Genomic DNA, 57,671 nt, shown 5'->3' with positions numbered 1-57,671 from the left:
ATAGAATTCTGACTTCGATCAGTTCATCCAGCCTCTCTTCTGAAACGGGGGCCATTCGTATGCCTTTAAATGGCTCATTAATCACGATCCCTTGGCTTTCTAATACTCTTAAGGCTTCTCTAACAGGAACACGGCTGACATTCATTTTTTCCGCAATTTCTTTTTCAACAATACGATCCCCAGGCAGGATAAATCCACGCGTTGCTGCCTCGACAATTTTATCTACCACATCATCAGTGAGTGTCCTTGCTTTGATTGGCTTCCAATAGTCTTCTTGCGAGGTGATTTTCTGCGATTGTTTCCCTTTTCCAACGGTCATGATGTTTAGCCTATTAAATTTGTTACTAATCAAAGAATTAATTGGTAGTTGATTGCGCCTTTAATGCATCAAAATTATCACATTGGCTAGCAATAAACCAATAAAAAACCCACTATCGCGATATTTTTTCGAGAGGGGATAAACCCAGAATGGATCACATATTCAACAATTGAATATTGTATACAATCTTACAATGTTGTTAAATGCCTCAAATACAGTTAAGTAAGAGAAGGAAAAAACATGAACAACATGCTTGAAGACATAAAAATTACTGAAATTGTTGCCGTGCCTTTATTTGGGGAGAGCCCAAAAGGGGGATGGTCTAATGAAATCAAGCCAGAAGATTCGATCCACGCCATTATTGCGGTGCATACCGATGCTGGCATCACGGGGTACGGCAGCGTTTTTACCGATGGTCGCTTAGTTGAAGCCGCTATTCCTGTACTGGCATCTTTATGTATTGGTGAAAGTGCATTGCAGCCAGAAAGAGTGTCTGAAAAACTTAGACAAAATACATTCTGGATGGGGCGTGGGGGAACGTTAACACATACGATTAGCGGTATTGATATTGCTTTGTGGGATATTTTAGGTAAAGCAACAGGGCTACCTGTCAGTACGTTACTTGGCGGTAATTATCGTTCCAAAGTACAGCCGTATTGCTCTTTACTTATGGAAGAACCAGAGACAATGTTCAACGTGATCTCTGATTATAAAAAGCTTGGTTTTAAAGCATTTAAAATTGGTTGGGGACCATTTGGACGTAATAACGATGCCAAATTAGATAGAGCAATTGTGGAAGCGGCAAGAGATGCGGCAGGGTACGAATCACACTTGTTAGTTGATGCGGGAGCAAGTGATGCATATTGGCCAAACGGTTTGAAATGGGCAATCCAAACATCGCATATGTTAGCGGAATATCAAGTTGGTTGGTTTGAAGAAGCGTTACGTCCTGATGACCTTGAAGACTTTAAAGTGCTGCGTAAAGAAAGCCCAGTACCTATTGCCGGTGGTGAAGTATTAACCCGTCGTCAATCTTTCTTACCATGGCTCTCACAAGGAGCATTCGATATCGTTCAGCCTGATGTGACGAAAGTGGGAGGCATCTCAGAGCAACGTCGAATCGCATGGCTCGCTGATGAGTTTGGGGTTAAGTATGTTGGACACGGTTGGAATACCGCAATGGGGCTGGCGGCTGACTTACAAATGGCGGCCGCTTTCCCACAAGTGGACTTTGTCGAGTTTATTGGTGGTAGCCAATATATCGATGGCATTGTTAAAACACCATTCAAAGTGGATGAGCAGGGTTATTTAACGATTCCAAAATTACCGGGACTTGGTATCGAACTAGATATCGATAAGTTAGCAAAATTCACAGTAAATCCAGAGCGTTTGTTTAAGTAACTTCATTTACATAAGCCAGATAGTGATCACACTATCTGGTTTCCTCTCCTTATTAAAAGGTATGGTTACGATGAAAAATAAGAACAAAGGTACAAAAATAAGGTTCTCGATAGCGATATTAATGACGCTTGCGATTGTTATTAATTACTTAGATAGAACTGTTATGTCTGCGGCGGCACCGACTATCTCAGAGGAACTGCAAATTTCACCAGAGATGATGGGATGGATAATGTCAGCGTTTTTCTTAAGCTATGCATTATGCCAAATCCCCGCGGGTTTTATTGCAGATAAATATGGGCAAAGAAAAACGTTGGCAGGATCGGTATTGTGGTGGTCATTAGCAACAGCTGCCACCGCATTAGCCAAAACGCCACTGAGTTTTATTTCCACTCGAATTCTAATGGGCATGGGGGAAGCTGGGGCATATCCATGTAATAGTGGTATCGCTGCAAAATGGTTTCCAGACCGTGAACGAGGCAGAATAACGGCATTATTTGATAGTGGCTCTAAATTTGGAACCGCGTTCGCCATGCCATTAGTGGTGTGGATCATTGCGAAATGGGGCTGGGAATCGGCATTTATTATTTGCGGTGCATTAGGGGTTCTCTGGGTTTTTGCATGGTTAAAGGTATATCACGATCCTGAACAACACCCAAAAATCAGTGCTGAAGAGCTTGCTTATATTCGTGATGGGCAAATTAAAAAAGATGGTATTGATAATATTCAGCCGATGAAGTGGTATCAGTTGATCCGTTACCGCAATGTACAAGCTATGTGTATCGGTTTCTTTATGTTGGACTACGCCATTTATTTCTTTATTACTTGGTTCCCTGCTTATTTAATGATGGAACGAGGTATGAGTTTGGAAGAAATGGGATTTGCTGCCATGTTGCCACCACTATGTGGGATCGCAGGTCAATGGCTTGGCGGTTGGACGACGGATTATTTGTATATTAAATATAATAATATCAACCTTGCTCGTAAATTACCGATTGTGGGCGGTATGCTGATTGCAACCAGTATCGCATTTTCGGGGTTAGTTGAATCTGTGACCTTAATGATGTTTTTACTGTGTTTATCTTATGCAGCACTTGCCTTTGCAGCCTCAGCAATATGGTCATTACCTGGGGATGTTGCGCCACGTAATATGACGTCAGTCTTAGGTGGAATGCAAAGTGCAGTTTCTAACTGTGGCGGTATTTTAGGTCCTATTGTAACTGGCTATATTATTGCGGCAACGGGTTCATTTATTTGGGCATTAATTGTATCTGGTATTGCTTGCGCAATTGGGGCATTGGTTTATTTAGTAATGTTAAGAAATATTAAGCCAATTACACCGGATGATGAACCATTAGTAAAATCAAATTAAATAGCCATAATATTAACACTAAGGTCGTAATGTTTATTTTCGATAAGGAAACAGAGGCAAAAAATATTGCCCTAGGTACGCGACGTAAGTTATTTCCCGGTAGTGAAAATATGATGATAGCAAGATTATCTTTCACCGCGGGTACATTAGGTGACTTACACTCTCATCCACATGAACAAATGAGTTATATACTCAAAGGTAAATTTAGATATCAAGTTGGGGATGTTTCTAAAGAAGTTGGAGAAGGTGATGTTGTCTATATTCCTTCTAATGAGAAACATCGCTGTGAATGTTTATCTCATGGCGAAATCTTAGATATATTCGTGCCAATGAGAAAAGACTTTTTAGATAATTAAATCATTTTGCTAAATGATTAAAAATCTATTGATAAGATAGAGGGGATCTCGATGTCTAAAATTGAGATCCCCTTTTATTTTTCAATAAATAAAACTGAGCAATGAATGGCATAATAAACAAGGCAATCAGTCATAATCAAAGCTATTTTATCATTAAGGAAAAGACACTTGCGTGATATCCCAGATACCGCATCCTTATTTTTCTTCGGTATTGATTGTTACGGATTAAAGACAATAAACCAAATATAAAACGGTAAGCATAAACGCTAAAAAGCGAATAGAGTTTAGTCATCTCCTCAGTCATAGAAGCTGCCATTAACGCAAGGGAAATGCGCTATCTAATTGATTAATGTGTAATACAGGGACTACCAAATCTAGCCCGGATGACGTCATTAACGTCATCGCCATGTCATAACCGCAGATGGATTGATAGGAAATGAAATCGTAGCCTTGATCAAGAGGCTGCCATGACAGTCGTCTTAGAGCTGCTTAATAACGTGGAAATAGTAAGGGAGATGAGAGGCAATATCATGAAAAATCCCTCATAGCGGTGAGGCATATGAGGGATCAGTAACGCGGTTACAGAGCAATGACACCAATAATAGCGATCACGCTAATAATCGCCGCACCACCATAAAATACCCATTTTGATGCTGGGACATGCACTTTAAAGTCGTGCAGTGTGTGGTGAATACGGTGCATAGCACACCATACTGGTAGAATTATCATGAGCAGTAAGAAAATACGCCCGATAAAACTTTGGCAGAATGCGACAATACGCTCATAGCTTAGCATTTCAGGTGCAACACCTAATGGGATTAATATTCCCAAGAGAATGATGATAGCAGGTCCAACAATGGCACTCCACATACCACCGGCACCAAATAATCCCCAGAAAACTGGTTCATCGGAACGTTTAGGCGTTAGATTCATCAGATCCTCCGTTGATTAAAATAGCAGTGCGATTGCTAAAATCGCTGCCGTCACTAAGATCGTTAATGCCCAAAAACCTTTAACAATCGGTTCTTGTGACATTTTTTTATCACCAACGATAATACTGACGGCTTTTGGCGCTAGATTAAACCATGTTGTGGTATGAAGTAGCGTCGCAGCCAGTGTAATAATGTTGATAATAATGACGATTGGATTACTTAAAAATCCAACAAAGCTTGCCCAAGATTCTGGACCACCTTTTAAGGCGAATACGCCGAATAACACTAAAAGGCTAAACCATAGCTGAAGAACGGAGGTACTTTCACGTACGATGTAAAAGCGGTAGAAACCTAACTTTTGCCACCAGTCGCCCTTCATTTCCCTTACATAGGGTTTACGTTTTGTAGTCATGACTTCAATTCTCCTTATCGTGGCTTCAGCATGGCGATAATAAAGTCTTGCGCGCTGGCTGCTTTCGCTTGCTGGATTGCAGCTGCTGGGTCAACATGCTTAGGACAGACTTCAGAGCAGTAGCCTACAAATGTACAGCTCCAGACACCATCATCACCATTCAATAATGGCATGCGTTCTTTTGCTCCGTGGTCACGGTTATCTAAGTTGTAGCGCTCAGCCAGGGTAATTGCAGCAGGACCAACAAACTCAGGATTCAAACCAAACTGTGGGCATGCGGCATAGCAGAGACCACAGTTGATACAGCCTGAAAATTGATGATATTTCGCCATTTGAGCTGGAGTTTGCTTATTTGGCCCTTCAGAAGGTTTGCGATCATTCCCAATAATATAAGGTTTGATCGCTTCTAAGCGCTCAATAAAGTGAGTCATATCAACCACCAAATCACGTTCGATCGGGAAGTTGCCTAATGGCTCAACTTTTAGACCATTGGGGTAGTCACGTAGGAAGGTTTTACAGGCCAGTTTTGGCACTTTATCAACCATCATCCCACAAGAACCACAAATTGCCATACGGCAAGACCAACGATAAGAGAGGTCAGGTGCAAGGTTATCTTTGATATAACCTAAAGCGTCCAGCAATGAGGTTTGCTCATCATAAGGGACATCATATGCCACTAAATGGGGCTCATTATCCGTTTCAGGATTGTAGCGCATGATCTCCATTTTTAAGTGTTTCATATCATCCATTAGCTTGCTCCTTCTTTGCCTTATCTTGAGCTTCAGCTTCTGCACCATAAACACGTTTTGCTGGCTGAGATTTAGTAATCTTCACATCACTGTATTCGAGGCGAGGTGCGCCTTCTGGGTTATAGAATGCCAATGTGTGTTTTAGGAAATTCACATCATCACGCTCTGTACAGCCTTCATCAAGACGTTGGTGTGCACCACGCGATTCTTTACGATTAAAGGCGGAGTGTGCCATACATTCGGCAACATCTAAACCAAACCCAAGTTCAATAGTGTAAAGTAGATCGGTGTTGAACACGCTGCTATGGTCGGTAATTTCGACATGTTTAAAGCGTTCTTTCAATTCCGCAATTTTATCAACGGTTTTCTGCATGAGTTCAGGTGTACGGTAAATACCACAACCTTCTTCCATTGAGATTCCCATCTCATCGCGGATTTTCGACCAGCTTTCTTTCCCTTTTTGGTTGAGAAGCTTGTTCAGATTATCTTCGATATCGCGAGTGCGTGCTTCAATCGCATTTGCGTTAGCAGGCGTGGCTTCTGCTGCATGTTTAGCCGCTTGTTCACCCGCTAGGCGGCCGAAGACAACAAGCTCAGCTAATGAGTTAGAACCTAAACGGTTGGCTCCGTGCAGACCTACAGATGAACACTCACCAACAGCGAACAAGCCTTTGATGCGTGTTTCACAGTTTTGATCTGTTTCGATACCCCCCATTGTGTAGTGAGCAGTAGGGCGAACAGGAATGGGGTCAGTAACGGGGTCCACACCCACATACGCTTTTGCTAGCTCACAAATAAACGGTAGACGCTCATGCAGCTTTTCAGCGCCAAGGTGACGTAAGTCTAGATACACAACGTCACCACGATGGGTGCTAATGGTGCGTCCTGCACGCCATTCGTGCCAGAAAGCTTGCGAAACTTTGTCACGAGGACCGAGTTCCATATATTTGTTTTCAGGTTTACCGAGTGGTGTTTCTGGTCCCATGCCGTAATCTTGTAGATAACGGTAGCCATCTTTATTAACAAGGATACCACCTTCACCACGGCAGCCTTCAGTCATTAGGATACCCGATCCAGGAAGACCCGTTGGGTGATATTGAACAAACTCCATATCCCGTAGAGGGACGCCATGGCGGAATGCCATACCCATACCATCACCCGTTACGATACCACCGTTAGTGTTGTAGCGATAAACGCGCCCAGCACCGCCTGTAGCCATGATGATAGAGTTAGCTCGGATTTGAACTTTTGTACCTTCCATCATATTGAGGGCAACAAGACCACGGACTTGGCCTTCGTCAACAATGATGTCGAGAACAAAATGTTCATCAAAGCGTTGGATTTGAGGGTATTTAAGCGATGTCTGGAACAGGGTATGAAGCATATGGAAGCCAGTTTTATCGGCAGCGAACCAAGTGCGCTCAATTTTCATACCGCCAAAACGGCGAACGTTAACTGAACCATCTGGTTTACGGCTCCATGGGCATCCCCATAGTTCCAACTGAGTCATTTCTGTCGGACAGTGTTCGACAAAGTATTCGACGACATCCTGCTCACACAGCCAGTCACCGCCGGCAACCGTATCATTAAAATGATAGTCATAGGAGTCATGGGCCTGAGTCACTGCGGCTGATCCCCCCTCTGCGGCCACAGTGTGACTACGCATTGGGTAAACTTTTGAGATCAGAGCAATCTTGATATTGGGATTTGCTTCTGCGGCAGCTATCGCTGCACGTAAGCCTGCGCCCCCGGCCCCGATAATCGCTAGATCGGCATTGAAGGTTTGCACTGCGCTTCTCCATTGTTCAAGTGTAAATTAATAAATTCTTTTAAATACTTTTGATGCTTAGCTATCTGCTTGTTTGCATCACGTTGAGTGATACCGCACAAACTCTCTTTTTTAATAGTAAATAATATAATAGCTAATAATGACTTATCATGCTGTGAATTATAGCGAATAGTCCTCAGGATAAATTTGATATAGAGGGGGGTTTTAGGCGATTTCCACTATAAAATGTGATCTGTACCAAGTTTTTATTAATTGTTTTTTCATGAGCGGCATTTTAAGTTTGATGAGTCCTAAAAAAACGACAATTCAAATGATTACCATTATTTTTAACGTCAGTTTCAGGATTTAAATCTACTTTAAAGATCGCGTATTTCCTGTCGTAAAGCGAATAATAACAAAAATTTTATTGAATAAACTTATTCATCCCGAATATTCGATAGCAAATAAAATCGGTAATATCTGAAGTGCTATTTGCGCATTTTTATTGTCTGAAATACTCATTTATTTGATTAAGTTTAACGAAGAGTATTGATAACATGGCCTTAACATTACATTAGAAATAATCATGATTTTTCTTTTTTGTGCAGCTGGTTAGATGCGGTATAAAACGATCGTTACTCAATCGTGTTGGCTGAAGAATAAGCGACGCTATTTTGCTCACTTTGTTACATTTCAGTCTGTTCGTGGATGATTATGATAGCAGCGGATACCTCAATTGCATTTGATTCGTGTTAATGCATTGTTTGTCGCGCAAGAGGTGAGTAAACTGCACGACTATGTTTATTTTGGAGTGATGTTAATGAGTGAAGTAGTGGACTGGCAGCCAAGTGCACCTGTCGCGAATCTGTTAAAGCGAGCAAAAATCGTCTCTGAGATTAGACGTTTTTTTACGGAGCGCTGTGTACTTGAGGTTGAAACTCCGGCGATGAGTCAGGCGACCATCACGGATATTCACCTTGTCCCTTTTAATACCCGTTTTGTGGGACCCGGTGCTGCACAAGGGTTAGATCTCTATTTGATGACCAGCCCTGAATACCATATGAAGCGCTTATTGGCTGCGGGGAGTGGACCTATCTATCAGCTCTGCCGTAGTTTCCGTAATGAAGAAGCTGGCAGGCATCATAATCCTGAATTCACGATGCTTGAATGGTATCGTCCACATTATGATATGTATCGCCTTATCAATGAAGTTGATGATCTGCTACAGCAAATACTGGATTGTGACAGTGCGGAATTATTGTCTTATCAGCAAGCATTTTTGCGTCATCTCGACATTGATCCCCTTTCAGCAGAAAAAAGTGAATTGAGGGAAGTTGCTGCTCGTTTGGATCTGAGTAATGTCGCCGAACAAGAAGAAGATAAAGATACCCTATTGCAGTTACTGTTTACGATGGGGGTTGAACCTCATATTGGTAAAGAAAAACCCGTTGTGGTTTATCACTTCCCAGCTACTCAGGCTTCTTTAGCTGAAATCAGCACTGAAGATCATCGTGTTGCAGAACGCTTTGAGGTTTACTTTAAAGGGATGGAGTTAGCAAACGGCTTTCGTGAATTAACGGATGCGAATGAGCAACGCCAGCGTTTTGAACAAGATAATCGTCGGCGTGCTGCTATGGGGCTACCCGTGCATCCTATTGATGAACGTTTATTAGCGGCGTTAACTCATGGATTACCGGAATGTTCGGGGGTGGCATTAGGGGTTGATCGCCTAATTATGATTGCATTAGATGCAGAAAGAATCAGTGATGTGATTGCTTTTCCTGTGACTATCGCTTAATGATGATAGATTGCAGCCGTTTGGCTGCAATCGGAGGTTGTTGACAAAGTGGGATAAAAGCGTGGTTTTCACCCCTTTGTGTTATCAGCCGAAAATCAATAAATTGATTTTCCTCGTTTATTTTCAAAATCTATTCGACTTGCCGCCAAATATAATAGGTTTGTCAGCAGTCTGAGATTGCAGCCGTATGGCTGCAATCGGCTTTCTAGGGATTATGGATGCTGTTTCTGTTTTTGGAGAAACTGCACACCTAGGTCAGGGAAATCGGTAAATACACCATCTACATCAGCTTGATTGTAGATAATATCAAAGAGTTGTTGACCATCTTTAGCGTATTTCGGAAGTTTATCGACTCGAATAGTGTAAGGGTGTACCGCCATATTGTTGACATGGGCATCTTTTACCATGCCCGTTAGCTTAATATTGTCAGGGGTTGAATCTTCACTGACTAACATATGGTAGTCAGGGCCAATCCCATCGGCATATTGAGCGACTTCTTTCATTGAGCCGGGTTTAAACATCCAATCGTAGCTATAATTAACCCAAGTACCATCTGGTTTTTGTTCTTGCGTTTCGTTCCAATCCGTATAGGCAATTAACTGGACAAGCTTTAAATCCATACCCATTTCTGGCATTAAGATATTTTTGATGCGTTTTAGTTCGTTAGCATCAAAGCACTGAAGGTAAACATTTGAGTTTTTATCGGTATAGCCATACTGTTTCAAGACTTCGAGTGTTTTTTTCGTAATATCTTTGCCCTCTTGTTGGTGGAACCAAGGGGCTTTGATTTCAGGATAGATACCAATGTTTTTTCCTGTTGATTTATTCAATCCCTGAATAAATTCAATTTCTTCTTGGAAAGTATGAACTCGAAAATCTGATTTTCCCATAGGGAAGCGGTTTGGGTAGCTCTGAACCTGTTTACCATCAACAATATCAAAACCTTCAGTGAATTTTAATGATTTGATTTCATCGAGCGTAAAGTCAATGGCGTAATAGCGGCCATCTTTGCGAGCGCGGTTGGGAAAACGCTCAGCGACGTCCGTGACGCGGTCAAGGTAATGGTCATGAAGTACCACTAACTCATTGTCTTTGGTCATCACCAAATCTTGCTCAAGAAAGTCAGCACCCTGTGCATAAGCCATCGCTTTTGCTGGTAACGTGTGTTCGGGTAAGTAGCCACTTGCGCCACGGTGCGCGATAACGACCTTTTCAGTTGCTTGTGCCACTGCTGAAACTGACATCACTAAAACCATACTTGCCACCAACGTTTTTAATGGGAAGTGCATGATTGTATCTCCTTGTCACTTTTTTGGTAAAAAAAGGGCTATATCGTTTTTTGATATAGCCCAGAGCTTAGTGCACTAACGTGAATCTTTAATGAAGTGTTAGTTCATTTTCGCTAATTCACGTTTGTGTTTAGATTCGCTAACCATCACAATAAACAGTAGTACGACAGCAAGTGCAGAACCACCAATCATGACAGCAAAGCCACCATCCCAACCGAAGTAGTCGACGGTATAACCAACGATAGCACTCGCGGCAACAGAACCACCAAGGTAACCAAATAGCCCAGTAAAGCCAGCCGCAGTACCTGCCGCTTTTTTCGGTGCAAGCTCAAGAGCATGTAGACCAATCAACATTACAGGACCGTAAATTAAGAAGCCGATGATGAGCATACAAGCCATATCAACATTTGGGTTACCAGCAGGGTTCATCCAGAAGACAATGGTGGCAATCGTCACGAGAATCATGAAGAACACACCCGTTGCCCCACGATTACCGCGGAACACTTTGTCCGACATCCAACCACAGAGCAATGTACCTGGAATACCTGCATATTCGTATAGGAAATAAGCCCAAGAGGATTTATCCATAGCGAAGTGTTTTACTTCACGTAGATAGGTAGGTGACCAATCAAGTACACCGTAACGTAGTAAGTAAACGAAGACGTTAGCAATCGCGATCATCCATAAAAGTTTGTTCGGGAACACATACTTCATGAAGATTTCTTTTGCTGTTAACTCTTGCTCATCTGACTCTTTGTAGTCAGGTGGGTAGTCGTTTTTGTATTCCTCGATTGGTGGTAAACCACATGATTGTGGTGTATCACGCATTAAAGCGAAAGCAATAATCGCAACCAGAATCGCCGCGAATGCAGGCATATACAGCGCCGCTTTCCAATCGTTAAACCATGCCATACCGAGCATGAATAGGAGAGGAGGGATACCGCCACCTACGTTATGAGCACAGTTCCAAACCGAAACGATCCCACCACGTTCTTTTTGTGACCACCAGTGCACCATAGTCCGACCACAAGGAGGCCAACCCATTCCTTGGAACCAACCACATAAGAACAGCAACACGAACATAATCATGATGCTAGACGTTGCCCATGGCACAAAGCCCATGATAAGCATTACGGCTGCGGCAAGGATCAGACCGGCGGGTAAGAATACTCGCGGGTTAGAGCGGTCTGATACTGACCCCATAATAAATTTAGAGAAACCGTACGCGATAGAGATCCCTGACAATGCAAAACCCAGATCCCCTTTGGAAAAGCCTTGCTCAACAAGGTAAGGCATCGCTAATGCGAAGTTTTTTCTTACCAAGTAATACGCTGCATAACCAAAGAAAATTCCCATGAAGATTTGCCAGCGCAGTCGACGATAGACTGGATCTACCTTCTCTGCTGGCAACCTCGGGGCATGAGGTGCTGGTTTAAAAATGCTTAACATATAGCCTCCGATGGCATGCTAATAGTTATTACCTCTCACCTTCTATATCTCATGCGAGATAAAGGGTATTGAGTATTTTTTATGGATAGAATGACAAAAACGAAAGTATTCGAGTTTCATATCGAGCAATTTATTTCATAAGTGCTCTTATGATAGTCATAAAAAAACATTTTATCTGTAATCTACTGCACAAATATTTGTTTTATTTATGGGTGGCATAGTTAATGTTATTTACGAACGAAAAGAAACCATCTTTAGATGATTTATTGTGATTTGTGTCACGAATTTTGGCTTTTTATTACCTATTTTGACTTAATTGTTTTCGTTTTTGTTCCTTATCAAACATCGAGCACGTTTCTTGTCTATATTTAGTTATAGATTATAAAAATAGACCATACTAAAAGTAATGTTGATTAATGTGAGGAATGCGACATGAATGGCTCATCTGTGACTGAAACGGATGTCATCATTATTGGTGGTGGCGCAACAGGTGCAGGTGTTGCTCGTGACTGCGCCCGCCGAGGCTTAAAAGCGGTTTTACTCGAAAGGCATGATATTGCAACAGGCGCAACAGGACGCAACCACGGTTTGTTACATAGCGGTGCTCGCTATGCCGTCACGGACGGAGAATCGGCACGAGAGTGTATTGAAGAAAATAAGATACTAAAACGTATTGCTCATCATTGTATTGAAAAAACCGATGGTTTATTCATTACCTTGCCTGAAGATTCACTTGAATATCAACAACAATTTATTCAAGCCTGCCAAGCGGCGGGCATTGATGCTAATGCGATTGATCCCGCAGAAGCAATTCGTCTAGAGCCTTCAGTGAACCCACAATTAATAGGTGCGGTACGTGTACCCGATGGCACTGTAGACCCTTTTCGGTTAACGGCTGCAAATATGTTAGACGCACGGGAACATGGTGCTAAAGTGCTTACCTATCATGAAGTTATTGGTTTGATTCGTGATGGCGATAAAGTACGCGGTGTGACAGTTTATGATCACCAAGCTAAACAACAATATGATATTTATGCCGAAATAGTCGTCAATGCAGGGGGGATCTGGGGACAAAGAATCGCTGAATATGCAGATTTGAGAGTTAAAATGTTCCCTGCAAAAGGGGCTTTGCTCATTCTTGGTCATCGATTAAATAACATGGTTATTAATCGCTGTCGTAAGCCTGCGGATGCGGATATTTTGGTACCGGGTGACACCATTTCATTGATTGGTACTACCTCAACGCATATTGAATATGATCAAATTGATAATATGTACGTGACACCGGAAGAGGTCGATATTTTGATCCGCGAAGGTTCAATGCTCTCACCGGCATTAGCGAAAACACGCATATTGCGCGCTTATGCGGGGGTTAGGCCATTAGTTGCCAGCGATGATGATCCTTCTGGTCGTAATGTGAGTCGCGGTATTGTGTTGTTGGACCATGCGAAACGTGATGGCCTTGAAAACTTTATCACAATTACTGGTGGTAAATTAATGACTTACCGGTTAATGGCTGAGTGGGCGACAGATAAAGTTTGTGAGAAATTAGGTCATACGGCGAAATGTACAACCGCGGATGCCCCTTTACCAGGTTCACAGCATAGTGCAGAAGAAGCGTTGCGTAATGTTGTTTCCATTCCAGCGCCGATTCGCGGCTCGGCAGTATACCGCCATGGGGATCGCGCATCTGCGATACTGAGCACCAATCGGTTGGATAAAAGCCTCGTGTGCGAATGTGAAGCCGTCACTGCTGGAGAGGTTCGTTACGCCGTAAACTCATTAACAGTCAATAACCTACTTGATTTAAGACGACGTACTCGTGTTGGGATGGGAACTTGTCAAGGTGAGCTATGTGCTTGCCGAGCCGCGGGTCTTTTAAATCGCTTTAATGTGACGACTCCGCATGAAACCGAGCAGCAATTAGGACACTTCCTGAATGAACGTTGGAAAGGGGTGAGGCCTATTGCTTGGGGCGATGCTCTGCGAGAGAGCGAATTTACGAGCTGGGTTTACCATGGACTCTGTGGCATGAATGAAAAAACCTTGGGTAACACACCTGAGAAGGAGGCTGATAATGAAATATGATGCAGTCGTAATGGGTGGAGGCCTTGCTGGCTTGATGTGTGGTATCCGTTTAACACAATCGGGTTTATCTTGCGCCATCGTCAGTGCAGGACAAAATGCATTACATTTTTCTTCAGGCTCTTTGGATTTATTAACCCACCTTCCAGATGGACAAGTTGTCGAAAAGCCGTTGGAGGCGCTAGATAAACTCAGTGAACAGTCACCAGAGCACCCATATAGCCGCCTTGGTAAATTGTCTGTGATTAAGCTAACGCATCTTGCTGAAGCATTATTGCAGCAAAGTGGCATGAAGCTACGAGGATCCAGTGATGAAAATCATTATCGTATAACACCATTAGGGCATAAGCGCCTCACTTGGTTAAGCCCTGAATCTGTTCCGACAGCGGCGCTGCATAGCAAAATGAATATGGGTAACATCGCAGTGGTCGGTATAGAGGGTTTTTTAGATTTTCAACCTCAGATGGTCTCGGATGAATTACAACGGGAAGGTTTCAATGCGAGCCCTTACTATGTGCATTTGCCATTGCTTGATAGGCTCAGAGAAAACCCCAGCGAATTTAGGGCGATCAACGTGGCGCGTTGGCTAGATAGGCCTGAAAATATGGCAGAGATAGTAGCCGAAATTAAGCCATTAATTACCGATGCAGAGACTATTTTTATGCCTGCTTGTATAGGGTTAGACACCGAGCAGCCCTTATTGGAGCTACAAAAACAGCTAGGCAAGCCGATCTATTTATTACCTACATTACCTCCGTCATTACTTGGTATTCGATTACATGAAACGCTATTACGTCAGTTTCGCCGCCAAGGTGGGATCGTGATGCCTGGAGATAAAGTGACGTCAGTGAATTGTATTGGATCACGAATTGAATCAGTAACAACACGTAATCATGGCGATATTTCACTGAAAGCCTCACAATTTGTGTTAGCGACAGGGAGCTTTTTTAATAACGGGCTTGTTGCTGAGTTTGATCGCGTCTATGAGCCATTAATGCATCTTGATTTGTGTCATATACCTGAACGTGCTCAATGGACCAATAAAGCGTTTTTTGCTTCGCAGCCTTATATGACATTTGGTGTTCAGACAGATGAACAATTACGAGCGAAAAAAGATGGCCAAACGATCGAAAACTTGTATGTCGCTGGTGCAGTCTTAGGTGGTTTTGACCCATTAACAGAAGGTTGTGGAGCAGGGGTTTCACTCATTAGTGGGTTACATGCTGCGGGTGAAATTATGCGTTATTTTGAAAGACAAAGAGCCATGCAGGCGGAGGTGGCGCAATGAGTATTCAGGATGCGAGTTTTGAAAGTTGTATTAAATGTACTGTTTGCACAACCTATTGTCCTGTTGCTAAGGTTAATCCTCTGTATCCCGGTCCAAAACAGGCAGGTCCAGATGGAGAGCGTTTACGCTTAAAAGACCCCATGCTGTATGATGAGGCATTAAAATACTGCACGAACTGTAAGCGTTGTGAAGTTGCATGCCCATCCGATGTTAAAATCGGTGATATTATTGCGCGTGCGCGTAACACTTACAGCCAGCAAAAACCAAAATTGCGTGATGCTATTCTCAGCCATACCGATTTAATGGGCTCTTTATCGACACCTTTTGCACCGGTAGTCAATACCATTACAGGTTTGAAGCCTGTTCGCCAAATTTTAGATAAAGCGTTAAAAATCGATCATCGCCGTGAATTACCAAAATATTCGTTCGGTACATTCCGTCGTTGGTATGCAAAACAAGCGGCTGAACAACAGAAATTCCCAGAGCAGGTCGCTTTTTTTCATGGTTGTTATGTCAACTATAACCATCCACAGTTAGGTAAAGATTTAATCCACGTGTTTAATGCCATGGGAATTGGGGTTCAATTACTCAAACGTGAAAAATGCTGTGGTGTGGCGTTAATTGCCAATGGGTTTATGAAACAAGCTAAGCGTCAAGCGAACGTTAACTTAGAGTCATTACAAGAAACGATCCTTGAGAATCATATCCCTGTTGTTGCAACGTCATCGACTTGCACTTTCACACTTCGTGATGAATATACACATGTTTTAGATGTCGATACCTCTCAAATGCGCGATAACATTGAGCTAGCTACTCGTTATATTTATCGCTTATTGGAGCAAGGACGTGAATTGAAGCTTAAACAGACACCATTAAAAGTGGCGTATCACACACCTTGTCACATGGAAAAAATGGGGTGGACATCTTATACATTGGAATTGATTAAACGTGTCCCCGGTGTTGAATTAATTGTGCTTGATTCACAATGCTGTGGTATCGCAGGCACATATGGCTTTAAAAAAGAAAATTATGAGGTTTCTCAAGGAATTGGTGCGGGACTATTCCGTCAAATTGAAGAAAGTGGGGCGGATATGGTGATCACGGATTGTGAAACCTGTAAGTGGCAGATAGAGATGTCAACCAGTAAAAAATGTGAGCACCCGATTAGTTTATTAGCCAAAGCATTATAGCCAATATTATAAATGACTTAGTTAACCCGTTTGGGAGAGAGATGACCGTCTGTCTCCCTTTTTTATGTCTTTTGTTCTCTGCCAATGGTCGTTTATAGTTACGCCGTGGCTTGATGACGATGGATATTACATGTTCGATACGAGTATTACTTTCAAACTTAGAAAACTGACCCTAGAAGATAAAGAGTTCTTTTTCCAACTCTATACTAACCTTGATGTTCTACGTTTTGTTTCTAATCCAAAAACCGAAAAAGACATTCTGGCCGCTTTTGAAAGCCGTTTACCTGAATGGAACTTATCTTCAGAGCATTGGTTATGCTTGGTTATTGAAGATACTCAGACCTATCAAGCAATGGGGTTGATCGGTATTTGCTTGTCATTAGAACAGCAGCAATATGTTGGTGAAATTGGCTATTTGATTGATCCTACTTTTGCGGGGAAAGGAATCGCTACACAAGCACTGAAAATGCTGTTGGCATCACCAGAATATGCACAGATCCGTTCATTTATAGCGATAGTGACTGAAGGAAACGTGGCTTCAGAAAAAGTGTTGCTGAAGAATGGTTTTTTCAAACAGAAAGTCATTACAGAAAATTATGAAATTAATGGAGTTATTTATGATGATATCTGTTATGCATTAAATCGATAAAATGACACGTTGGTGATGGGAGCTTCACCAACGTGAGATATCATCAAATTGATTTTTTGAGAGTGTCTAACATGAGTAATACTGACATACCACCCGGATCAGCATGCCCTATGCTTCGCTCGCCTAAATAGCTCGCTCGCCCTTTACGTGCCTGCATTGGTATTGTCGATGCAACTCCTTGTTTTGCAGCCTCGACAGCGGCATCTATGGCTGTGTTTAAGGGGAGTGATACTGATTTTTCTAGCGATTCACAAACTGGCCACCAAACATCACACATCGTTTTGTCATTAGGCTCAGCTTTACCACGAGAAACAATGCCTGCGGTTCCTGCTTTGATGAGTTCAGATAAATCCGCCACATTTAAGCTTTCTTTACCTACTACACTTTGTGATGCTTTAATAAAAAATGTGCCGAATAGTGGACCGCTAGCTCCCCCAACGCTGGATAATAGTGTCATTCCCGTTGTTTTGAGGAGTGTTGCGATATCCTTGTCTTGAACCGAGGGAAGCTTCTCTGCCACTTTTTGAAAGCCTCGATTCATATTGAGGCCATGGTCGCCATCACCAATCGCGGTATCAAGCTCAGTAAGATTATTTTGCTCATGGGCAAAGGTCTGTGAGCATTGAATTAACCAATGATAGATCTGCTGTTGTGTTAAACTCATCGTGTTTTGCTCCATTTTACCGCTATTTATACTGTCTTCAGCGTAAAGGTTATCGGGTTATCAGCATTTCCAACGTAAAGCTGGGGTATTGACAGGTTCATCCCATAACATTAAAGCTTCGTCGTCTACTTTGAGTAGTGTGATTGAGATCCCTTGCATATCAAGTGCGGTACAATAGGCGCCTACAAGGCTGCGTTCGATGGTTAAACCAAAGCTGTCACAGCAGGTCTGTAAACGGTGATAGGCGGCATAAAGTTCTGATAATGGTGTTGCTCCAAGGTTATTGACGAGAGCAATGACTCGATCACCTTTTTGCAAAGGCTGTTTGATGTGTTTGTGTTCTTGCCAGCTGCCGTTTTCACGATCCCACTGACGAATGATGCGTTCATAGTGACCATTTTCGATCAGGGTTTCAAACATTTGATCGATAGTCTCATTCAAATTCGTAAAGCTTCTTCTCTCAATCCCTGGCTCTCCATGGATACCAACACCAAATTCCATTTCATTATCAGGGAGTGCAAAAGAAGGTTTTCCGGCAGCAGGAACTGTACATGCCTGTAAGGCAACACCTAAACTATAGCCGTTATTATTGATTCTATGACCCAACTCTACCAATTGATCGAGTGTATAGCCTTTGCTTGCCGCGGCACCAAGTATTTTTTCCATTAAAACGGTATTTGCCACTCCTCTACGTCCTGCCGTATATAAACTATCTTTTACAGCGACATCATCATCGACTAGTACTGTGGCAATTTTCGTTCCTGCATCGTGTAATAGCTCGGCAGCGGTTTCAAAGTTCAGCACATCTCCAGTATAGTTTTTAATGATCATCAATACGCCTTCCCCGCTATCAATAGCCATTGCGCATTCCATCATCTGGTCGGGTGTTGGCGAGGTAAACATTTCTCCAGGACATGCGCCATCTAGCATACCTAAACCGATATAGCCGCTATGCATGGGCTCATGACCGCTGCCGCCACCGGACAGGAGTCCCACTTTACCTTTAATCGGGGCATTTTTATGGACAAGATAAGTTGGGTCAACATTCAGAATTAATTCAGGATGGGCTGAGGTCAATCCTTGATTGACTTCACTAATAATATCTTCAACACGGTTAATCAGTTTTTTCATCTTACAGACTCCAAAAGATAGAGGTCGATGGTTATTTCTGTTCGTTTGTGTTCTTTTTTGTGGGAATCGAAATGGAAATGGCGCGAATCGTTTCGATTATGTCGTCAGATTATCATGGCTGTGAAATTATTGATGAATCAAACCAATAAAATGAGAGTTGGATCAGTAATTTTTCGGGGGGAGAGAAGGGGGAGGACATCCCCCTTCACTTTCACTCTAATGCTGATTCGCAAGTTTTTGCTCGGCTGTTTGAGCAAAAAAGGTTTTCAAAATAAAGTTAAGTAACACGCCATAAGCAGGAAGGAAAAATAGCATGCAAATGAAAAGCTTAAAGGCATAATCTACTAAAGCGATTTCTACCCAATTCGCCGCCATAAAAGGGTCGCTACTGCGATAGAATGCAATAAAGAAGAAGGCAATAGTATCGATTAAGTTGCCAAAAAACATCGCACATGCTGGTGCAACGTACCAACGTTTATTTTGACGTAATTTATTGAATACGCTGACATCCATTATCTGGCCTAGAACATAAGCCATAAAGCTCGCTGCGGCAATGCGGGCGACAAATAAATTAAATGTTGTTAATGTCGTAAACCCCTGCCATTCGCCTTGGAAAAACAGCGCAGAAATGACATAGGAAATGAGCAGTGCAGGCAACATTACGGCAGTAATGATCCGACGAGCTAAGGGAGCACCATAAATTCGCACGGTGAGGTCGGTTGCTAAAAAAATAAATGGAAAGGTAAAAGCTCCCCATGTGGTATGAAAACCGAATATATTAATCGGTAACTGCACAAGGTAATTACTTGAAGTAATAATTAAGATATGAAACAAAGATAGCCAAATTAATGCACTGGCTTTTTGCTGTGCTGTGAATGAAAACATATTGTACCTTTTTAAGTAGCAATGGGGTGAGGGAACCCATAAAAAATTCTCCCGACATTGGGAAGTGCGCATAATACGCTTGTTGCGCAACAAAAGCAAAACTGTTAGGCCCGCCGCGCTATTTTTTATTATATAATCAAAGAATCTTTTATTATTTATAGAAGCCTTGTTATGCCTGATTTATTTTTAAATGCGACTAAAACTCTTGATACACTAGGTTTGCGTTGTCCTGAGCCAGTGATGTTAGTTCGTAAAACGGTTCGTGGTATGAATGCCGGTGATACTTTACTCATCATTGCAGATGATCCTGCAACTACACGTGATATCCCTGGTTTCTGCCGTTTTATGGAGCATGAATTATTGGCTGTTGAAACTGAACAAACGCCATACCGCTATTTATTACGTAAAAAACCGGAAGGTCTGTGAGACCTTTTGCGTGATATAGGATACTTGCGTGCGGTCAGCTTAAAGGCTATCGCACGAACTGGATATTATGACTGGCGAGTATCCTTATTCTCTTGAATTATAAGCTGTAATTCTTCATGGCTAAAATTTAAGCTCTTCATGACGAGTTCGAAGCTGGCACCATTTTTTAGTAATGAAAGCGCATTTTCGTGTCTCGCTTTTTGCATACCTGCAATCTCACCTTCTAGCTTGGCTTTATCTTTTAAACGTTGAGCGATATTCATAGTAACACCTTGATGATTTTCAATTTGTTCAATTAGCTGTTGAATTATTTGTTCAAAATACTGAGATGAATCTAACGTAGTGAACAGATAGTTAATAATGATGCTGATATCTTGCTCATTATTATAGTGCTTATTTAGTGCTTGAGCGAGTAGGCTCGTCACTTGCTGATATTCGTCACGTAGATTTTTATGCTTCAGTGCGAGTTCCATTACGGCAATTTTTCGATGATTAACTAATTCATTATCATCAATAACAGTGATATCCACCAATGGAAATGGATTAAAGTACAGCTCATCAGCGAGTTCGGGCCAAGAAAAACAGTGAGTCCATGTTTTCAAATAAGGATAGGGGGAGTTATTCCCATGATAAAATAAAATGGGTACGACGAGCGGTAAACTTTTATGACCTTGCTGAAGGTGTTGATTCATTGCCAAAAATGCATAATGCATTAACCGCCAACTCATTAATTTATCAGGCGTTGATTGATGCTCTATGAGGAGATAAAGATAACCATCACCCAGTTTTGTTTGTACGGTATAAAGAACATCAGATAAGCGAGAGCGTAGTTTTTTATCAATAAAAGAGGAGTTAGTTAGTGCTAACGTATTAAAGTCACATAACGAGCGAATATGTTTAGGCAAATGAATATCGAAAAAATCGCGGGCATTATCTATTTGGGTTAAAAAACCTTTAAAGGCGGCATCATGTGGTGTTGTAGGATTTTTTTGAATCATACTCGCGACCTCCCATCCATATCCTTATTGTGATGAAGATAGTAGCGAATATAGAGACAAAATAGAAAAAAGTTACTCCTAATTTAGTGTGAAAAAATAATTTGTTTTTTTATAAGTTACATATCATTACCTGTTATATTTAAAATTATTTTAGCTATCTAATAAAAATTAAAATGAAAAAATGATGGCTAATTAATGTTTAATGAATGAGGTCTCTCTTTATAGCAAAGAAGCGCCATGACGGCGCTTCTTGAGTGATTTAGTCAATATTATTTTTTAAGTTGTGGTAGTTTTACTTTCAGTAAGCGCACCGCATTAGCTGTGACTAAGGCTGTTGCTCCTGAATCGGCAAGAACTGCAACCCATAATCCGGTGATACCGAGTAAACTTGTGACTAAGAATACGGCCTTTAACCCTAAAGCAATGGTGATATTTTCGCGAATAATCTTACGTGTGGCCTGTGATAACGCAATGATTTCAGGTAAACCCGTTAAACGGTTGTGGGTGAGTGCCGCATCAGCGGTTTCCAGAGCCACATCGGTTCCACTTCCCATGGCAACACCAATACTAGACGCTTTCATGGCTGGGGCATCATTGATCCCATCACCGACCATCATGGTGCTATGGTTACGATTTAGCGCCATAACCGCAGTCACTTTATCTTCTGGAAGCAAGCCAGCACGATATTCCATACCGAGTTGCCCAGCGATAGCCGCAGCGGCTCGAGGGTTATCACCGGTCAACATTACTGCATTGACGTTCAAGGTTTTCAACATACTCATCGCATCAATTGCATCACGACGCAGTGTATCTTGTAAGGCGGTTAAGCCAATGACTCGATTATCTTCTACTGTAACGACAACGGTTTTACCTTGAGCTTCCAGTGACTCCACCTTGTTTTGCCAAAAAGGCTCAAGCGGAGTATCTAATCGACTCGGTGCACTAACTAAAATATGTCTACCATTCAGATAACCTTCAACTCCTTTTCCTGCTAAAGCTTTACGATTATCGGCTTCAACGATTGTGAGGGACAGAGCTTCAGCTTTATTGAGTACGGCTTTTGCAAGAGGATGGTGTGAACCCGCTTCTACAGCAGCAGTCATTTGTATCAACTCATTTTCAGACACGCCATCAACAGGCACTAAATCAGTAACATGAGGTTTACCTTCAGTTAAAGTGCCCGTTTTATCCAGCGCGATAGTGGTTACTGAACCTAGCTGTTCAAGAGCAGCTCCTCCTTTAATTAGCGCTCCACGACGAGTTGCGGTGGCTAAGGCGGAAGTAATTGCTGCGGGTGTAGAGATAACCAAGGCACATGGACAACCAATAAGCAGTAAGGTTAAGCCACGGTAGATCCAAGTTTCCCAAGGTGCACCAAAGAACATCGGGGGAACAACAACCACTAATGCAGAGAACAGCATGATCAACGGTGTATAAATACGGCTGAAGCGGTCAATAAAACGTTCAATGGGAGCTCGACGCTCTTCAGCTTCTTCAATAAGTTGTAAAATGCGGTCGATAGCATTTTGCCCCTGTTCTGAAACGACTTTCATTTGCACTGTACGGTCGACGGATAGGCAGCCTGCCGCAACTTTTTCGCCCACATTGCGTTCGACAGGAACTGATTCTCCGGTTAATGAACTTTCATCGAAACTCGCAAAACCAGAGACCAGTTCAGCGTCGGTTGGTAACCGACCACCAGGTGCAATCTCAATAATATCGCCAGGACGTAATTGAGAGACAGGAACGGTGGTTTTTTTGCCATCTTTAACGAGTATCGCTTCTTCTGGAACAAGCGCCATGAGGGCACTCACTCCGCGTCGTGCTCGACCCGCGGAATATGATTCCAACATTTCACCCAACATAAACAACAAGATAACCATTGCTGCTTCTTCTGTTGCTTGAATAAAGATGGCACCGATAGCTGCGACTGTCATGAGCGTTTCAATGGCAAAAGGGGTGCCTGTGCGGATCAAACGTAATGACTTACGTGCGATAGGATAGAGCCCAAATAGCGTAGTTAAGGTAAAAGCAATGATACCGATTTGAGGGTTAAACCGTTCTATTCCCCAACTGATAGCCATCAAAATCGCCAATATAATGACAGGCTTGGATTCGCTTAGTAAGCTGGGTGGTGGCGCAATAGTGGCCGCATTGTTGTTACCCACTTCCAGCAATTCATAGCCAGCGGCCTCTACTGTGGAACGAACAGAGGCACTGATATCTTTATCCGCATCAACGACGAGCTTTTCGGTGGCAAACAGCACTTTAGCTTGCTTAACTTCAGTGATTTGCTTTACGGCATTTTCAATTTTTTGCGCACAGCTTGGGCAGTCCATTCCACGGATTATCCAGTTAAAACGTTGTCCAGCGGCTTGTGCGGGGGCGACATCATTCTGCGATTCAGCAGAAGAATGACAACATGAAGCGTGCGAGTGATCATGTTCTTTATGATCATGGTCGGTATGCAGGTGATCATGTTTTTTGTGGTCATGTGTCTGATGAGAGGACGAGCTACAATGTTGGTGCTGGTGATCCTCTTCGTCGTCGTCAGGGTGTTTCTCTACACGGCTCTGTTCATGTGTATGTGAGTCTTTACTTACATCTTGGCTGTTCTGTACTGCGGTTGAAGTGCAAGTACTGCTGCTTGAACAGCAAGAACTCGTGTGTTGATGTGTTTCTTTATGGTTATGTGAGTGCATATACGCCCCCTTATCAAATAATGACACTTAATCAATATTGATAAGTCTATACTTTGGAGTCTACTCCAGAGTCAAACAAATAAGAGGGGGCCAATTGATAAAAAGTGCTATTTGAGAATTTTATCAATTGGCAAACGTGATGGGCTATAGATAAATTGCACGGATAATGAAGAATTGGCCAAGGAAATAAAGCGCTGCAACAATGGCTTTGGAGGCTTTAAACGGGAAACGGAAACGTGCAATGAGCCAGATACAGTTAGAAATAAACAGTAAAAACGCACCAACCATAATCGAGAAATTATAGTCGCGGCCAAGCCCAAAGAATTGGTCACCAGCAACCCAAGCCATAATCATACTCATGATTAATAATGCAAAGACCAGCGCTTGTAATTCTGCTAATTTTGACCAAATCAATATTAGCGTAATAGCAGCAATGATAAGCGGTACGGGTAGCCAAGGAAGATAAAGGCTAAAATCTAGCTGCATACCAAAGCTTATCGTGTAAAGAAGATAGCTAATAAACAGTAGTGCTACTGAAATTAGTAAGCGCTCACTTGATACCATTCGCATGATATCCGCAAGTAATGAGACAGCGAGTGCAGCGAGGATTAAGTACCCTTGAGTCGTAAGAAAATCAGCATTCCAACCCCAAAGTAACAATAATATCAGGGTGATAGGGCGAAATAACCAACGTTGCCACTCAGGGCCTCGATATGCTGCATCCACGTACAGCCAACCAGAAAAAAGTACGGCAAGGAATGGCCAACTAATCATAAACACATCCTTATAAATTCAAATTAGTGAAGTAACTATGGTGGTGTTCCTTCTGTGTGATTAAGATAAACTATACTGACGAACACTTTAAGCACAATGTTAAATTTATGAATAAACCTATTCTGTTATTTATTGTATTAGCAATTATTGCTGTCTTAGCAACAAAGCGTTTTTTCGACCAACGAAAGCAAAATGAGATCAATGATAACGCCTTGCCTGTCAGCTATTTGGTCATTGTTGATAGCAAAAAAGATTACCCTTACCCAAATATGCGTTCTCGAGAAAGGGATGTGGTATCACCAGAAACGTTTCGCTATGAAGTGTATTTTAAGCCACTAAATAATACAGAAGTAATTAAAGTTATTGTGAATGAGGCCCAGTATCAAAGCATTGAGAAAGGTCGTCGGGGCACTTTGCGCTTGAAAGGAACTCGCTTTCTCAGTTTTGACCCCGACGAATAGGATTACTGTTTTTTCTTTGCTTCTTCTAAGGCATGTTTTTGTTTTTTCTGCATTGCCAGCATCTCAAAGACACCAAAGAAAAAAATGCGTGTTTGCAGCCATCCTGAGAGTTTTTCGCCTTTGGCGATGGTTGCTTTTAAGAAGATCGTTTGCAGTGCATGCATAAAAATCATAAACACCATGGCGATATCCATAAAATATTTCAAAGGTTTGGGAAATGGATGAATTAAATTAAATACCATAAAACCCCAAACACAAATCATTAGCACTCGGCCTGCATTAATTAGCATGGCTTGTTTCCTCAATTGAATGACGAATAAATAAACGGTATGCCACTTGACCCGCAATTTTTTCTCGATGAAGTTGCCAGTTAGCAGGAATGTCAGTGAGTGGTGACTCCGCTTCTGATTCAACATATATCCAGCTTTCATTTGCTAGCCATTGGTTTTTTTCTAATAATCGAATCGTTTCGTTTAGTAGGCCTTTACGAAAAGGCGGGTCAATAAACACAACATCAAAGGGAGTGCCTAGTTTATTGAGTACTTCAAGGCTATTACCATTGATAATGTTTGCGTTATTGGCTTGTAAACGAACTTTATTTTCAGACAGTAATTGTACGTTTTTTTTATCTAGTTCGATAAATGTAACGCTATCGGCGAACCGCGATAATGCTTCGAATCCTAATGCACCACTGCCAGCAAAACAATCAAGACAGCGGGCTTCGCGTACGATAGGCATTAGCCAGTTAAATAAAGTTTCTTTAATACGATCTGTTGTAGGACGTAAGCCTTCACTATCACGAACGGGGAGCTTTCTCCCTCGCCATTTGCCACCAATGATGCGTATCTGACCTAAAGAGGCGCTTTGTGGTTTTTTTGCCATAATATCCATTGCTGCTCAGTTTGGTTGAGCTTTGAAAAACGAGTTGTCTCTATTGTAGCGCGCCATTTTCACAGTTTTAACTTAAAAAATCAGATTAAATTGTCATGATTTTTCTTTCAGATATGTGTTGTGGCGTGATGAAATGATAGACTGCATGTAATTTTATTGCGATTTAATTATTAAGCGCCATGTTTTTACCGCGAGGAGTGTAGTGGCTGATGGCTAAAGACAAGAAAAAAGGCTTTTTCTCATGGTTGGGTTTTGGTCGTAAAGATGAAAAAGAAACTCAACAACAAGAAGCAGAACAACAAAAAGTAGATGCTGCGAAAGAGAGTGAGCAACCAAAACATGCAGATGATGCTGCTGTTCAAGCAGCAGAAAAAGAGGCTGAACGTCAGTATCAGGCTAAGAAAGCAGAAGAGCTAGCGGCAATTAAAGCGGCGGAAGAAGAAGCAGAGCGTCAGCATGAGTTACAGCAAGCCGCGCTCAAAGCGGCGCAAGAAGAAGCGGAGCGCCAACGTCAAGCTGAGCTAGCGGCAATTAAAGCAGCGGAAGAGGAAGCAGAGCGTCAGCGCCAAGAGGCTGTGCACTTAGCGGAGGAAGAGGCGGAACGCCAACGTCAAGCTGAGCTGGCGGCGATCAAAGCAGCGGAAGAGGAAGCGGAGCGTCAGCGCCAAGAGGCTGTGCGCTTAGCAGAGAAAGAGTCGGAACGCCAACGTCAAGCTGAGCTAGCCGCAATCAAAGCGGCGGAAGAGGAAGCAGAGCGTCAGCGCCAAGAGGCTGTGCGCTTAGCGGAGGAAGAGGCGGAACGCCAACGTCAAGCTGAGCTGGCGGCGATCAAAGCAGCGGAAGAGGAAGCGGAGCGTCAGCGCCAAGAGGCAGCGCGCTTAGCGGAGGAAGAGGCGGAGCGCCAACGTCAAGCTGAGCTGGCGGCGATTAAAGCAGCGGAAGAGGAAGCAGAGCGTCAGCGCCAAGAGGCAGCGCGCTTAGCAGAGGAAGAAGCGGAGCGCCAACGTCAAGCTGAGCTAGCGGCGATCAAAGCAGCGGAAGAGGAAGCAGAGCGTCAGCGCCAAGAGGCTGTGCGCTTAGCGGAGGAAGAGGCGGAACGCCAACGTCAAGCTGAGCTGGCGGCGATTAAAGCAGCGGAAGAGGAAGCAGAGCGTCAGCGCCAAGAGGCAGCGCGCTTAGCAGAGGAAGAGGCGGAACGCCAACGTCAAGCTGAGCTAGCGGCGATCAAAGCAGCGGAAGAGGAAGCGGAGCGTCAGCGCCAAGAGGCAGCGCGCCTAGCAGAGGAAGAAGCGGAGCGCCAACGTCAAGCTGAGCTAGCGGCGATCAAAGCAGCGGAAGAGGAAGCAGAGCGTCAGCGCCAAGAGGCAGCGCGCCTAGCAGAGGAAGAAGCGGAGCAACAACGCCAAAGGGAAGAACAGGCGAATCTAGAGGCTCAAGATATTGTTGCGTTACGTGATGAAGTGCTTAATTCGCAAGAGAGTGAGCCTGAGCCAACGGAACAAGAAAAACCGAAGAAAGAAGGTTTCTTTAGCCGTTTAAAGAAAGGCTTATTAAAAACCCGTCAAAATTTAGGTTCTGGTTTTCTTGGACTGTTTACAGGTAAGAAAATTGATGATGATCTTTTTGATGAGCTAGAAGAACAGTTACTGATCGCTGATGTTGGGGTTGAAACAACACGCAAAATCATTGATAACTTAACGACACATGCTAGCCGTAAAGAACTAAAAGACGCTGATGCGTTATACAGTAGATTACGTGAAGAAATGTCTGATATTTTAGTTGGTGTAGATAAACCGCTAGTCATTGAAGACAAGAAACCCTATGTTATTCTTATGGTTGGGGTCAATGGTGTTGGTAAAACAACGACGATTGGTAAATTGGCCCGCCAGTATCAATCTGAAGGTAAAACAGTCATGTTAGCGGCTGGAGACACTTTCCGTGCTGCTGCGGTTGAGCAATTACAAGTTTGGGGAGAAAGAAACCATATCTCTGTGGTTGCACAACATACCGGAGCGGATCCAGCATCGGTTATTTTCGATGCGATTCAATCCGCTAAAGCGAAAGGTGTCGATGTTCTCATCGCCGATACCGCTGGTCGCTTACAAAATAAAGCGCATCTAATGGAAGAGCTGAAAAAAATCGTCCGAGTGATGAAAAAATTGGATGAGGAAGCGCCACATGAAATTATGTTAACACTGGATGCCAGTACTGGACAAAATGCTGTCAGTCAGACAAAACTTTTTAATGATGCTGTAGGTCTGACAGGTATCACATTGACTAAGCTCGATGGCACAGCAAAAGGTGGGGTGATCTTCTCTATTGCTGATCAATTCGGTATTCCTATTCGTTATATCGGTATTGGTGAGGGTATTGAGGACTTACGTCCATTTAAAGCCGATGACTTTATCGAGGCTCTATTTGCCCGAGAGGAATAATTTTCGATGATTCGCTTTGAACATGTCAGTAAAGCTTATCGCGGTGGCCGACAGGCTCTCCAAGGGGTAGATTTTCATTTACAACCTGGGGAAATGGCGTTTTTAACTGGTCACTCAGGTGCAGGTAAAAGTACCTTACTGAAACTCATTTGTGGTATTGAGCGCCCAAGTGCAGGGCATATATTGTTTAATGGTCACGATATCAGCCGTCTAAAAAATCGGGAGATCCCATTTTTGCGTAGGCAAATTGGAATGATTTTTCAAGATCATCACCTGCTATTTGATAGAACCGTTTATGACAATGTTGCGATGCCACTGATTATTTCGGGTGCGAGCTCAGAAGATATTCGTAGACGAGTATCAGCTGCATTGGACAAAGTGGGTCTACTCGATAAAGCGAAAAATTTTCCTATTCAGCTGTCAGGCGGTGAACAACAACGTGTAGGTATCGCGCGAGCGGTTGTGAATAAACCGACGATGTTACTTGCGGATGAGCCGACGGGAAATCTCGACGGTGAACTATCTGAAGGCATTATGCGCTTATTCGAAGAGTTTAACCGAGTTGGCGTAACGGTGTTAATGGCCACTCATGATATTGCTTTGATTGAGCGTCGTAACTACCGTGTGCTTACCCTAAGTGAAGGAAGAATGATAGGAGGTCAACATGGCTAAAAACGTTCGTAAAGCTAAGTCTGAACGTCCTATGCAGTCAAAGAGTAAAGCACTAAAAGGGGGATGGCGAGAGCAGTGGCGTTACGCTTGGTTGAATACCTTGGCAGACATGTTAAGGCAACCTTTGGCAACGTTTCTCACCGTGATGGTTATTGCAATTTCGCTCACTTTGCCAAGCCTGTGTTACATCGTCTGGAAGAATGTGTCTCAAGCCGCTGAACAATGGTATCCAACGCCTCAGTTGACGGTTTATCTAGATAAGTCATTAGATGAACAAGGCGGTCAAAACGTGGTAACACAATTACAAGCGCTTGATGGTGTAGACCATGTAAACTATTTATCACGTGACCAAGCAATGAGTGAATTCCGTAGCTGGTCTGGATTTAGTACTGCGCTTGATATGCTTGAGGAAAATCCATTACCAGCTGTTGCGATCATTACCCCAAAAATTGATTTTCAGGGGTCGGATGTGTTGACCACATTGCGTGACCGCGTCAGCCAAGTCCATGGTATTGAAGAAGTGCGCATGGACGATAGTTGGTTTTCTCGCCTTGCAGCCTTGACTCAGCTGGTAGGGCAAGTTGCTTCAGTCATTGGTATTTTAATGATTGTTTCACTATTCCTAGTCATTGGTAATAGCGTTCGACTCAATATTTTTGCCCGTCGAGATACTATCAATGTGATGAAACTTATTGGTGCAACTGATGGCTTTATCATGCGACCGTTTTTACATGGCGGTCTATTGATGGGGGCATTAGGCGCGGTAATCTCATTGATTATGTCAGCACTGCTCGTTTGGAAATTGTCGGCCGTCGTCACTCAAGTAGCCAGCGTTTTTGGTACGCAATTTCATATCGAAGGATTGCTATGGGAAGAATCATTGCTGGTGATATTGATGTCAGCCATGATTGGATGGGTTGCAGCGTGGTTAGCAACGGTACAGCATTTGCGCCATTTCACACCTGAATAATCGTCTATCCTATCGGCATGGTTTCCCACTGTGCCGATAAAAAACCAATATTGCAGGGAACTTTTCTCTTCCTAACGTGTCTGACATAGACTGTAGTAATCACATAAGTGTAATTTATTTAACTCAATAAAACTGGTAGACTACGGTTTACTTAATCTTGTATTTCGCATCGAAGTAATCCCTTTTTTTATTATTTTTCAAAGAGGATCTGAATGACCAAAGACATGCAATCATTAGCACTTGTTCCGCAAGGGAGTATTGAAGCTTATATGCGGGCTGCCAATGCTTATCCTATGCTAACCGCTGAGGAAGAAAAGGAACTTGCTGAACGGCTGCATTACCATGGTGATCTGGATGCGGCAAAGCAGCTGATCTTATCGCACTTACGTTTTGTGATCCATGTTGCTCGTAGCTACGCAGGTTATGGCCTACCGCAAGCAGATTTAATTCAGGAAGGGAATATCGGCTTAATGAAAGCCGTTCGTCGTTTTAACCCTGAAATCGGTGTTCGCCTAGTCTCCTTTGCAGTCCATTGGATCAAAGCTGAAATTCATGAATATGTGTTGCGCAATTGGCGTATTGTTAAGATTGCCACAACTAAATCTCAGCGTAAGTTATTTTTTAATTTGAGAAAAAATAAAAAACGCCTTGGTTGGTTTAACCAAGATGAAGTTGATATGGTTGCTAAAGAGTTAGGGGTTAGCACCAAAGATGTACGTGAAATGGAATCACGTATGGCTGCACAGGATATGGCTTTTGATATGTCTGACGACGATGACAGTGGTGACTTAGGTCAACCGGTTGCACCTGTCTTATTCTTACAAGATAAATCATCGGATTTTGCTGGTTCTATCGAAGAAGATAACTGGGAAAGTCATGCAACCGATCGTTTAACGGAAGCATTAGAATCGTTAGATGAACGTAGCCAAGATATTATTCGTGCGCGTTGGCTTGATGACGACAATAAAACCACATTGCAAGAGTTGGCTGATAAGTATGGTGTTTCTGCCGAACGAGTACGTCAGCTTGAAAAAAATGCAATGAAAAAGTTGCGCGCTGCAATGGAAGACGACGAAGAAAGCGATTAGATTTTACCTTCCTTTTTTCTTGTTACTGCATTTATTGCCGTCATGATGATGACGCAATAAATGCAGAAAATACAATATCATTCGCTATACAATTCAAGAGGAAGCCCATCAGGATCAGCAAAAAAAGTGAATCTTTTTTGTGTGTAAGGATCTCGTCTTGGCGCTTCACAAATCACATCATGTTGTTTCAAATAGTCTATCCATTTATCAAGATCGTCTACGCTAAAAGCTAAATGCCTTAAACCACACGCCTCAGGATAGCTCAGTCTGGCTGGTGGGTTAGGAAAGCTAAATAACTCAATTTGGTATTGATCATTTAACGCTAAATCGGCCTTCCATGAATTCGAGTCTGACCGATAATGTTCTTCTAATAAGGTTAAGCCAAGAATTTGGCAGTAAAAATGCTTACTGACAGAGTAATTAGAAGCGATGATCGCAATGTGGTGGAGCCGTTTTAATTTCATTGTATTACATCCGTTTTTCCCATAGGTCATTTTCTGGTGTCGGTGTAAAACCACAGGCGAATAAAAAGGACGCCATGACTGCTTTCTGTTCTTCATCTATCTCTTTTAAACTAAATCCCCAATGCGTCACCTGAGCCTCTTGACGACAAATTTCATTAAGTAAATAAAGCCCAACGCCACGTCGGCGAGTCACCTCACGCACGAGGAAATGATAAATGGTGCCTTGTTGATGATCGACTTTCATTTTTGCGGCGGCTAATAAGCGATCATTAAAACGCGCGGCATAAATTTTTTCGCCAGATTGAAGTAAAGTCTGGATCTGATGTTGATTCTGGTCTGGCCAGATTTTGTACAGGTCAAGATATTGTTGGTCAGTAGGATCAACCACGGGAATAATTGTTAGTTTCATAATACTTCTATCTATTTCCTTGCTTATTTTTCAGTCACTCCTATAGACAGAGTGATCTGTAGCCGATTTTTTGATTTTAGGGATAAAGATTTCGTCTTTGTAGATCTTCCGAGTTTAGCTCGGATTAATTTAAATTTAACTAGAATATAACACTGGCATTTATCTAAAACCCACTCATTAACGATAGATTTTTATTCTGCTTATAACGTAATTACCTACCATATCCATTTGCTATTTAGCATATTTATCTTGTTTAATATTATGAAATATATAGCCTTATTGGCTATGTTATTAAAATTCATAGCACTCGATGGTGCTGACTATAATAATCTACTATAAATCAAACACAAACACTCAGAACCATAGAGATGGGGACGACAGAATGAAAAATATTAATAAAGTATTACTGGCAGGATCTATTGCGATGGCATTTAGCCAATCAGTATGGGCTAAAGAAGTGAAAATTGCCGTCGTTGGTGCTATGTCTGGTCCTGTTGCTCAATATGGCGATATGGAATTTACGGGCGCACGTCAAGCTGTTGCAGATATTAATGCAAAAGGCGGCATCAATGGCGACACCTTAGTTGCCGTTGAATATGATGATGCATGTGACCCAAAACAAGCTGTTGCGGTCGCGAACAAAGTGATTAATGACGGTATCCGTTATGTGATTGGTCACCTTTGCTCTTCTTCAACACAGCCTGCTTCTGATATTTATGAAGATGAAGGCGTTATCATGATCACCCCAGCAGCAACCAATGCGGATTTAACCACACGCGGTTATCAAATGATTATGCGTACCACTGGCCTTGATTCAGACCAAGGACCAACAGCTGCAAAATATATTATCGATGATATCAAACCAAAACGTATTGCGGTTGTTCATGATAAGCAGCAGTACGGGGAAGGTTTAGCACGTTCTGTGCGTGAAAACCTGAACAAAGCCGGTGTTAAAGAGGTTATGTTTGAAGGTATCACCGCAGGTGATAAAGATTTCTCCGCACTTGTGGCAAAACTGAAAAAAGAGAATGTCGATTTTGTCTACTTTGGTGGCTATTACCCTGAAATGGGACAAATTTTGCGTCAAGCGAAACAGTCAGGTTTAAATATCCGCTTTATGGGGCCAGAAGGCGTCGGTAACTCATCACTGTCAAACATTGCAGGAGAGGCTTCCGAAGGCATGTTAGTTACACTGCCTAAACGTTATGACCAAGTGCCGACTAACCAGCCTATTGTTGATGCTATTAAAGCGAAAAAAGAAGATCCTACCGGTCCCTTTGTTTGGACAACTTATGCCGCCATTCAAGGCCTAACCACAGCAATGGAACGTACGGGAAGCCGTGAACCCGAAGATCTCGTGAAAGATCTAAAAGCCAATCCAGTCGATACTGTTATGGGGTCATTAACTTGGCAGCCAAATGGGGACCTGAAAGGCTTTGAATTCGGTGTATTTGAGTGGCATGCGGATGGTACATCCACTGCAGTGAAGTAGTTCCACTATTCAGACTATGAACCGGAGGTTAGTTTACTCACTTCCGGATTCTATTCTGTTTAGGGAAGGTAGTATGAAAGGATAGTCCTATGTCAGATCAAATTCTTTATTTTATCCAACAGTTCCTGAATGGCTTAACGTTAGGCAGCACTTATGCCTTGATCGCGATTGGCTACACGATGGTGTATGGCATCATCGGTATGATCAACTTTGCACATGGTGAAGTCTATATGATTGGCAGCTACGTGTCTTTCATTGTGATCGCGGGCTTGATGATGTTAGGTATTGATGTCGGTTGGATCCTGATTGCCGCTGCTTTTGTCGCCGCCATTGTGGTGTCAAGTTCCTATGGTTGGAGTATTGAGCGCGTTGCATACCGACCTGTTCGCCATTCTAAACGATTGATTGCACTGATCTCTGCGATCGGTATGTCAATTTTTCTCCAAAACTATGTCAGCCTATCACAAGGCTCACGTGATCTGGCACTACCGAGTCTGATTACGGGACAGTGGGTTTTAGGTGAAAGTGATGGCTTTGAAGCCACCATTACAAAAATGCAACTGACCATTTGGGTGGTGACGCTATTAGCGATGTTGGCACTGACTTTATTTATTCGCTATTCACGTATGGGAAGAGCTTGTCGTGCTTGCGCTGAAGATTTAAAAATGGCCAGTTTGTTAGGTATTAACACAGATCGTGTTATCTCATTAACCTTTGTCATTGGTGCCACGATGGCCGCGGTGGCAGGCGTATTACTCGGTCAATTTTATGGGGTTATTAATCCTTATATTGGTTTTATGGCGGGAATGAAAGCCTTTACTGCCGCAGTATTAGGTGGGATTGGTAGTATTCCTGGCGCTATGCTTGGTGGGTTAATTTTAGGTGTTGCTGAAGCAATGACCTCGGCTTATTTAAGCACCGAATATAAAGATGTTGTGTCATTTGGTTTATTGATTGGTGTGTTGTTGATCATGCCAACCGGCATTCTGGGACGCCCGGAGGTCGAAAAAGTATGAGAAAAGAAAATTGGATTAACGCCATTGTTGCTTCGGTGATGTTCTTTATTCTGGCCGTCTTTATGATGGGGCTACAATTAACCCTTGATGGTACAAAATTAGTCGTATCCAGTGGGGATTCTGTTCGTTGGAATTGGATCTTTGCGGGAATAGCGGTGATCTTTGTTTTTCAACTAATACGCCCATCATTAACGAGAGTGTGGCAGGGAGTTCCTAAAAAATCGTGGTCAATTCCTGACTTTGATGGTTCAACAACGAGGCAAAAAATCCTTGCGGTGGTGATTATTATTGCCGCAATTATTTGGCCTTTTATTGTGTCTCGGGGGAGCGTGGACATCGCCACACTGACATTAATTTATGTGATGTTAGGGCTGGGTTTGAACGTCGTTGTAGGGCTATCTGGGCTATTGGTTTTAGGCTATGCAGGCTTCTATGCTATTGGAGCTTATACTTTTGCATTGCTTAATCATTACTATGGTTTTGGTTTTTGGGAAAGTTTGCCAATTGCTGGTCTTACGGCGGCTTTAGCCGGTTTTTTATTGGGTTTTCCTGTATTAAGGTTACGAGGAGACTATTTAGCGATTGTGACCTTAGGGTTTGGTGAAATTGTGCGTATTTTATTGCTCAATAACACGGAAATTACAGGGGGGCCAAATGGTATTAGCCAGCTACCGAAACCCACCTTTTTTGGTCTAGAGTTTAGCCGTTCAGCAAAAGAGGGGTGGGATACCTTCCATAACTTCTTTGGTATTGACTATAGCGCCGGCGATAGGATTATTTTCCTCTATTTTGTTGCGTTACTTTTAGTGGTATTGACGTTATTTGTCATTAATCGATTATTACGTATGCCATTAGGACGTGCTTGGGAAGCTTTAAGAGAAGATGAAATTGCTTGTCGTTCTCTCGGTTTATCACCAACGAAAATTAAGTTAACTGCATTTACAATTAGTGCGGCTTTTGCGGGATTTGCGGGAACATTATTTGCTGCACGACAAGGCTTTATTAGTCCGGAGTCCTTTACCTTTGTGGAGTCAGCCTTCGTATTAGCGATTGTCGTACTTGGTGGCATGGGATCGCAAACATCGGTGATATTAGCAGCAATTATACTGGTTGTTTCTCGTGAGATGATGCGAGATTTGAATGCTTACAGCATGCTGCTGTTGGGGGCATTAATGGTGCTAATGATGATTTGGCGTCCACAAGGGCTGTTACCCATGAAGCGTCGCCAAATGAAGTTAAAAAATGCAGAGCAATTAGCGAATGAGGGGGAGAAAGCATGAGTGCATCTATGACCCCTCTGTTGCAAGTTAATGGGCTTACTATGCGTTTTGGTGGACTTTTAGCCGTCAACAACGTTGAGTTGACTTTAAACCAAGGCGAAATAGTCTCTTTAATTGGTCCTAATGGGGCGGGTAAAACAACGATTTTTAATTGTTTAACGGGTTTTTATAAACCGACCAGTGGGGCAATTTTATATCGTGAAAAGCATTTAGAAGGCTTATCGGGTCAGGCTATTGCGCGTCTAGGCGTCATTCGAACGTTCCAACATGTGCGTTTATTTAAAGAGATGACGGTGATTGAAAACCTTTTGGTGGCTCAACATCAACATTTAAAAAGCGGTATTTTTTCTGGCTTGCTGAAAACCCCTGCATTTCGCCGAGCTGAATCAGAAGCGATTGATAATGCAGTCAAATGGTTGGAACGAGTCGACCTATTGCCATTTGCAAATCGTCAAGCGGGGAACTTAGCTTATGGGCAGCAACGCCGGTTAGAAATAGCACGTTGTATGGTGACGCGACCTGAAATTTTAATGTTGGATGAGCCTGCCGCGGGCTTAAACCCAAAAGAAACGAATGACCTTGATGAGCTGATCGCTGAATTACGTTCTCATTATCAAGTGTCTATTTTGTTGATTGAACATGATATGAAGTTAGTGATGGGGATTTCAGATCGCATTTATGTTGTCAATCAAGGTACACCTTTGGCCGACGGCACGCCTGATCAAATTCGTCAGCACCCTGATGTGATTAAAGCTTATCTGGGGGAGGCTTACTAATGTTAGAATTTAAACAAGTTTCTGCCCACTATGGAAAAATACAAGCATTACATCAAGTCAGCTTGAATATTCAAAAAGGGGAAATTGTCACACTCATTGGAGCAAATGGGGCTGGTAAAACCACATTGTTAAGTACGTTATGTGGTGATCCGCGGGCTTCTGAAGGGAAAATTCTTTACCGAGACGTGGATATTACTCAACTACCAACCGCTAAAATTATGCGCGAGGATATCGCATTAGTTCCTGAAGGGCGTCGTGTATTTTCACGAATGACTGTCGAAGAAAATTTGGCTATGGGCGGCTTTTTTGCGAATAGGCAGCAATACCAAGAGCGTATTGAACGTGTTTATACGTTGTTTCCTCGCTTGCATGAGCGGCGTAGTCAACGTTCTGGCACAATGTCTGGTGGTGAACAGCAAATGTTAGCCATCGGTCGTGCTTTGATGAGCCAACCGGAATTATTGCTTCTTGATGAGCCTTCCCTTGGCTTAGCCCCAATTATTATTATGCAAATTTTTGATACTATTTTGCAGTTACGTGAAGAGGGCATGACTATCTTTCTTGTCGAGCAAAATGCAAATCAGGCACTAAAGCTAGCAGATCGCGGGTATGTGCTTGAGAATGGACGTATTGTGCTGGAAGATAGCGGCAAAGCTTTACTTGCTAATGAAGCCGTACGTAATGCCTATTTAGGCGGATAACGACAATGAGACGTCGGTGTGATTGAGATAACCGACGTCTTCCCCAGCGAGGCACAATAATTGATAAGATAAGGTTGATGAGTCTTATTTTTAATTAACGTTTAATGTTGACCGTTAATGGGGCATTAACATACTTCATGATAAATTGATTTTTCTTTTTATACAGAGTAATAACACTCGCTGTTGACGTTTTTATTTTGATATTTGAATACGATTGCTTATTTTTAATATTGATGAGTTCAAAGCATTTATTACTGGTCACTTGATAGGTCGTTTCATAAATATCCGCTAACTTTTGTTTGAGTAATAAAACAGAACCATTATTAAGATCCCTTAATAAGAGATGATCGACTAGCATCTTAACGGGCATTTCTTGTAATTTATTTTGGTCTTCAAGCACACGGTATGTTTGGATAATATTCTCTACATCCATGTCTAATATTGAAGAGAGATTTCTTAACCCTTGAAAACCAAACTCACTATCGATAGCGTTAGATGAGGCGACTTTCCCTATATTTATCTCATGATTATTCACTCCATCTAGGCAGAGTAGTTTATATTGAGATTTATCAATAATGAGTTTATCCAGTGTCTCTCGCAGATCGTCTTGATAAGTTTGCTCAATAAATTTCATAATAGGTAATGTGTTGCTGGAAAAACGATTGGCAACATCTTGTGATGTTGTGATTCTAATTGTTTGATTTTTATCAGTAATATAATTTAAGCGAAATCGCTGAATATCGCTTACGAATGAAATGGGGGGTTTTTCATTGATTTTAAAAGATATTATTTTAAATGAGTAGTTTTCTGGTTTTATGGTGTATCGATAGTTTTCAGACCGACACAATACAGAAATAGATTGGCTAGAGAGGGTTCGGTGTTGTTGTGTTTCTACCGCCTGAGTGATATGGCTAAAATAGCTTGCTGGTGGATAAAATATTTCATTGAGATGGGGGATATGTTGTTGTGGCTTCTTTTTAAAAAAAGGGAAGCTAAATAAATTTTTTGCAGTGATCTTAGATATTTTTCTAGGCTCAACAGCTCTATTGTTTAACGTTGTAATATCCATGACTGCTTTATTTGAAACTCTCACTGAGGCTATTCCTTTATGATTAATGCTATTTTATTAAAAGGTGTTATTGATGACTTTTTATTGAATGATTAATGGCCTTAATTTATTTTTCAGAGTTTAGGTTTTATATTATTTACTATTTATTAAATTAGAAATAATTGTAATCTTTTTGAATAAACCGATATTGCAAAAAATAATGAAACTCAATCAATTTTCCATTGATTGAGAGAATGGTCGTGTTTAGAAATAGAGTTGCCATGCTAGTGACAGCTTTTTGTGAGCCAGTAATGTGAAGCACTTCGCATTTCAGCTATTTGTTTATGTTTAGAGAAGTGTTCAATTGTCTATACATTTTGTTGTGAATAAATAGCGAGTTAACCTTTGTTGTATAGTTGCTCATCCTCTTTCTATCTAATCTTTATACAAAAATTCAAATTTAAATGTATATACTTTGTGAATTAAATGTATATATATTTAAAGGCAAGTCGAAGACGAATCCTCCGGAGAGGATAAAAACCAGCACTGAAAATACCACTAATAGATTGATTATATGCGTTTTTTATCCAAAAGGGATTTTTACGTGATAAGTAATGACTCATTATAAACATCATTTATTGTTGTAAAAATGTTAAGTAAAATAAAGAAATAGAGGATACAGCAATGCTAAACCGTACTGACTCTACACGTGTTATCCGCGCTCCACGTGGCAGCGAGAAAACTTGTAAAAGCTGGCTCACTGAAGCCGTGTACCGCATGATCCAAAACAACTTAGATCCTGATGTGGCTGAACATCCACAAAGCTTAGTCGTGTACGGTGGAATTGGTCGTGCAGCTCGTGATTGGGAATGTTATGACAAAATTTTAGAGGTATTAAAAACACTCGAAGATGATCAAACTTTACTTGTGCAATCCGGCAAACCTGTTGGTGTTTTTCCAACTCATCCGGATGCACCCCGTGTATTAATTGCTAACTCAAATATTGTCCCTCATTGGGCAAATTGGGAATATTTCAATGAGCTAGATAAAAAAGGTTTGATGATGTACGGTCAAATGACCGCGGGTTCTTGGATCTATATAGGTTCACAAGGCATTGTTCAAGGTACCTATGAAACCTTTGTTTCTTTAGCTAAACAGCATTTTAAGGGTAACCCTGCGGGTCGTTGGATCCTGACCGGTGGTCTCGGGGGAATGGGGGGCGCTCAACCTTTAGCAGCGACAATGGCAGGTTTTAGCATGATTGCCGTTGAATGTGATGAAAGTCGTATCGATTTTCGCCTAAGAACTCGATATGTCGATAAAAAAGCCACATCCCTGGATGAGGCATTGCAATATATTGAACAAGCCAAAAATGACGGCAAGCCTGTTTCTGTCGGTTTATTAGGAAATGCAGCCGATGTCTATAGCGAATTAGTTAAACGTAACATTATTCCTGACTCTGTTACCGACCAAACGAGTGCACATGACCCTGTTCATGGTTATTTACCTCAAGGCTGGACATTAACACAGTGGCGTGAGAAGCAAAAAACAGCACCGGCTGAAGTCACGAAAGCGGCTAAGAAAAGTATGGCGGTACAGGTTGATGCGATGTTAACCATGCAAAAACGCGGCTCAGCGGCATTTGACTATGGGAATAACATTCGTCAAATGGCTAAAGATGAAGGTATCAGTAATGCCTTTGATTTTCCGGGCTTTGTTCCGGCTTATATTCGCCCTCTATTCTGTGAAGGCATCGGGCCATTCCGCTGGGTTGCTTTATCTGGCGATCCTGAAGATATCTATAAAACAGATCAAAAAGTAAAAGAGTTAATTCCTGACGATAAGCATCTGCATAATTGGCTGGATATGGCTCGTGAACGCATTGCATTTCAAGGTTTGCCAGCACGTATTTGTTGGGTTGGTTTAAAAGATCGTGAAAGACTCGGTCGTGCGTTTAATGAAATGGTAAAAAATGGTGAGTTGAAAGGGCCTATTGTCATTGGCCGTGATCACTTGGATTCAGGCTCTGTGGCAAGTCCACACCGCGAAACAGAATCAATGAAAGATGGCTCGGATGCGGTCTCTGATTGGCCTCTATTAAATGCGTTATTGAATACCGCGGGAGGCGCAACATGGGTCAGCCTGCATCATGGTGGTGGTGTAGGAATGGGCTTTTCCCAACATGCTGGTGTGGTCATTGTTTGTGATGGGACAGATGCCGCAGACAAACGTCTGGCTCGTGTTTTACATAACGACCCTGCGACTGGGGTGATGCGTCATGCTGATGCGGGTTATGACATTGCCATTAACTGCGCAAAACAGCAAGGGCTGAACTTACCGATGGTCAAGTAGCGCTTTTGGCCAGCCTTATTTGAGGCTGGCTCGTTTTATAAGGATATCAGTATGAAAATGGTGTCAACACAAAAAAGAGCAGGGCCATTATCAGGGATCAAAGTGATCGATCTCAGTCGTGTGCTTGCAGGGCCTTATTGTACAGGCATGATGGCTGACCTAGGTGCTGAAGTGATCAAAATAGAAGTGCCTGACCATGGTGATGACAGTCGTCATTTAGGTCCCTTTATTGAGGGTGAAAGTGTTTATTACGGGCTGATCAATCGAGGAAAGCGCAGTATTGAGCTTGATCTTAAATCCGAGAACGACCTAGAGATCTTATATCAACTCGTGAAAGAGAGTGATGTGGTCGTCGAAAATTTTCGACCGGGTGTTACGGCAAGATTGGGAATTGATTTTGACAGTTTGAAACAGCATAACCCTAGACTTATCTATGCCAGCATATCTGGCTTTGGGCAAGACAGCCCACTTGCTAACTATCCTGCTTATGACATTGTTGCACAAGCAATGTCAGGATTAATGAGTGTAACGGGGTTTCCTGAAACAGGCCCAACACGTAGTGGGGAGTCGATAGGGGATGTCTGTGCTGGCATCTTTGCTGCTTGGGCGATCAGCAGCGCCTTGTTTGCGCGAGAAGCTCACCAAGAACATGCTCAATATATTGATGTTGCGATGGTCGATGTGCTGTTGAGTATGCAGCTGACAGGACTATCAAATCTATTTGCACACGGTCAAGCGCCGGGCTTAGTGGGAAATCGTCATCCTGTTTCAACACCTTTTGATACCTATCAAGCACGAGATGGGCAAGTTGTTATTGCTATTGCCAGTGAAAAGCTTTTCCAACGTTTCTGTGAGTGTATGGGGCGGCCTGAACTACGCAATGATCCTCGCTATAAAGATGATCCAACGCGAACCCTTTACCACGCGGATCTTAGAAAAGAAATCGAACATTGGACATCACAAAAAACGGTTGAAGAAGTGTGTGAGCAACTGCTAAACGCAGGGGTGCCTGCTTCACCGATCCAAAATTTGCAGCAAGCGACACAAAGCGAACATGCAAAGGCTCGTCAAGTTCTCACTTACCTTGATGATGGTGGAACCCCGTTAGTATCTCAACCTGTTTTCTTTAATGGTAGCAAGCCGCGAGCCATGCAAAGAGCACCTCGCTTGGGCGAAGCCAATCATGCTTATAAATCAGCCAATATAACAATTAAAAATGCGGAGGCAATACAATGAGCTTTCAAATAGATGAGACAGAACAAGCAATTGTCGATGCTGTTGAAAAGGTTTGTCGTGACATTCTGCAAGTGAATGCACAACGTTATGATGAGACAGAAACTTTTTGTGCGGAAAGTTTGGCTGCTCTAGGGGAGATGGGATGTTGGGGGATCAATTTACCTGAGCAATATGGTGGGTTCGGCATTGGTAGTATTGCGATGAGTATGATCGTCGAAGCCGTAGCGGCCGCTTGCGCATCAACTTCATCCGCGTTAACGGCTCATTTCCTTGCAACAGATTCGATCCTAATAGGGGGTACCGAGGAGCAAAAGCAGTATTGGTTACCTAAAGCAGCAAGTGGTGAGATGTTAGGCGCTTTTGGTCTGACAGAACCCGCAGCAGGATCAAATCCAGCAGATATGCGCACTGTCGCTACCCGAGAAAATGGAGGCTGGCGAATTCGCGGAAATAAACATTATATTACCAATGCTAAAGAAGCTGATTTTATTGTCTTATATGCCAAAACAAACCCAGAAGCCGGTGCCCGTGGTATCAGTGCATTTATGATCCCTAAAGGTACTGAGGGTGTTGAGTTTTCTTCCCCAGAAAAAACCATGGGGCTACGTGGGAGTACAATCTATGAGCTTGCATTGAACTGCTGGTTGCCTGAGTCGGCCCTATTAGGCGAAGAAAATAAAGGCTTTCATACAGCCATGGAAGTCTTAGATAAAGGGCGTGTTGAAGTGGCAGCCACGTCATTAGGGATCGCTCGTGCAGCGATGGAATGTGCTTTAAATTGGGTTAAAGAGCGTCAAATCGGTAAAAAGCCATTAGCGGCTTATCAAGGCACCCAGTGGCGTCTTGCAGATATGTACACACAGTTAGAAGCAGCGCGTATGCTGACTTGGCATGCGGCAGAGTGCCGTGACTCAGGAGAGCGTTTTAGTTTGCAATCCGCAACAGCAAAATTATTTGCCGCGGAGTGCGCTGGCTTTGTGACCGATGCGGCATTACAGCTGCATGGTGGCTACGGTTATATTCGTGATTTACCTTTAGAACGTTATGTACGTGATGCACGCATTTTACGAATTTTTGAAGGCACTTCAGAAATTCAAAAGATCATTATTTCGCGAGCGGTTTTAGATTCGGTTTAATCGTGAAAGATGAATACGCTGGTGGATGGACAGGATCCACCAGTAATGAGTAAAAACTGCAATAGGATGAACGACCTGATAACAGGATCATGGAATTAAAAACACAACAACAACCAGGTTTAAGAATGTATTTCAATTTTTAATGGCGGGCTGTTTATAAAAACATAATAACGTCCGACTTAGCGTCTAATGGCTGTACCCTACAACAACCATTATGACAAATTGGTTCATTCTTTAAGCCAGCCTTGCTTAAAGAGGAGTTACCATGACAGTTTCAAACGACATAACCGCAGACAAAAAACATCGGCAGGATAATGTTCCTTTAATCGAAGCACGATCAATAGACTATATTCCTGAGTCGGAACGCCACGGGACATTATCGAGCCAATTTACCCTTTGGTTCGGTGCCAACTTACAAATTACGGCTATCGTGACAGGGGCATTGGCTGTCGTGTTAGGAGGTGATGTATTTTGGTCATTAATTGGTTTATTTATTGGCCAATTGTTGGGGGGAGCTGTTATGGCATTGCATGCCGTGCAAGGGCCAAAACTCGGACTGCCACAAATGATCTCAAGTCGTGTTCAGTTTGGTGTATATGGTGCGGTAATCCCAATACTGTTAGTGTGCATGATGTACGTCGGTTTCTCTGCTAGTGGTACCGTATTGGCAGGGCAAGCTGTTGGGCAATTACTGAATGTCAGTGATTGGGTAGGAATTTTGATCTTTGGTGCCGTGATCATCGCAATCACGATCTGTGGTTATCGAATCATTCACATGTTAGGTAAAGCGGCGAGTGTGATTGGTGTGATCGCCTTCTTCTACCTATTCTTCCGCTTATTCTATATGAATGATGTGTCGGTTTTATTGGAAAATCGCCATTTCAGTTGGACTAACTTCTTACTCGCGATGTCTTTGTCGGCATCATGGCAAATTGCATTTGGTCCTTATGTTGCGGACTACTCTCGTTATCTACCGACAAAAACACCAACCATTAAAGCATTTTTAGCGGTAGGTTCGGGAACGGTTATTGGAACTCAAGCATCAATGATCTTAGGGGTCTTTGCGGCGGCCCTAGCAGGTAATGCATTTGCGGGTCATGAAGTTGCCTATATTGTTGGTCTTGGTAGTACTGGACTGATCGCAGCATTACTCTATATCAGTATTTTCTTTGGTAAGGTGACGATCACTGCACTTAATGCATATGGCAGTTTTATGTCAATGGCGGCTATTTTCTGTGGCTTCCGTGGTAAGCAGCAAATTTCTCGTGGTCAAAGGTTGTTTTTCATCATCTTGATGGTGAGTTTTTCGACGGTTCTCGGTCTTGCTGGACAACACTCGTTCTTAAAACTATTTTCAGCCTTCTTACTGTTTTTACTCGCATTCTTTACACCATGGAGTGCAATCAATCTTGTGGATTACTACTGGGTAACGAAAGGACGTTATGACGTCCCTGAATTATCAAATCCTAATGGTCGTTATGGGCGTTGGAATAAAGTGGGCATTATTACCTATGTGATTGGCGTCCTCATTCAACTGCCTTTTATTGCAACCGGTTTCTATACAGGGCCTTTGGTTGAGCAACTGGGGGGCGTTGATATCTCATGGATTGTTGGCTTAGTGGCTACCAGTATTATTTACTATGCAGCAATTAAAATATGGCCAATGTCAGTAGCGGACAGATTGATACTGCCATCATCAAATGCATAACCCATAGCAAATAAATATAAGTAACAAATAACGTTAAAACAAAAATAAGCGGGAATATTAGCAGTGAAATAATCACTGCTAAGGATCCGCTCAGCCTGAAAAACACCTTCTGGCAGAGAGTAATTAGGAGTCTTTATGAAAATTTTAGTGGCTGTTAAAAGAGTTATTGATCACAACGTTAAAGTTCGTGTGAAAGCGGATGGCTCCGGTGTGGAATTAGCGAATGTCAAAATGGCGATTAATCCTTTCGATGAAATTGCAGTTGAAGAAGCTGTCCGCCTGAAAGAAGCTGGTAAAGCGAATGAAATTGTTGTGGTATCAATAGGGGATAACAGCGCCCAAGAAACGTTGCGTAGTGCGATGGCAATCGGAGCTGATCGCGCAATTTTAATGCAAAGACCTCATGATTTAGTGCTAGAACCTCTCGATATTGCTCGTTTATTGCAGCAAGTGGTCATCGCTGAACAGCCTGATTTAATTCTGCTCGGTAAACAGGCGATTGATAATGATTGTAATCAAACAGGGCAAATGCTAGCGGCATTACTTAAATGCGCGCAAGCAACCTTTGCGTCTTCCATTGAAGTTGAAGGCTCATCATTACAGGTCACACGTGAAATTGATGGTGGTTTAGAGACGCTGTCTTTACCGCTACCTGCGGTCGTAACAACCGATTTACGTTTGAATGAACCTCGCTATGCAACACTGCCTAATATTATGAAAGCGAAGAAAAAGCCGCTTGAAATACAAGACATCTCTGAAATGAATTTTACCCCATTAGGGCAGGTAAAAATATTGACCGTGACTGAACCGAAAAAGCGATCAGGCCAGTGCACATTGTTTAATGATGTCAATGCATTAGTCAGTGAATTACAAGCAAAAGAAGTCATTTAATCGGGGGAATCATCATGAGCCAATTATCCATATTAGTTATGGTTGAACACGATAACCAAACAATTAAATCTTCAACGTACCATAGTGTGACTGCCGCAAAACAGATGTTATCAGGGCAAGGACAGCTGCATCTGCTTGTTGCAGGACATCAATGTAAGCAGGTGGCAGAGCAAGCGGCAACGATCGCGGGTGTTGAAAACGTGATCCTCATAGATAACAGTGAGCTCGCTCACCCGCTTGCTGAAACTGTGACTGATGCCGTGATTGCGGTTGCTGAAAACTATAGCCATTTAGTATTTCCTGCCACAACCTACGGTAAAAATATCGCTCCACGTGTTGCAGCAACGTTAGGCGTTGCACAAATCTCTGACATTACTGAAGTGATTAATGCACAGACTTTTGTGCGTCCTATTTATGCAGGTAACGCATTAGCAACGGTACAAAATAATGGTCAGCAAGTTGTATTAACAATCCGTAGTTCCGCTTTTTCTGGTACGACTGAAACGCAAAGTCCAGCTGCCATTGAAGAATGCACTGTTAATCATTTTAGTCCGTTATCTCAATTAAAAAGCCAATCATTAACGCAAATGAGCCGAGCTGAATTGAGCTCTGCTAAGGTCGTGATATCAGGCGGTAGAGGCTTAAATTCGAGTGAAAACTTTGCGCTGCTTGAAACTATCGCTGATAAGCTTGGGGCCGCGGTTGGTGCATCGAGAGCTGCCGTTGATGCAGGTTATGTACCGAATGATTATCAAGTTGGGCAAACCGGTAAGATCGTTGCGCCCGATCTCTATATTGCGGTAGGAATATCAGGTGCGATCCAGCACATAGCAGGTATGAAAGAGAGCAAAGTGATCGTGGCGATAAATCGCGATCCAGAAGCACCGATTTTCCAAGTTGCTGATTATGGCATTGTGGGTGATCTATTCGAGATCTTACCTGAATTTGATAAAGCGTTGGCTTAAAGGGGGGATCATGGCTATCGACAATAGTGTCAATGTAAGTGAGGCTCCCGAGCGGGAATCGATGGAGTTTGATGTCCTGATTGTCGGTGGTGGGCCAGCAGGATTATCCGCTGCAATTCGTCTAAAGCAACTTGCGGCAGAGAAAAACAAAGAGTTATCTGTTTGTTTAATTGATAAAGGTGCTGAAATAGGGGCTCATATCTTATCAGGTGCGGTTATTGATCCACGAGCTTTGAATGAATTATTACCGAATTGGCAGCAGATGCTGCCAAGTGAGCTGACAACTGTAACAGAAGACCGCTTTTTGTTATTAAAAGAACAGAAAGCAAGCCGGTTACCACTGGCTTTATTGCCCGCTAGCTTAAAAAATAGTGGGAATTTAATTGGTAGCCTTGGCCAAGTGTGTGCGGCATTAGCCTCACAAGCAGAGCAGCTTGGCGTCGACGTATTTGCAGGCTTTGCGGCAACGGAAATACTCTACGATGATGAAGGCACCGTTATTGGTATAACAACCGGGGATATGGGGCTTGATAAATCAGGCAACCCCACTTCACTGTATCAGCCCGGTATGAACTTATTGGCTAAAATGACCTTTTTTGCCGAAGGTTGTCGAGGCCAATTAGGTAAGCAACTTATAGAACGTTTTGATTTAGACAGTGGACGTGGAAAGCAAACTTATGGGTTAGGATTAAAAGAAATTTGGCAAATTCCTAAACCACAACATCAAGCAGGCTTGGTTGTTCACTCAATTGGTTGGCCTTTAGATAGCCGTACGTACGGTGGTGGCTTTGCTTACCATTATGGTGAAAACCTCGTTGCTATTGGCTTAGTTGTAGGCCTTAATTATGAAAATCCTTATTTATCACCTTTTGATGAATTTCAACGACTCAAAACGCATCCATCACTCAGTGCTTTTTTAAAAGGTGGTAAACGAATTAGCTACGGTGCGCGCACGTTAGTGGCTGGAGGATTGGCAGCATTACCAGAATTGAGTTTTCCAGGTGGAGCATTAATAGGGGATGATGCCGGTTTTTTAAATGCAGCACGGATCAAAGGAAGCCATTGTGCAGTGAAAAGTGGTGCGCTTGCTGCGGAAGCATTGTTTGAATCAATGAATGATGATGTGATTGATTATGCAAGGTTTAAAACAGAGTATCGTCAAAAATTCGAGCGTAGCTGGCTGTATCGAGAATTACATCAAACACGTAATTTCAAACCTTATATGAAAAAAGGCTTGTATTTAGGCTCCTTATTATTTGGTGCTGAACAGCTTTTACTAAAGGGGCGAACCCCTTGGACTCTTAAATTAAAACAGGCCGACCATGAATGTTTACAGGAAGCTCATAATTTTCAGCCAATAGATTATCCAAAGCCGGATGGTGTTCTGACCTTTGATAAGCCATCGTCGGTCTTTTTGTCGAATACAAATCATGAGGAAGACCAGCCTTGTCATCTGAAATTAAAAGATAATCATGTACCGACAAAGATGAATTTACCTAAATATGCAGCTCCTGAGACGCGTTATTGTCCCGCTGGAGTGTATGAAATTGTGAGTATTGAAGACCAGCCTAAGTTGCAGATTAATGCGCAGAACTGCCTACATTGTAAGGCTTGCGACATTAAAGACCCAACACAAAATATTTGTTGGACAGCTCCACAAGGGGGAGAAGGGCCAATCTACCAAGGTATGTAATTTAAATTTGTTGTGATGTATTCCTGTTCAATAAGTAACAGGTGTTAGTTGTGCTTGTTTTATCAGTCGCTTTGGGGCATATAGATTTGCCCCATTTTTTTCGATCAAATTAAGGTGTATCAATACGTGAATGTAGCTTTAATTTATAACGCGAGCCGGCAGTTATCATATGGACATAGCTGATTAATGTGGAACCCGTCCACGTACGGCGGCTAAGCTGTAAGCACGGTGAGCCTTCTTTAATTGATAAAGATTGTGCAATCGCTTTAGTCGCTAATGCGGCCTCAATGGTATGTTCCATCTCACTGACAGGAAAATTTCGTTGTAAGTAGCCGCTCGGCGTTTCAGTATCACCAAAGTGTTGTTTCACAAAATCAGGTGCGAGGGCATGATTTACATAGCGTTCTTCAAGCATCAGTGGAATATCATTTTCAAAATGTAATACCTTACAATAGCTTATATCACTGCCTTCCATCACGCCGAGCTGTAAAGCAATTTCAGCCGAAGCGGCAATGACTTTGAGTTGCAATTGATGACCACTATATTTATTACCGCTTAATGAAATTTCATCGAAAATATCAAATGCTTTTGTGACAGGCAGCTCGTGTTTCTGCGAGGCGACAAAGGTTCCCTTACCAGCAATGCGATTCAGTATGCCTTTTTGGCTCAGTTCCGAAATGGCCTTATTCACTGTCATGCGGCTCACATTAAATTGTGCGCACAGTTCTAGTTCTGTGGGTATCTGTGTTTCAGGCTTAAAAATACCTAAATCAATACTACGCAGAATATAAGATTGAATTTGCTTGTATGCTGGTTGTGAAGTCATCGTGATTATTTAATCGATCATAGAGTTTTGTGAGAGTCCGCTCATTTTCCGTTTTACCGCACCAAATCGACGGTTTGTTCAAGTTTAACAGTAAAAACTTTCTTTGCTAGCCACCCTTGCCGGTTATGTCGAAAAATATCATTGATTGTGATTTTTTGGCGTGTTACGGATGTTAGCCTGTAATTATCTGAATTCTAATATTAAAGCCTAATTCTTATTGGGAGCATAATCTTTTTTGACTAAGATAGTTAAATTCTAATAAACAAGATAGGCACAGCAAATGGGTGTTCAATATTTTAATGTCACTTTATCTCAGTGTGATTATCAAAAAGTTATTCCGACAGGAATGGTTCGATTGATAGCGTCTGACCTCGTCTTCTTTTTTAATCTTGCAGATTTTAAACACGGTGAGGTTTTTTTAAAAAAACTCGAACAAGGTGATGAACTGGTGATCTGTGCTGAAAGATTAAATGATGGGAGTTATTGGATTAATTGGGTGTTTCATCAAACAAAGGGGCGGTTGGAGCCTGATAGAGAGGTTGGCTTTCATCGAGGAATGCTAAAATCACTTTTATGGGCGCTTGGATTATCCTCATTCTCAATATTAGCTTATTTTTGCTTTGCTTATGGTGAAGAGAGTTTTTGGCTCATTCTGTTGGGGTCATTGGCATGTCTTGCCGTATTTAGCGGTGTGGTTATGGTGGCTCTGGTTATAAAAGAGATCTGCTATATTATTAGCCCACGTAGAAAATGGATATTAAAAGCGTTAGATAAGGTTATTGCTGGGCAATATCAAATTACACCTGAAAACACACCACAAATTAATATATTAGGTACACGTAATCCTAAGATAAAACCAATGAAAGTTAAGGCTGTCCGTGAACCTAAAATGTCACAGGAGGATGAGCTTAATTTGACTCGCGGCAAAGTTAATTTAGTGGAATCATTTCAGAGTGCGATTATGAGATATCGAGGCCCTCAGGAAATTTGCAATATAACAATAATACAGATTGATAGAAAACAATTTACGGTAATAACACCAGTAAATGAACCTGTATTTAATAACCATAGCTTATTTATGGCTCAAGGCGATGACATTGAAGTCTACCATAAAAAATTACGTCAGGCTGAGAATGAAGAAATCGTTTTTGGTATTTTTAATCGGCAAGATCAGCTTGCTTACTCAATAAGTAGAGGGGGCTGGCCACCAGAACGTAGTTTTTATTATTTATTGTGGATATTCATGGTGGGAATGATCGCATTTTTTACCCTTATGGTTTTGTCTATGAATATCGCTGATATCTTGGAAAGAGGGGGATACTGGGATCGTTGGGATTGGCAATATATGATGGATAATGGCATTGAGTTTATTGGCATGGCATCCTCTATCTCATTAGGCATTGGCTTTTTGAGCGCTTTATGCATAACAATTTATTTTTCGGTGTCGCAACGTGGCCGAATACATTTTCAAACTCAATACTATTTACGTTATTTACGCTTAAAACGTGGAAAGTCAGGTTATGTTACTGAGGTACGTGTATGAACCCATTTCTCAGTAAGAATTTTATTATTATTACGTTAGCATTCATTATCTGTGTAATTTTAACCATCGCTTTTCATTTCCGAGGTAATGCACAAGGGTGGACATGGCAGGATAACCCCCAAGCGAATGCGATGGAAATTGCAGACTTTGATTGGTTAAAATCGTACCCTACAGAAACAGGAATGTTGATTATTGCGCAAAGTAGCCGCAATACAGCCTATTACTCTTCCTATAATCTACCTTACCATGACTATAATTATCAGGTGCTTTTTGCTGATGAGACAGGAATACATTATATAGATAAAGGGGATAACAGTTTTTATAATGCGGCCTGTGATAAAACGGAATGTGTACTGTTTTTTGACGATGGTCGTCGAGTTTTAAATTTATCTGATTATTCCATCACGAAGATGCAGCCTTGGCAGGATAAATATGGAGAACAATTTTCTACGTTAATTATGGGGAAAATACTGCATACACAAAATGATCAAACCTATTTATCCGTGAGTAATGAAGCTATTTTTAAAACGCTTGATAAAGGTAGCACATGGCAATATTTGGCTAATGTACGTGACTTAGTTAAGTCTTATTATCCAGAAGAAATTGCGGATAATTCTAACTTCTCATTTGCAACCCAAAACAATGAACTTATTATCTGGTATAGCTATGGTAACGACATGGGGTCACTTGAGATTACCCTTGATACTGATAAAGGAAAGGTCGTTGGACATAAATGGTTGCCGTTACGGATCAATGAAGTTGAACAATCACCAAATGGCAATATTTATGCGATTGCACAAGAGCCATCACGTAAGCTATTTTCATTGTTACAATTTAATGATAATGGTGAATTTTCCGTGATCACTGAAAATGGATACAACCATTTGCATAGTTTACATGTGAGTAATCAAACGGTGTTGTTAAATGAAGATTGGCGAGGTCAGTGGGGATATTTACTGATGAACGTAACAGACGGTAATATAACTCATCGAGCTGAGCTTAGTGATTTCAATAGACTCTTCAATAATGTCGATAATACTTTTATTAAATTAGCGAATAGTTATTCTAATGATATTGAAATAAACAATGGCGGATTAGTGAAATACAGTGTGGCCAGATAGTCAATAAAAACGGGCAATCTAGCCCGTTTTGACTTATCAAATGAATGTAGAAAACAAAACCACCAATAAACTGATTGTCTTTTTAAGACGGAATAAGTCACAGCATGTTATCGTATACGAAGTGGCTCATGGGATCCCTCAAATATGGCTTCTAATGAATTGTAAGCTATGAGCAACAAAATTCTCTACTGGTGACCGAAGTGTTTAGGGATGTAAAGCGATTGTTTCGTTATTTCTTATCAGTATTTATGTTGCGTTAATACGACTCATTCCAGCAAACGTAACGAATAAGTTATTAATGTAGATGTTTTGTTTAAATATAATTTACCCGTAAATTAAGCCACTAATAAAAATCTAGCAGGGTTTTTGAGTTAATGAATATAGTTAAAAATCTCACTTAGTATAATGGCTATTTTTATTTAACTTAAGTTGTATTTTTTATATGAAATAGTCTTTCATCTAAATTTTTATATTTAAAAAGCTGTTATTAATCTGTGGTTTTTATTTTATTTTCATTATAAAACAATCGGTTAAATATTTTTTTATTTTTATTGAGTAAGTTTCAATAATCTCAATAGGATTGTGATATAGTTCATAATGTTGTTGGGTAAATGAAAAAGAGTGTGATGTATGTACAATATCATGACACTTGTGATTAAAATATCAGCTCGGTTGTTATATATATAATGTCAAATGTTGTACTAATCCTTAATTAAAGGAGAATAGTATGTCTTTGTTAAATGAACTGCTAATATCAAGGTGTTTCTTCTATATGAAGAAATGGTTCAATATGGATGTTTCTTTAGCTTTCTTTTTTCCTCATAAATAGTCCTTTCTTCTTTTCTCTCAATTATCGTTAGCTTATTCATAATAGGCACGAACCGCTATTTTGTTATTTAATGAAAAATTAAAGGTATTATCATGGCTAAAAGAATCGTAGAACCGTTCCGTATTAAAATGGTTGAAAATATTCGTATTCCATCTCGAGAAGAGCGGGAAGCTGCATTAAAAGAGGCAGGTTACAACCCGTTCTTATTACCCAGTAGCGCTGTTTATATCGATTTATTAACTGACTCAGGCACTAACGCAATGAGTGACCACCAGTGGGCAGCGATGATCACGGGTGATGAAGCATATGCAGGATCGCGTAACTATTACGATTTAAAAAATAAAGTTAAAGAGATGTTTGGCTATGATTATGCCATTCCTGCACACCAAGGACGTGGCGCTGAAAATATGTTATTTCCTGTATTGTTGAATGTTAAAAGGCAACAAGGAGGAGCCAAAAAGCCTGTATTTATTTCGAACTTCCATTTTGATACAACCGCAGCGCATGTGGAGTTAAACGGTTGTAAAGCGATTAATATTGTTACGGAAAAAGCCTATGACTCTGAAACCTATGATGACTGGAAAGGCAATTTTGATATTCAGAAGTTGAAAGATAATATAGCTCAGTATGGGGCTGAAAACGTAGTTGCTATTGTTTCAACCGTAACCTGTAATAGTGCGGGTGGTCAACCGGTTGCAATGTCAAATCTTAAAGAAGTGTATGAGATTGCAAAACAACACAATATTTTTGTCGTGATGGATTCGGCACGTTTCTGTGAAAATGCCTATTTTATTAAAGAGCGTGACCCAAAATATAAAAATGCAACGATAAAAGAAATTATATTTGATATGTACAAATACGCTGATGCGTTAACAATGTCAGCGAAGAAAGACCCGCTATTAAATATCGGTGGTTTAGTGGCGATTAAGAATGATGAAAATATATTTACTTTAGCAAGGCAACGTTGCGTACCAATGGAAGGGTTTGTCACTTATGGTGGCTTAGCGGGCCGTGATATGGCTGCCATGGTACAAGGGCTTGAAGAAGGTGCTAACGAAGAATATCTTCATTATCGTATCGGTCAAGTCAAATACCTAGGAGATCGGCTGCGTGAAGGAGGGATCCCGATTCAATATCCTACAGGTGGACATGCAGTATTTGTTGACTGTAAAAAATTGGTTCCGCAAATCCCAGGGGATCAATTCCCTGCACAAGCAGTTATCAATGCACTGTATCTTGAATCGGGGGTTCGTGCCGTTGAAATTGGCTCATTTTTATTAGGTCGAGATCCTGAAACAGGTAAACAAAAACATGCGGATATGGAGTTTATGCGTTTAACAATAGCAAGGCGCGTCTATACCAATGATCATATGGATTATATTGCGGATGCATTAATTGGTCTTAAAGATAAGTTTCCAACATTAAAAGGACTGGATTTTGAATATGAACCTCCAGTATTAAGGCATTTTACAGCGAGATTAAAACCAATCAAATAATAGGTAATAATTTGGAGATTCCCGTGCAACGCGGGAGTCTCCCCCCTTATTTCTCTAAGGTAAATACCATGAATAATTCTACAGCGAAGAAAGAACCCTCCATATTGGTAGGGGGCTTTGTGCTCGGTGGCGCTATGATAGGGGCAGGTATGTTTAGTTTGCCCACGATTATGGCAGGAGCATGGTTTATTAATTCAGTTGTTATTCTATTAGTTGTTTGTTTTTTTATGTTTCATTCGGGAATCTATATTCTTGAATGTATATCAAAATATGGTTCAGGGACTAATTATTTTTATATCTCCAAAGAGCTGTTACCTAAATGGGCTTGTTATATTGCTAATGCAGCCTTAATATTTGTATTATATATTTTAATTTATGCTTATATCTCTGCTGCGGGATCAGTCATTAAAGAGGCTGCATCGATATATGGATTTGATGTTAATTTAAGGCTAATATTTGTTATCTTTACTTTTATATTAGGTGCAAGTATTTGGTGGAGTGGTATTGGTGCTAGCCGTTTAACATCAATATTTTTATTAATTAAAATCATATTATTTATATTAGCATTCTCAGGGCTCTTTTTAATTGTTAAAACTGATTTATTATTAACCATTCCCTCTAAAGAAAGTCAGTTAACATTACTTCCCTTTATTTTTATCATTATTCCCTATGCAATCACTTCATTTGGTTATCATGGTAATGTATGTAGCCTATATAAGCTGTATCATGAAAATGAACGTAAGGTGGTCAAGAGCTGTATTATTGGGTGTTTGCTGGCATTGGTCCTGTATTTTTTATGGGTATTGGGTACGATGGGGAATCTGCCAAGACCGGAGTTTTTAACCATTATCAATAAAGGCGGTAATCTTGATGCCTTTATTGAATCGCTGTATTCCGTACTTAACAGCCAACATATTGCCACTTTCTTATTATGGTTTTCGATTAGTGCTGTATTCTGTTCATTCTTAGGTGTTGCGATAGGTTTATTTGACTATATATTGGCCTCTTTAAATTTCCAAGATAATAGTTCAGGGCGTATGAAATCGGCATTATTATGCTTTTTACCCCCATTGATACTCTGCATGTTATTCCCTAATGGGTTCTTAATTGCTATTGCTTATGCCGGAATGGCAGCCTGTATTTGGGCCATTATTTGTCCTGCGGTAATGGCTTTGAAAGCGCGAGAACGTTTCCCGAATTCAAGATTTAAAGTATGGGGAGGTAAAGGATTAATATATGCAGTGATTACTTTTGGAATTGTGGGCATTATTTGTCAATTACTCGCACAATTTAATTTATTACCAATATACCGCTAATTTTTAATTATACTTTTCACTCACTGTCAAAGGCACGGCAAGTTTTGCTGTGCCTTTTTTATGGGATGGAGGCGATAAATTAAAAATAACTTATCGATGTAAAACGTTTGATTAATAAATACAGGAATGTGGAAAGGCTTAAATATAATGTGGGTACTTTTGTAAAGAACTAAAATTTTCTCTGATGGTGCCGATAAAGTGAAATATTGTCATTTTATCTTACCAAAAGAGAAATAATATGCAGAAACTTCGAAATTATTCTATTCGTGCTGTGATGCTAATATTGTTAGGTATTCTAGGCATGATATTAGTCGGTGTAAGCTTATATAGTGTATGGTCATTATCTCGAATGTCAGATGGAAATACACTTGATAGACAATTAGTTAAACAAATGACGGTGTTGAGTCAGGGGAACGACCAATATTTTCGCGTTGTCACTCGGCTGAGTCGAGTTATGGAAACCAAAAAATCAGGAGAGAAGTCTGATTATTCATCGGTGAAAGAAGCGATGGACAATATGGAACACTATCTGAATGAAATGAAATCCATTTCGCCTGGCCCAATGGATAAGCAAATTTCTGATCAAGTGATTAAAACATGGCAAGCGTTATTAAATGAGGGGGTGACGCCACAATTAGCGCTAGCAATCTCAAATGATATGGCTGCATATACTCAACATTCCCATGATATCACTCCTGCTTTGAGTCGTTCATTTGGTGAAGCGATTACTCTGTTTAACCAAACGGCAGAACAAATGATTGAACATACGCGTGATGTGGTGGATGAATTAATGCAAACCACGTTAATCGTCATTATTACAGCGGCATTATTGGGAATATTGATTGTTATTTTTACCGATCGCTATCTTGTCAACATGCTCCAAAAACCACTCGATTTACTTCGCCAATATTTTGCACAAATAGCAAAGGGTAATTTAAGTGAGCCTATTAAGCCATTTGGGCGAAATTGTGTTGGTAAACTGTTTCCTTTACTTGATGAGATGCAAAATAGCTTACGTGAGGCGGTAACAACAATCCGTGCGGGGAGTGATAATATTTATCGTAGTGCTGCTGATATCTCTAAAGAAAATCATGACCTTTCATCACGCACTGAAGAGCAGGCCGCAGCATTGGAAGAAACGGCAGCGAGCATGGAACAAATAACCGCTGCGGTAAAACTTAATATGGAAAATGCCCATCAAGCGAGTGAATTAGCAGATGTTGCATCAACAATGGCAAATCAAGGCGATTCCATGATCAAATCGGTTGTTTCCACGATGGATGAAATTGATGATAGCTCAAAAAGAATTGCTGATATTATTAGTATTATTAATAACATAAGCTTTCAAACTAATATACTGGCACTCAATGCGTCCATCGAAGCAGCTCGTGCGGGAGTGCACGGACGGGGCTTTATGGTGGTTGCCGATGAAGTTCGTAAATTAGCGAGCGACAGTGCCGATGCCGCTAAAGAAATTGAACGTTTGATTGATAACTCAACTTCTTGTGTTGTAAAAGGCACACAGCTAGTGAATGAAATGGGAAGAACAATGGAAAATGTTCTGGAAAGTATTAATCAAGTCACAACCCTGATGAAGCAAATAGCTGACGCTTCTGATGAACAAAGTAAAGGTATCTCTCAGGTGAGTGTGGCGATCCATCAAATGGATGGTGTAACCCAACAGAATTCAGCTTTAGTTGAGCAAGTCGCAACGGCTGCAAGTTTACTGGAACAACAGACAGAAGACCTACAGCAATCGGTGAAAAAATTTCACTTAACAAAAGAGACTATACAGTCAGCGGCGAATCTCTCGATACCCTTATAGTCATCATTCTTTTATTCCAAGAAGGCTGCGTATTATGACCATGACTTAGCTTTCTTGGAACAAAGTCACCAGGTTATGCGTAAGTTATTTTGATCTGTTTTATATAAGTTTCGGCATCGGCAATGGCTTTTTCTTGGGTTGTTGCATGTGTAATAACGTAACCTAAACGACTATAACTATCTTTCAGCGAACCAACTTTTAAAGGCGTAGGAACAAAATTAGATAATAATGGCTGGGATGATAGAAATGTGGGTTTAATACTGTTAATTATTCCGGCTTTATCCGCTGTTAAAAATCGAATCGAAGCATAACATTTTTCTGGCGTTAACTGAGGGGTATATTCCATATCTTTTACGAACTGGGATAAATAGCAATGAACAAGGTCGAACCCTGTCGC

At 41.6% G+C, this 57,671-nt stretch carries 51 protein-coding genes (2 of these 51 running past the window's edge); 31 read left to right on the top strand and 20 right to left on the bottom strand.

The window, feature by feature from the left end:
• A protein-coding gene (locus G3341_RS16970) for a GntR family transcriptional regulator (protein ID WP_163863070.1) crosses the window boundary here: on the bottom strand, window positions 1-319 show its start. Its footprint begins 413 nt before the window's first position; only the first 319 of its 732 coding nucleotides appear in the window; its start codon is at window positions 317-319; its stop codon lies off the left edge, out of view.
• Window positions 320-559: 240 nt separating this feature from the next.
• Here G3341_RS16970 and G3341_RS16965 point away from each other — a divergent pair, with 240 nt between their 5' ends.
• The 3 genes from G3341_RS16965 to G3341_RS16955 all read left to right on the top strand — a co-directional run bounded on the left by G3341_RS16965 (window position 560) and on the right by G3341_RS16955 (window position 3,445).
• Window positions 560-1,720 (top strand): mandelate racemase/muconate lactonizing enzyme family protein, encoded by a 1,161-nt coding sequence (locus tag G3341_RS16965; RefSeq protein ID WP_004925816.1) that lies wholly within the window; start codon window positions 560-562, stop codon window positions 1,718-1,720.
• A gap of 70 nt (window positions 1,721-1,790) precedes the next feature.
• Window positions 1,791-3,089, top strand: coding sequence for an MFS transporter (locus G3341_RS16960; RefSeq protein WP_154624541.1), 1,299 nt, complete (start codon window positions 1,791-1,793; stop codon window positions 3,087-3,089).
• A 110-nt stretch (window positions 3,090-3,199) separates the two neighbouring features.
• Entirely contained in the window at window positions 3,200-3,445 is a 246-nt protein-coding gene (locus G3341_RS16955; protein ID WP_231131814.1) for a cupin domain-containing protein, read from the top strand.
• A gap of 579 nt (window positions 3,446-4,024) precedes the next feature.
• Here G3341_RS16955 and frdD read toward each other — a convergent pair.
• From frdD to frdA, 4 genes are read right to left on the bottom strand one after another with little or no spacing between them, the layout of a single operon-like run.
• On the bottom strand, window positions 4,025-4,378 hold the full coding sequence (frdD, locus tag G3341_RS16950) for a fumarate reductase subunit FrdD (protein WP_004925804.1): 354 nt from the start codon (window positions 4,376-4,378) through the stop codon (window positions 4,025-4,027).
• 15 nt (window positions 4,379-4,393) lie between these two features.
• Window positions 4,394-4,789 (bottom strand): fumarate reductase subunit FrdC, encoded by a 396-nt coding sequence (gene frdC, locus G3341_RS16945; RefSeq protein ID WP_004925800.1) that lies wholly within the window; start codon window positions 4,787-4,789, stop codon window positions 4,394-4,396.
• Window positions 4,790-4,803: 14 nt separating this feature from the next.
• A complete protein-coding gene (locus G3341_RS16940; protein ID WP_154624539.1) occupies window positions 4,804-5,538 on the bottom strand; it encodes a succinate dehydrogenase/fumarate reductase iron-sulfur subunit in 735 nt (244 codons plus the stop codon).
• Window positions 5,531-7,327 (bottom strand): fumarate reductase (quinol) flavoprotein subunit, encoded by a 1,797-nt coding sequence (gene frdA, locus G3341_RS16935; protein ID WP_163863066.1) that lies wholly within the window; start codon window positions 7,325-7,327, stop codon window positions 5,531-5,533. The genes G3341_RS16940 and frdA overlap by 8 nt, the downstream gene beginning before the upstream one ends.
• Window positions 7,328-8,126: 799 nt before the next feature.
• On the opposite strand from frdA, the gene epmA reads away from it, so the two are divergent.
• On the top strand, window positions 8,127-9,104 hold the full coding sequence (gene epmA, locus G3341_RS16930; RefSeq protein ID WP_163863651.1) for an elongation factor P--(R)-beta-lysine ligase: 978 nt from the start codon (window positions 8,127-8,129) through the stop codon (window positions 9,102-9,104).
• A 212-nt stretch (window positions 9,105-9,316) separates the two neighbouring features.
• Here the strand turns inward: epmA and glpQ are convergent, their stop codons facing one another.
• Both glpQ and glpT read right to left on the bottom strand, forming a co-directional pair.
• Window positions 9,317-10,393 (bottom strand): glycerophosphodiester phosphodiesterase, encoded by a 1,077-nt coding sequence (gene glpQ / locus G3341_RS16925; RefSeq protein ID WP_163863064.1) that lies wholly within the window; start codon window positions 10,391-10,393, stop codon window positions 9,317-9,319.
• Window positions 10,394-10,492: 99 nt separating this feature from the next.
• On the bottom strand, window positions 10,493-11,842 hold the full coding sequence (glpT, locus tag G3341_RS16920) for a glycerol-3-phosphate transporter (protein WP_163863061.1): 1,350 nt from the start codon (window positions 11,840-11,842) through the stop codon (window positions 10,493-10,495).
• A 432-nt stretch (window positions 11,843-12,274) separates the two neighbouring features.
• On the opposite strand from glpT, the gene glpA reads away from it, so the two are divergent.
• The 4 genes from glpA to G3341_RS16900 all read left to right on the top strand — a co-directional run bounded on the left by glpA (window position 12,275) and on the right by G3341_RS16900 (window position 17,054).
• Window positions 12,275-13,930 (top strand): anaerobic glycerol-3-phosphate dehydrogenase subunit A, encoded by a 1,656-nt coding sequence (gene glpA, locus G3341_RS16915; protein ID WP_154622034.1) that lies wholly within the window; start codon window positions 12,275-12,277, stop codon window positions 13,928-13,930.
• Complete coding sequence (gene glpB, locus G3341_RS16910; protein ID WP_163863059.1) at window positions 13,920-15,215, top strand: glycerol-3-phosphate dehydrogenase subunit GlpB; 1,296 nt, start codon at window positions 13,920-13,922, stop codon at window positions 15,213-15,215. Before glpA ends, glpB begins: the two co-directional genes overlap by 11 nt.
• Window positions 15,212-16,405 carry an anaerobic glycerol-3-phosphate dehydrogenase subunit GlpC gene (glpC, locus tag G3341_RS16905; RefSeq protein WP_163863057.1) on the top strand — a complete coding sequence of 398 codons (1,194 nt, stop codon included), beginning with the start codon at window positions 15,212-15,214 and terminating at the stop codon, window positions 16,403-16,405. The genes glpB and glpC overlap by 4 nt, the downstream gene beginning before the upstream one ends.
• A gap of 130 nt (window positions 16,406-16,535) precedes the next feature.
• Window positions 16,536-17,054: a GNAT family N-acetyltransferase gene (locus G3341_RS16900; protein WP_154622031.1), complete on the top strand. Its 519-nt coding sequence runs from the start codon at window positions 16,536-16,538 to the stop codon at window positions 17,052-17,054.
• Between the two features lie 43 nt (window positions 17,055-17,097).
• Here the strand turns inward: G3341_RS16900 and dhaL are convergent, their stop codons facing one another.
• The 3 genes from dhaL to G3341_RS16885 all read right to left on the bottom strand — a co-directional run bounded on the left by dhaL (window position 17,098) and on the right by G3341_RS16885 (window position 19,734).
• On the bottom strand, window positions 17,098-17,718 hold the full coding sequence (gene dhaL / locus G3341_RS16895; RefSeq protein ID WP_163863055.1) for a dihydroxyacetone kinase subunit DhaL: 621 nt from the start codon (window positions 17,716-17,718) through the stop codon (window positions 17,098-17,100).
• Window positions 17,719-17,778: 60 nt separating this feature from the next.
• On the bottom strand, window positions 17,779-18,849 hold the full coding sequence (dhaK, locus tag G3341_RS16890) for a dihydroxyacetone kinase subunit DhaK (protein WP_154622029.1): 1,071 nt from the start codon (window positions 18,847-18,849) through the stop codon (window positions 17,779-17,781).
• 216 nt (window positions 18,850-19,065) lie between these two features.
• A complete protein-coding gene (locus G3341_RS16885) occupies window positions 19,066-19,734 on the bottom strand; it encodes a 7-cyano-7-deazaguanine/7-aminomethyl-7-deazaguanine transporter (RefSeq protein ID WP_154622028.1) in 669 nt (222 codons plus the stop codon).
• Between the two features lie 171 nt (window positions 19,735-19,905).
• On the opposite strand from G3341_RS16885, the gene tusA reads away from it, so the two are divergent.
• On the top strand, window positions 19,906-20,160 hold the full coding sequence (gene tusA / locus G3341_RS16880) for a sulfurtransferase TusA (RefSeq protein WP_154622529.1): 255 nt from the start codon (window positions 19,906-19,908) through the stop codon (window positions 20,158-20,160).
• Between the two features lie 65 nt (window positions 20,161-20,225).
• On the opposite strand, the gene G3341_RS16875 is transcribed toward tusA, so the two are convergent.
• From G3341_RS16875 to G3341_RS16865, 3 genes are all read right to left on the bottom strand, one after another.
• Window positions 20,226-21,158 carry an Rpn family recombination-promoting nuclease/putative transposase gene (locus G3341_RS16875; RefSeq protein ID WP_163863053.1) on the bottom strand — a complete coding sequence of 311 codons (933 nt, stop codon included), beginning with the start codon at window positions 21,156-21,158 and terminating at the stop codon, window positions 20,226-20,228.
• A gap of 269 nt (window positions 21,159-21,427) precedes the next feature.
• Window positions 21,428-23,860, bottom strand: coding sequence for a zinc/cadmium/mercury/lead-transporting ATPase (locus tag G3341_RS16870; RefSeq protein WP_154624050.1), 2,433 nt, complete (start codon window positions 23,858-23,860; stop codon window positions 21,428-21,430).
• A 144-nt stretch (window positions 23,861-24,004) separates the two neighbouring features.
• Window positions 24,005-24,634 (bottom strand): lysoplasmalogenase, encoded by a 630-nt coding sequence (locus G3341_RS16865; protein WP_154624049.1) that lies wholly within the window; start codon window positions 24,632-24,634, stop codon window positions 24,005-24,007.
• 107 nt (window positions 24,635-24,741) lie between these two features.
• Here G3341_RS16865 and G3341_RS16860 point away from each other — a divergent pair, with 107 nt between their 5' ends.
• On the top strand, window positions 24,742-25,095 hold the full coding sequence (locus tag G3341_RS16860) for a DUF2500 domain-containing protein (protein ID WP_196713644.1): 354 nt from the start codon (window positions 24,742-24,744) through the stop codon (window positions 25,093-25,095).
• 2 nt (window positions 25,096-25,097) lie between these two features.
• On the opposite strand, the gene G3341_RS16855 is transcribed toward G3341_RS16860, so the two are convergent.
• Both G3341_RS16855 and rsmD read right to left on the bottom strand, forming a co-directional pair.
• Complete coding sequence (locus G3341_RS16855; RefSeq protein ID WP_154624047.1) at window positions 25,098-25,385, bottom strand: DUF1145 family protein; 288 nt, start codon at window positions 25,383-25,385, stop codon at window positions 25,098-25,100.
• Window positions 25,375-25,977, bottom strand: a complete 603-nt coding sequence (gene rsmD, locus G3341_RS16850; RefSeq protein WP_195848179.1) for a 16S rRNA (guanine(966)-N(2))-methyltransferase — start codon at window positions 25,975-25,977, stop codon at window positions 25,375-25,377. The genes G3341_RS16855 and rsmD overlap by 11 nt, the downstream gene beginning before the upstream one ends.
• A gap of 539 nt (window positions 25,978-26,516) precedes the next feature.
• Between rsmD and ftsY the strand changes: the two genes are divergently transcribed.
• From ftsY to rpoH, 4 genes are all read left to right on the top strand, one after another.
• Window positions 26,517-28,421, top strand: a complete 1,905-nt coding sequence (gene ftsY, locus G3341_RS16845; RefSeq protein ID WP_432279739.1) for a signal recognition particle-docking protein FtsY — start codon at window positions 26,517-26,519, stop codon at window positions 28,419-28,421.
• 6 nt (window positions 28,422-28,427) lie between these two features.
• Window positions 28,428-29,093, top strand: a complete 666-nt coding sequence (gene ftsE, locus G3341_RS16840; protein WP_154624100.1) for a cell division ATP-binding protein FtsE — start codon at window positions 28,428-28,430, stop codon at window positions 29,091-29,093.
• Window positions 29,086-30,063 carry a permease-like cell division protein FtsX gene (ftsX, locus tag G3341_RS16835; protein ID WP_154624099.1) on the top strand — a complete coding sequence of 326 codons (978 nt, stop codon included), beginning with the start codon at window positions 29,086-29,088 and terminating at the stop codon, window positions 30,061-30,063. Before ftsE ends, ftsX begins: the two co-directional genes overlap by 8 nt.
• 212 nt (window positions 30,064-30,275) lie before the next feature.
• Window positions 30,276-31,151, top strand: coding sequence for an RNA polymerase sigma factor RpoH (gene rpoH / locus G3341_RS16830; RefSeq protein WP_154624098.1), 876 nt, complete (start codon window positions 30,276-30,278; stop codon window positions 31,149-31,151).
• Window positions 31,152-31,228: 77 nt separating this feature from the next.
• Here the strand turns inward: rpoH and G3341_RS16825 are convergent, their stop codons facing one another.
• Both G3341_RS16825 and panM read right to left on the bottom strand, forming a co-directional pair.
• Complete coding sequence (locus tag G3341_RS16825; protein ID WP_163863047.1) at window positions 31,229-31,615, bottom strand: VOC family protein; 387 nt, start codon at window positions 31,613-31,615, stop codon at window positions 31,229-31,231.
• Between the two features lie 4 nt (window positions 31,616-31,619).
• A complete protein-coding gene (gene panM / locus G3341_RS16820) occupies window positions 31,620-32,024 on the bottom strand; it encodes an aspartate 1-decarboxylase autocleavage activator PanM (protein ID WP_163863045.1) in 405 nt (134 codons plus the stop codon).
• Between the two features lie 382 nt (window positions 32,025-32,406).
• On the opposite strand from panM, the gene G3341_RS16815 reads away from it, so the two are divergent.
• The 5 genes from G3341_RS16815 (at window position 32,407) to livF (ending at window position 37,289) form a co-directional block, all read left to right on the top strand.
• Entirely contained in the window at window positions 32,407-33,516 is a 1,110-nt protein-coding gene (locus tag G3341_RS16815; protein WP_154624095.1) for a branched-chain amino acid ABC transporter substrate-binding protein, read from the top strand.
• Window positions 33,517-33,605: 89 nt separating this feature from the next.
• Complete coding sequence (gene livH, locus G3341_RS16810; protein ID WP_154624094.1) at window positions 33,606-34,532, top strand: high-affinity branched-chain amino acid ABC transporter permease LivH; 927 nt, start codon at window positions 33,606-33,608, stop codon at window positions 34,530-34,532.
• Window positions 34,529-35,812 carry a high-affinity branched-chain amino acid ABC transporter permease LivM gene (locus tag G3341_RS16805; protein ID WP_154624093.1) on the top strand — a complete coding sequence of 428 codons (1,284 nt, stop codon included), beginning with the start codon at window positions 34,529-34,531 and terminating at the stop codon, window positions 35,810-35,812. The genes livH and G3341_RS16805 overlap by 4 nt, the downstream gene beginning before the upstream one ends.
• A complete protein-coding gene (gene livG, locus G3341_RS16800) occupies window positions 35,809-36,588 on the top strand; it encodes a high-affinity branched-chain amino acid ABC transporter ATP-binding protein LivG (protein WP_269204881.1) in 780 nt (259 codons plus the stop codon). Before G3341_RS16805 ends, livG begins: the two co-directional genes overlap by 4 nt.
• Window positions 36,588-37,289 (top strand): high-affinity branched-chain amino acid ABC transporter ATP-binding protein LivF, encoded by a 702-nt coding sequence (livF, locus tag G3341_RS16795; RefSeq protein ID WP_154624092.1) that lies wholly within the window; start codon window positions 36,588-36,590, stop codon window positions 37,287-37,289. The genes livG and livF overlap by 1 nt, the downstream gene beginning before the upstream one ends.
• 94 nt (window positions 37,290-37,383) lie before the next feature.
• Here livF and G3341_RS16790 read toward each other — a convergent pair whose 3' ends face one another.
• The gene (locus G3341_RS16790) at window positions 37,384-38,382 is read right to left on the bottom strand and encodes a hypothetical protein (protein ID WP_163863037.1); all 999 of its coding nucleotides are present in this window, start codon (window positions 38,380-38,382) and stop codon (window positions 37,384-37,386) included.
• A gap of 639 nt (window positions 38,383-39,021) precedes the next feature.
• Here G3341_RS16790 and hutU point away from each other — a divergent pair.
• From hutU to G3341_RS16755, 7 genes are all read left to right on the top strand, one after another.
• Entirely contained in the window at window positions 39,022-40,689 is a 1,668-nt protein-coding gene (gene hutU, locus G3341_RS16785) for a urocanate hydratase (RefSeq protein ID WP_163863035.1), read from the top strand.
• Window positions 40,690-40,740: 51 nt separating this feature from the next.
• Window positions 40,741-41,925, top strand: coding sequence for a CaiB/BaiF CoA transferase family protein (locus G3341_RS16780; RefSeq protein ID WP_154623624.1), 1,185 nt, complete (start codon window positions 40,741-40,743; stop codon window positions 41,923-41,925).
• Window positions 41,922-43,061 carry an acyl-CoA dehydrogenase family protein gene (locus G3341_RS16775; RefSeq protein WP_163863032.1) on the top strand — a complete coding sequence of 380 codons (1,140 nt, stop codon included), beginning with the start codon at window positions 41,922-41,924 and terminating at the stop codon, window positions 43,059-43,061. The genes G3341_RS16780 and G3341_RS16775 overlap by 4 nt, the downstream gene beginning before the upstream one ends.
• Window positions 43,062-43,326: 265 nt before the next feature.
• Window positions 43,327-44,769 carry a purine-cytosine permease family protein gene (locus G3341_RS16770; RefSeq protein WP_154623626.1) on the top strand — a complete coding sequence of 481 codons (1,443 nt, stop codon included), beginning with the start codon at window positions 43,327-43,329 and terminating at the stop codon, window positions 44,767-44,769.
• Window positions 44,770-44,904: 135 nt separating this feature from the next.
• Entirely contained in the window at window positions 44,905-45,660 is a 756-nt protein-coding gene (locus G3341_RS16765) for an electron transfer flavoprotein subunit beta/FixA family protein (protein ID WP_163863030.1), read from the top strand.
• Between the two features lie 14 nt (window positions 45,661-45,674).
• Window positions 45,675-46,625 carry an electron transfer flavoprotein subunit alpha/FixB family protein gene (locus G3341_RS16760; RefSeq protein WP_154623628.1) on the top strand — a complete coding sequence of 317 codons (951 nt, stop codon included), beginning with the start codon at window positions 45,675-45,677 and terminating at the stop codon, window positions 46,623-46,625.
• A gap of 10 nt (window positions 46,626-46,635) precedes the next feature.
• Entirely contained in the window at window positions 46,636-48,318 is a 1,683-nt protein-coding gene (locus G3341_RS16755; RefSeq protein ID WP_154623629.1) for an electron transfer flavoprotein-ubiquinone oxidoreductase, read from the top strand.
• Between the two features lie 109 nt (window positions 48,319-48,427).
• Here G3341_RS16755 and G3341_RS16750 read toward each other — a convergent pair whose 3' ends face one another.
• Window positions 48,428-49,144: a UTRA domain-containing protein gene (locus G3341_RS16750; protein WP_154623630.1), complete on the bottom strand. Its 717-nt coding sequence runs from the start codon at window positions 49,142-49,144 to the stop codon at window positions 48,428-48,430.
• Between the two features lie 280 nt (window positions 49,145-49,424).
• Here G3341_RS16750 and G3341_RS16745 point away from each other — a divergent pair, with 280 nt between their 5' ends.
• The 5 genes from G3341_RS16745 to G3341_RS16725 all read left to right on the top strand — a co-directional run bounded on the left by G3341_RS16745 (window position 49,425) and on the right by G3341_RS16725 (window position 57,274).
• Entirely contained in the window at window positions 49,425-50,687 is a 1,263-nt protein-coding gene (locus G3341_RS16745; protein ID WP_163863028.1) for a hypothetical protein, read from the top strand.
• The gene (locus tag G3341_RS16740) at window positions 50,684-51,808 is read left to right on the top strand and encodes a hypothetical protein (protein WP_154623632.1); all 1,125 of its coding nucleotides are present in this window, start codon (window positions 50,684-50,686) and stop codon (window positions 51,806-51,808) included. Before G3341_RS16745 ends, G3341_RS16740 begins: the two co-directional genes overlap by 4 nt.
• 921 nt (window positions 51,809-52,729) lie before the next feature.
• A complete protein-coding gene (locus tag G3341_RS16735) occupies window positions 52,730-54,133 on the top strand; it encodes a tryptophanase (protein ID WP_154622102.1) in 1,404 nt (467 codons plus the stop codon).
• Window positions 54,134-54,201: 68 nt separating this feature from the next.
• Entirely contained in the window at window positions 54,202-55,449 is a 1,248-nt protein-coding gene (locus G3341_RS16730) for an aromatic amino acid transporter (RefSeq protein ID WP_154635644.1), read from the top strand.
• Between the two features lie 238 nt (window positions 55,450-55,687).
• Entirely contained in the window at window positions 55,688-57,274 is a 1,587-nt protein-coding gene (locus tag G3341_RS16725) for a methyl-accepting chemotaxis protein (RefSeq protein ID WP_163863026.1), read from the top strand.
• A 73-nt stretch (window positions 57,275-57,347) separates the two neighbouring features.
• On the opposite strand, the gene G3341_RS16720 is transcribed toward G3341_RS16725, so the two are convergent.
• Window positions 57,348-57,671 carry the final stretch of an ATP-grasp domain-containing protein gene (locus tag G3341_RS16720; protein WP_163863024.1) on the bottom strand. Its footprint extends 885 nt past the window's final position, so only the last 324 of its 1,209 coding nucleotides appear in the window; the start codon falls outside the window, past its right edge; its stop codon occupies window positions 57,348-57,350.

The sequence above is a fragment of the Providencia vermicola genome, assembly GCF_010748935.1.
In the GTDB taxonomy this organism is placed as follows: Bacteria; Pseudomonadota; Gammaproteobacteria; order Enterobacterales; family Enterobacteriaceae; genus Providencia; species Providencia zhejiangensis.
Note: the sequence above shows the minus strand (reverse complement) of the source record. Positions and strands in the feature narration are given on the sequence as shown.

Excerpts from the sequence above, each read along its gene's own strand:
- G3341_RS16825 (WP_163863047.1), bottom strand. The coding sequence starts at position 31,615 with ATGAAATTAAAACGGCTCCACCACATTGCGATCATCGCTTCTAATTAC.
- livF (WP_154624092.1), top strand. The coding sequence starts at position 36,588 with ATGTTAGAATTTAAACAAGTTTCTGCCCACTATGGAAAAATACAAGCA.
- dhaK (WP_154622029.1), bottom strand. The coding sequence starts at position 18,849 with ATGAAAAAACTGATTAACCGTGTTGAAGATATTATTAGTGAAGTCAAT.
- G3341_RS16870 (WP_154624050.1), bottom strand. The coding sequence starts at position 23,860 with ATGCACTCACATAACCATAAAGAAACACATCAACACACGAGTTCTTGC.
- G3341_RS16885 (WP_154622028.1), bottom strand. The coding sequence starts at position 19,734 with ATGTTTTCATTCACAGCACAGCAAAAAGCCAGTGCATTAATTTGGCTA.
- G3341_RS16755 (WP_154623629.1), top strand. The coding sequence starts at position 46,636 with ATGGCTATCGACAATAGTGTCAATGTAAGTGAGGCTCCCGAGCGGGAA.
- ftsX (WP_154624099.1), top strand. The coding sequence starts at position 29,086 with ATGGCTAAAAACGTTCGTAAAGCTAAGTCTGAACGTCCTATGCAGTCA.
- G3341_RS16955 (WP_231131814.1), top strand. The coding sequence starts at position 3,200 with ATGATGATAGCAAGATTATCTTTCACCGCGGGTACATTAGGTGACTTA.
- G3341_RS16745 (WP_163863028.1), top strand. The coding sequence starts at position 49,425 with ATGGGTGTTCAATATTTTAATGTCACTTTATCTCAGTGTGATTATCAA.
- G3341_RS16940 (WP_154624539.1), bottom strand. The coding sequence starts at position 5,538 with ATGGATGATATGAAACACTTAAAAATGGAGATCATGCGCTACAATCCT.
- rsmD (WP_195848179.1), bottom strand. The coding sequence starts at position 25,977 with ATGGCAAAAAAACCACAAAGCGCCTCTTTAGGTCAGATACGCATCATT.
- rpoH (WP_154624098.1), top strand. The coding sequence starts at position 30,276 with ATGACCAAAGACATGCAATCATTAGCACTTGTTCCGCAAGGGAGTATT.
- G3341_RS16775 (WP_163863032.1), top strand. The coding sequence starts at position 41,922 with ATGAGCTTTCAAATAGATGAGACAGAACAAGCAATTGTCGATGCTGTT.
- G3341_RS16730 (WP_154635644.1), top strand. The coding sequence starts at position 54,202 with ATGAATAATTCTACAGCGAAGAAAGAACCCTCCATATTGGTAGGGGGC.
- G3341_RS16760 (WP_154623628.1), top strand. The coding sequence starts at position 45,675 with ATGAGCCAATTATCCATATTAGTTATGGTTGAACACGATAACCAAACA.
- G3341_RS16765 (WP_163863030.1), top strand. The coding sequence starts at position 44,905 with ATGAAAATTTTAGTGGCTGTTAAAAGAGTTATTGATCACAACGTTAAA.
- livH (WP_154624094.1), top strand. The coding sequence starts at position 33,606 with ATGTCAGATCAAATTCTTTATTTTATCCAACAGTTCCTGAATGGCTTA.
- G3341_RS16875 (WP_163863053.1), bottom strand. The coding sequence starts at position 21,158 with ATGATTCAAAAAAATCCTACAACACCACATGATGCCGCCTTTAAAGGT.
- G3341_RS16740 (WP_154623632.1), top strand. The coding sequence starts at position 50,684 with ATGAACCCATTTCTCAGTAAGAATTTTATTATTATTACGTTAGCATTC.
- hutU (WP_163863035.1), top strand. The coding sequence starts at position 39,022 with ATGCTAAACCGTACTGACTCTACACGTGTTATCCGCGCTCCACGTGGC.
- G3341_RS16750 (WP_154623630.1), bottom strand. The coding sequence starts at position 49,144 with ATGACTTCACAACCAGCATACAAGCAAATTCAATCTTATATTCTGCGT.
- G3341_RS16960 (WP_154624541.1), top strand. The coding sequence starts at position 1,791 with ATGAAAAATAAGAACAAAGGTACAAAAATAAGGTTCTCGATAGCGATA.
- G3341_RS16805 (WP_154624093.1), top strand. The coding sequence starts at position 34,529 with ATGAGAAAAGAAAATTGGATTAACGCCATTGTTGCTTCGGTGATGTTC.
- glpT (WP_163863061.1), bottom strand. The coding sequence starts at position 11,842 with ATGTTAAGCATTTTTAAACCAGCACCTCATGCCCCGAGGTTGCCAGCA.
- frdC (WP_004925800.1), bottom strand. The coding sequence starts at position 4,789 with ATGACTACAAAACGTAAACCCTATGTAAGGGAAATGAAGGGCGACTGG.
- glpA (WP_154622034.1), top strand. The coding sequence starts at position 12,275 with ATGAATGGCTCATCTGTGACTGAAACGGATGTCATCATTATTGGTGGT.
- dhaL (WP_163863055.1), bottom strand. The coding sequence starts at position 17,718 with ATGAGTTTAACACAACAGCAGATCTATCATTGGTTAATTCAATGCTCA.
- G3341_RS16815 (WP_154624095.1), top strand. The coding sequence starts at position 32,407 with ATGAAAAATATTAATAAAGTATTACTGGCAGGATCTATTGCGATGGCA.
- G3341_RS16965 (WP_004925816.1), top strand. The coding sequence starts at position 560 with ATGAACAACATGCTTGAAGACATAAAAATTACTGAAATTGTTGCCGTG.
- G3341_RS16770 (WP_154623626.1), top strand. The coding sequence starts at position 43,327 with ATGACAGTTTCAAACGACATAACCGCAGACAAAAAACATCGGCAGGAT.
- G3341_RS16725 (WP_163863026.1), top strand. The coding sequence starts at position 55,688 with ATGCAGAAACTTCGAAATTATTCTATTCGTGCTGTGATGCTAATATTG.
- G3341_RS16735 (WP_154622102.1), top strand. The coding sequence starts at position 52,730 with ATGGCTAAAAGAATCGTAGAACCGTTCCGTATTAAAATGGTTGAAAAT.
- glpB (WP_163863059.1), top strand. The coding sequence starts at position 13,920 with ATGAAATATGATGCAGTCGTAATGGGTGGAGGCCTTGCTGGCTTGATG.
- glpC (WP_163863057.1), top strand. The coding sequence starts at position 15,212 with ATGAGTATTCAGGATGCGAGTTTTGAAAGTTGTATTAAATGTACTGTT.
- glpQ (WP_163863064.1), bottom strand. The coding sequence starts at position 10,393 with ATGCACTTCCCATTAAAAACGTTGGTGGCAAGTATGGTTTTAGTGATG.
- frdD (WP_004925804.1), bottom strand. The coding sequence starts at position 4,378 with ATGAATCTAACGCCTAAACGTTCCGATGAACCAGTTTTCTGGGGATTA.
- ftsE (WP_154624100.1), top strand. The coding sequence starts at position 28,428 with ATGATTCGCTTTGAACATGTCAGTAAAGCTTATCGCGGTGGCCGACAG.
- epmA (WP_163863651.1), top strand. The coding sequence starts at position 8,127 with ATGAGTGAAGTAGTGGACTGGCAGCCAAGTGCACCTGTCGCGAATCTG.
- panM (WP_163863045.1), bottom strand. The coding sequence starts at position 32,024 with ATGAAACTAACAATTATTCCCGTGGTTGATCCTACTGACCAACAATAT.
- G3341_RS16865 (WP_154624049.1), bottom strand. The coding sequence starts at position 24,634 with ATGATTAGTTGGCCATTCCTTGCCGTACTTTTTTCTGGTTGGCTGTAC.
- G3341_RS16855 (WP_154624047.1), bottom strand. The coding sequence starts at position 25,385 with ATGCTAATTAATGCAGGCCGAGTGCTAATGATTTGTGTTTGGGGTTTT.
- tusA (WP_154622529.1), top strand. The coding sequence starts at position 19,906 with ATGCCTGATTTATTTTTAAATGCGACTAAAACTCTTGATACACTAGGT.
- G3341_RS16860 (WP_196713644.1), top strand. The coding sequence starts at position 24,742 with ATGAATAAACCTATTCTGTTATTTATTGTATTAGCAATTATTGCTGTC.
- G3341_RS16780 (WP_154623624.1), top strand. The coding sequence starts at position 40,741 with ATGAAAATGGTGTCAACACAAAAAAGAGCAGGGCCATTATCAGGGATC.
- G3341_RS16900 (WP_154622031.1), top strand. The coding sequence starts at position 16,536 with ATGTTCGATACGAGTATTACTTTCAAACTTAGAAAACTGACCCTAGAA.
- livG (WP_269204881.1), top strand. The coding sequence starts at position 35,809 with ATGAGTGCATCTATGACCCCTCTGTTGCAAGTTAATGGGCTTACTATG.